53 protein-coding genes and 1 pseudogene are annotated in these 50,217 nt (G+C 66.9%); 17 read left to right on the top strand and 37 right to left on the bottom strand.

Going from position 1 to position 50,217, the window contains the following annotated elements; translation table 11 throughout:
• Both ARC78_RS09930 and ARC78_RS09925 read left to right on the top strand, forming a co-directional pair.
• Window positions 1-247 (top strand): helix-turn-helix domain-containing protein (locus ARC78_RS09930; RefSeq protein WP_275043992.1); only part of this gene is annotated, 247 nt, incomplete at its 5' end.
• A gap of 10 nt (window positions 248-257) precedes the next feature.
• On the top strand, window positions 258-1,604 hold the full coding sequence (locus ARC78_RS09925) for a sensor histidine kinase (protein WP_057506218.1): 1,347 nt from the start codon (window positions 258-260) through the stop codon (window positions 1,602-1,604).
• A gap of 151 nt (window positions 1,605-1,755) precedes the next feature.
• Here the strand turns inward: ARC78_RS09925 and glmU are convergent, their stop codons facing one another.
• Window positions 1,756-3,123, bottom strand: coding sequence for a bifunctional UDP-N-acetylglucosamine diphosphorylase/glucosamine-1-phosphate N-acetyltransferase GlmU (gene glmU / locus ARC78_RS09920; protein WP_057506214.1), 1,368 nt, complete (start codon window positions 3,121-3,123; stop codon window positions 1,756-1,758).
• Between the two features lie 81 nt (window positions 3,124-3,204).
• Between glmU and ARC78_RS09915 the strand changes: the two genes are divergently transcribed.
• The gene (locus ARC78_RS09915) at window positions 3,205-3,588 is read left to right on the top strand and encodes a GtrA family protein (protein ID WP_054659462.1); all 384 of its coding nucleotides are present in this window, start codon (window positions 3,205-3,207) and stop codon (window positions 3,586-3,588) included.
• Window positions 3,589-3,805: 217 nt separating this feature from the next.
• On the opposite strand, the gene ARC78_RS09910 is transcribed toward ARC78_RS09915, so the two are convergent.
• The 9 genes from ARC78_RS09910 to ARC78_RS09870 form a co-directional block, all read right to left on the bottom strand.
• A complete protein-coding gene (locus ARC78_RS09910; protein WP_054659460.1) occupies window positions 3,806-4,228 on the bottom strand; it encodes a F0F1 ATP synthase subunit epsilon in 423 nt (140 codons plus the stop codon).
• An 80-nt stretch (window positions 4,229-4,308) separates the two neighbouring features.
• A complete protein-coding gene (gene atpD / locus ARC78_RS09905; protein WP_054659458.1) occupies window positions 4,309-5,715 on the bottom strand; it encodes a F0F1 ATP synthase subunit beta in 1,407 nt (468 codons plus the stop codon).
• Window positions 5,716-5,753: 38 nt separating this feature from the next.
• Window positions 5,754-6,617 carry a F0F1 ATP synthase subunit gamma gene (gene atpG / locus ARC78_RS09900; protein WP_054659456.1) on the bottom strand — a complete coding sequence of 288 codons (864 nt, stop codon included), beginning with the start codon at window positions 6,615-6,617 and terminating at the stop codon, window positions 5,754-5,756.
• A 72-nt stretch (window positions 6,618-6,689) separates the two neighbouring features.
• Window positions 6,690-8,237, bottom strand: a complete 1,548-nt coding sequence (gene atpA / locus ARC78_RS09895; RefSeq protein ID WP_057506213.1) for a F0F1 ATP synthase subunit alpha — start codon at window positions 8,235-8,237, stop codon at window positions 6,690-6,692.
• Window positions 8,238-8,282: 45 nt separating this feature from the next.
• Window positions 8,283-8,810 carry a F0F1 ATP synthase subunit delta gene (locus tag ARC78_RS09890; RefSeq protein ID WP_054660229.1) on the bottom strand — a complete coding sequence of 176 codons (528 nt, stop codon included), beginning with the start codon at window positions 8,808-8,810 and terminating at the stop codon, window positions 8,283-8,285.
• Window position 8,811: 1 nt separating this feature from the next.
• The gene (locus tag ARC78_RS09885; protein ID WP_054660227.1) at window positions 8,812-9,282 is read right to left on the bottom strand and encodes a F0F1 ATP synthase subunit B; all 471 of its coding nucleotides are present in this window, start codon (window positions 9,280-9,282) and stop codon (window positions 8,812-8,814) included.
• A gap of 112 nt (window positions 9,283-9,394) precedes the next feature.
• Window positions 9,395-9,697 carry a F0F1 ATP synthase subunit C gene (gene atpE, locus ARC78_RS09880; protein WP_054660225.1) on the bottom strand — a complete coding sequence of 101 codons (303 nt, stop codon included), beginning with the start codon at window positions 9,695-9,697 and terminating at the stop codon, window positions 9,395-9,397.
• A gap of 73 nt (window positions 9,698-9,770) precedes the next feature.
• Complete coding sequence (atpB, locus tag ARC78_RS09875; RefSeq protein WP_054660223.1) at window positions 9,771-10,568, bottom strand: F0F1 ATP synthase subunit A; 798 nt, start codon at window positions 10,566-10,568, stop codon at window positions 9,771-9,773.
• Between the two features lie 25 nt (window positions 10,569-10,593).
• Window positions 10,594-10,959, bottom strand: a complete 366-nt coding sequence (locus ARC78_RS09870) for a hypothetical protein (protein WP_199398907.1) — start codon at window positions 10,957-10,959, stop codon at window positions 10,594-10,596.
• Window positions 10,960-11,434: 475 nt separating this feature from the next.
• Here ARC78_RS09870 and ARC78_RS09865 point away from each other — a divergent pair, with 475 nt between their 5' ends.
• The gene (locus ARC78_RS09865) at window positions 11,435-12,211 is read left to right on the top strand and encodes a hypothetical protein (protein ID WP_425478347.1); all 777 of its coding nucleotides are present in this window, start codon (window positions 11,435-11,437) and stop codon (window positions 12,209-12,211) included.
• A 409-nt stretch (window positions 12,212-12,620) separates the two neighbouring features.
• Here the strand turns inward: ARC78_RS09865 and ARC78_RS09860 are convergent, their stop codons facing one another.
• The 5 genes from ARC78_RS09860 to ARC78_RS09840 all read right to left on the bottom strand — a co-directional run bounded on the left by ARC78_RS09860 (window position 12,621) and on the right by ARC78_RS09840 (window position 18,314).
• A complete protein-coding gene (locus tag ARC78_RS09860; protein WP_057506211.1) occupies window positions 12,621-13,367 on the bottom strand; it encodes a DUF6624 domain-containing protein in 747 nt (248 codons plus the stop codon).
• Window positions 13,367-15,523 (bottom strand): dihydrolipoyl dehydrogenase, encoded by a 2,157-nt coding sequence (gene lpdA / locus ARC78_RS09855; RefSeq protein WP_096144946.1) that lies wholly within the window; start codon window positions 15,521-15,523, stop codon window positions 13,367-13,369. The genes ARC78_RS09860 and lpdA overlap by 1 nt, the downstream gene beginning before the upstream one ends.
• A 17-nt stretch (window positions 15,524-15,540) precedes the next feature.
• The gene (locus tag ARC78_RS09850; protein ID WP_057506210.1) at window positions 15,541-16,197 is read right to left on the bottom strand and encodes a hypothetical protein; all 657 of its coding nucleotides are present in this window, start codon (window positions 16,195-16,197) and stop codon (window positions 15,541-15,543) included.
• Window positions 16,194-17,570 (bottom strand): dihydrolipoyllysine-residue acetyltransferase, encoded by a 1,377-nt coding sequence (gene aceF / locus ARC78_RS09845; RefSeq protein ID WP_096144945.1) that lies wholly within the window; start codon window positions 17,568-17,570, stop codon window positions 16,194-16,196. Before aceF ends, ARC78_RS09850 begins: the two co-directional genes overlap by 4 nt.
• A 171-nt stretch (window positions 17,571-17,741) precedes the next feature.
• Window positions 17,742-18,314, bottom strand: a complete 573-nt coding sequence (locus tag ARC78_RS09840; RefSeq protein ID WP_054659433.1) for a DNA-deoxyinosine glycosylase — start codon at window positions 18,312-18,314, stop codon at window positions 17,742-17,744.
• 204 nt (window positions 18,315-18,518) lie between these two features.
• Here ARC78_RS09840 and ARC78_RS09835 point away from each other — a divergent pair.
• A pseudogene (locus ARC78_RS09835) lies at window positions 18,519-19,157 on the top strand (OmpW/AlkL family protein).
• Here the strand turns inward: ARC78_RS09835 and ARC78_RS09830 are convergent.
• The 6 genes from ARC78_RS09830 to ARC78_RS09805 all read right to left on the bottom strand — a co-directional run bounded on the left by ARC78_RS09830 (window position 19,055) and on the right by ARC78_RS09805 (window position 24,333).
• Window positions 19,055-19,996 carry a YiiX/YebB-like N1pC/P60 family cysteine hydrolase gene (locus tag ARC78_RS09830; RefSeq protein WP_083468498.1) on the bottom strand — a complete coding sequence of 314 codons (942 nt, stop codon included), beginning with the start codon at window positions 19,994-19,996 and terminating at the stop codon, window positions 19,055-19,057. The pseudogene ARC78_RS09835 and the gene ARC78_RS09830 sit on opposite strands and share 103 nt — an antisense overlap.
• Window positions 19,997-20,063: 67 nt before the next feature.
• Window positions 20,064-20,621: a CcdC protein domain-containing protein gene (locus ARC78_RS09825; protein ID WP_241772718.1), complete on the bottom strand. Its 558-nt coding sequence runs from the start codon at window positions 20,619-20,621 to the stop codon at window positions 20,064-20,066.
• 114 nt (window positions 20,622-20,735) lie between these two features.
• Window positions 20,736-21,530: a MetQ/NlpA family ABC transporter substrate-binding protein gene (locus ARC78_RS09820; protein ID WP_054659429.1), complete on the bottom strand. Its 795-nt coding sequence runs from the start codon at window positions 21,528-21,530 to the stop codon at window positions 20,736-20,738.
• Window positions 21,531-21,615: 85 nt separating this feature from the next.
• Window positions 21,616-22,305 (bottom strand): methionine ABC transporter permease, encoded by a 690-nt coding sequence (locus tag ARC78_RS09815; protein WP_054659427.1) that lies wholly within the window; start codon window positions 22,303-22,305, stop codon window positions 21,616-21,618.
• Complete coding sequence (locus ARC78_RS09810; protein ID WP_057506208.1) at window positions 22,302-23,309, bottom strand: methionine ABC transporter ATP-binding protein; 1,008 nt, start codon at window positions 23,307-23,309, stop codon at window positions 22,302-22,304. Before ARC78_RS09810 ends, ARC78_RS09815 begins: the two co-directional genes overlap by 4 nt.
• Before the next feature lie 127 nt (window positions 23,310-23,436).
• Complete coding sequence (locus ARC78_RS09805) at window positions 23,437-24,333, bottom strand: DMT family transporter (RefSeq protein ID WP_054660302.1); 897 nt, start codon at window positions 24,331-24,333, stop codon at window positions 23,437-23,439.
• 214 nt (window positions 24,334-24,547) lie between these two features.
• Here ARC78_RS09805 and ARC78_RS09800 point away from each other — a divergent pair, with 214 nt between their 5' ends.
• A complete protein-coding gene (locus ARC78_RS09800) occupies window positions 24,548-25,033 on the top strand; it encodes a YajQ family cyclic di-GMP-binding protein (protein ID WP_054660300.1) in 486 nt (161 codons plus the stop codon).
• A 217-nt stretch (window positions 25,034-25,250) separates the two neighbouring features.
• Complete coding sequence (locus ARC78_RS09795; RefSeq protein WP_054660304.1) at window positions 25,251-25,799, top strand: DUF1415 domain-containing protein; 549 nt, start codon at window positions 25,251-25,253, stop codon at window positions 25,797-25,799.
• A gap of 85 nt (window positions 25,800-25,884) precedes the next feature.
• On the opposite strand, the gene ARC78_RS09790 is transcribed toward ARC78_RS09795, so the two are convergent.
• The 5 genes from ARC78_RS09790 to ARC78_RS09770 form a co-directional block, all read right to left on the bottom strand.
• Entirely contained in the window at window positions 25,885-26,583 is a 699-nt protein-coding gene (locus tag ARC78_RS09790) for an HAD family hydrolase (protein WP_057506207.1), read from the bottom strand.
• Entirely contained in the window at window positions 26,583-27,290 is a 708-nt protein-coding gene (locus ARC78_RS09785; RefSeq protein WP_054660700.1) for a pseudouridine synthase, read from the bottom strand. Before ARC78_RS09785 ends, ARC78_RS09790 begins: the two co-directional genes overlap by 1 nt.
• Window positions 27,287-28,348, bottom strand: coding sequence for a class I SAM-dependent methyltransferase (locus ARC78_RS09780; RefSeq protein WP_057506206.1), 1,062 nt, complete (start codon window positions 28,346-28,348; stop codon window positions 27,287-27,289). The genes ARC78_RS09785 and ARC78_RS09780 overlap by 4 nt, the downstream gene beginning before the upstream one ends.
• 60 nt (window positions 28,349-28,408) lie before the next feature.
• Window positions 28,409-28,702: a DUF3247 family protein gene (locus ARC78_RS09775; RefSeq protein ID WP_054660734.1), complete on the bottom strand. Its 294-nt coding sequence runs from the start codon at window positions 28,700-28,702 to the stop codon at window positions 28,409-28,411.
• Window positions 28,703-28,765: 63 nt separating this feature from the next.
• On the bottom strand, window positions 28,766-30,781 hold the full coding sequence (locus tag ARC78_RS09770) for a hybrid sensor histidine kinase/response regulator (protein WP_057506205.1): 2,016 nt from the start codon (window positions 30,779-30,781) through the stop codon (window positions 28,766-28,768).
• 180 nt (window positions 30,782-30,961) lie between these two features.
• Here ARC78_RS09770 and ARC78_RS09765 point away from each other — a divergent pair, with 180 nt between their 5' ends.
• The gene (locus tag ARC78_RS09765) at window positions 30,962-31,528 is read left to right on the top strand and encodes a DUF3016 domain-containing protein (RefSeq protein WP_054659522.1); all 567 of its coding nucleotides are present in this window, start codon (window positions 30,962-30,964) and stop codon (window positions 31,526-31,528) included.
• 86 nt (window positions 31,529-31,614) lie between these two features.
• Here ARC78_RS09765 and alr read toward each other — a convergent pair whose 3' ends face one another.
• Both alr and ARC78_RS09755 read right to left on the bottom strand, forming a co-directional pair.
• On the bottom strand, window positions 31,615-32,691 hold the full coding sequence (gene alr / locus ARC78_RS09760; protein ID WP_054659524.1) for an alanine racemase: 1,077 nt from the start codon (window positions 32,689-32,691) through the stop codon (window positions 31,615-31,617).
• Complete coding sequence (locus tag ARC78_RS09755; RefSeq protein ID WP_057506204.1) at window positions 32,691-33,956, bottom strand: D-amino acid dehydrogenase; 1,266 nt, start codon at window positions 33,954-33,956, stop codon at window positions 32,691-32,693. The genes alr and ARC78_RS09755 overlap by 1 nt, the downstream gene beginning before the upstream one ends.
• Window positions 33,957-34,106: 150 nt before the next feature.
• On the opposite strand from ARC78_RS09755, the gene ARC78_RS09750 reads away from it, so the two are divergent.
• Complete coding sequence (locus ARC78_RS09750; protein WP_054659526.1) at window positions 34,107-34,586, top strand: winged helix-turn-helix transcriptional regulator; 480 nt, start codon at window positions 34,107-34,109, stop codon at window positions 34,584-34,586.
• 13 nt (window positions 34,587-34,599) lie between these two features.
• Here ARC78_RS09750 and ARC78_RS09745 read toward each other — a convergent pair whose 3' ends face one another.
• Window positions 34,600-35,004 carry a hypothetical protein gene (locus ARC78_RS09745; protein WP_057506203.1) on the bottom strand — a complete coding sequence of 135 codons (405 nt, stop codon included), beginning with the start codon at window positions 35,002-35,004 and terminating at the stop codon, window positions 34,600-34,602.
• 125 nt (window positions 35,005-35,129) lie between these two features.
• Here ARC78_RS09745 and msrB point away from each other — a divergent pair, with 125 nt between their 5' ends.
• From msrB to ARC78_RS09720, 5 genes are all read left to right on the top strand, one after another.
• A complete protein-coding gene (gene msrB / locus ARC78_RS09740) occupies window positions 35,130-35,597 on the top strand; it encodes a peptide-methionine (R)-S-oxide reductase MsrB (RefSeq protein ID WP_054660094.1) in 468 nt (155 codons plus the stop codon).
• 63 nt (window positions 35,598-35,660) lie between these two features.
• A complete protein-coding gene (motA, locus tag ARC78_RS09735) occupies window positions 35,661-36,515 on the top strand; it encodes a flagellar motor stator protein MotA (protein WP_054660096.1) in 855 nt (284 codons plus the stop codon).
• Between the two features lie 10 nt (window positions 36,516-36,525).
• Window positions 36,526-37,467, top strand: coding sequence for a flagellar motor protein MotB (gene motB / locus ARC78_RS09730; protein ID WP_083468538.1), 942 nt, complete (start codon window positions 36,526-36,528; stop codon window positions 37,465-37,467).
• Between the two features lie 39 nt (window positions 37,468-37,506).
• Window positions 37,507-37,989 carry a hypothetical protein gene (locus tag ARC78_RS09725; RefSeq protein WP_054660098.1) on the top strand — a complete coding sequence of 161 codons (483 nt, stop codon included), beginning with the start codon at window positions 37,507-37,509 and terminating at the stop codon, window positions 37,987-37,989.
• Window positions 37,990-38,003: 14 nt separating this feature from the next.
• A complete protein-coding gene (locus ARC78_RS09720; RefSeq protein WP_057506202.1) occupies window positions 38,004-38,282 on the top strand; it encodes a DUF4031 domain-containing protein in 279 nt (92 codons plus the stop codon).
• Window positions 38,283-38,342: 60 nt separating this feature from the next.
• Here ARC78_RS09720 and ARC78_RS09715 read toward each other — a convergent pair whose 3' ends face one another.
• The gene (locus tag ARC78_RS09715; RefSeq protein ID WP_054660758.1) at window positions 38,343-38,885 is read right to left on the bottom strand and encodes a DUF6630 family protein; all 543 of its coding nucleotides are present in this window, start codon (window positions 38,883-38,885) and stop codon (window positions 38,343-38,345) included.
• A 143-nt stretch (window positions 38,886-39,028) separates the two neighbouring features.
• Here ARC78_RS09715 and ARC78_RS09710 point away from each other — a divergent pair, with 143 nt between their 5' ends.
• Window positions 39,029-39,277: a DUF3297 family protein gene (locus tag ARC78_RS09710; protein WP_054660762.1), complete on the top strand. Its 249-nt coding sequence runs from the start codon at window positions 39,029-39,031 to the stop codon at window positions 39,275-39,277.
• An 18-nt stretch (window positions 39,278-39,295) separates the two neighbouring features.
• On the opposite strand, the gene ARC78_RS09705 is transcribed toward ARC78_RS09710, so the two are convergent.
• Both ARC78_RS09705 and ARC78_RS09700 read right to left on the bottom strand, forming a co-directional pair.
• Entirely contained in the window at window positions 39,296-40,939 is a 1,644-nt protein-coding gene (locus ARC78_RS09705) for a Na+/H+ antiporter (protein ID WP_057506201.1), read from the bottom strand.
• A 139-nt stretch (window positions 40,940-41,078) separates the two neighbouring features.
• Window positions 41,079-41,828 carry a DODA-type extradiol aromatic ring-opening family dioxygenase gene (locus ARC78_RS09700; protein WP_057506216.1) on the bottom strand — a complete coding sequence of 250 codons (750 nt, stop codon included), beginning with the start codon at window positions 41,826-41,828 and terminating at the stop codon, window positions 41,079-41,081.
• Between the two features lie 145 nt (window positions 41,829-41,973).
• Here ARC78_RS09700 and ARC78_RS09695 point away from each other — a divergent pair, with 145 nt between their 5' ends.
• Entirely contained in the window at window positions 41,974-42,876 is a 903-nt protein-coding gene (locus ARC78_RS09695; RefSeq protein ID WP_057506200.1) for a LysR family transcriptional regulator, read from the top strand.
• Here ARC78_RS09695 and ARC78_RS09690 read toward each other — a convergent pair.
• Window positions 42,868-45,807 carry a bifunctional diguanylate cyclase/phosphodiesterase gene (locus tag ARC78_RS09690; protein ID WP_241772717.1) on the bottom strand — a complete coding sequence of 980 codons (2,940 nt, stop codon included), beginning with the start codon at window positions 45,805-45,807 and terminating at the stop codon, window positions 42,868-42,870. The genes ARC78_RS09695 and ARC78_RS09690 overlap by 9 nt on opposite strands.
• A gap of 389 nt (window positions 45,808-46,196) precedes the next feature.
• Window positions 46,197-47,117, bottom strand: a complete 921-nt coding sequence (locus ARC78_RS09685) for an oxygenase MpaB family protein (RefSeq protein ID WP_057506199.1) — start codon at window positions 47,115-47,117, stop codon at window positions 46,197-46,199.
• A 319-nt stretch (window positions 47,118-47,436) separates the two neighbouring features.
• Here ARC78_RS09685 and ARC78_RS09680 point away from each other — a divergent pair, with 319 nt between their 5' ends.
• Window positions 47,437-48,039, top strand: coding sequence for a hypothetical protein (locus tag ARC78_RS09680; RefSeq protein ID WP_054660481.1), 603 nt, complete (start codon window positions 47,437-47,439; stop codon window positions 48,037-48,039).
• Between the two features lie 48 nt (window positions 48,040-48,087).
• Here the strand turns inward: ARC78_RS09680 and ARC78_RS09675 are convergent, their stop codons facing one another.
• The 3 genes from ARC78_RS09675 to ARC78_RS09665 all read right to left on the bottom strand — a co-directional run.
• Window positions 48,088-48,417 (bottom strand): hypothetical protein, encoded by a 330-nt coding sequence (locus ARC78_RS09675; RefSeq protein ID WP_054660479.1) that lies wholly within the window; start codon window positions 48,415-48,417, stop codon window positions 48,088-48,090.
• 27 nt (window positions 48,418-48,444) lie between these two features.
• Complete coding sequence (locus ARC78_RS09670) at window positions 48,445-49,218, bottom strand: LytR/AlgR family response regulator transcription factor (protein WP_057506198.1); 774 nt, start codon at window positions 49,216-49,218, stop codon at window positions 48,445-48,447.
• Window positions 49,208-50,217, bottom strand: a 1,010-nt coding sequence (locus tag ARC78_RS09665) for a sensor histidine kinase (RefSeq protein ID WP_145974312.1), incomplete at its 5' end; no start/stop codon positions are given. The genes ARC78_RS09665 and ARC78_RS09670, both read right to left, overlap by 11 nt.

Below are 50,217 nucleotides of genomic sequence, written 5' to 3'. Positions count from 1 at the left end.
CGAGCTGCGCAACGTGATCCAGCGCGCCAGCCTGCTGGCACAGGGCGCGCGCATCGAGGCGGCCGACCTGAACCTGCCGCGTCCCGCCCGGCCCGCCCTGCAGAACGCCGAGGAACCCGACCGCACCCGTATCGTCACCGCGCTGCAGCGGGCCCACGGCGTCATCGCCCAGGCCGCCGCCGAGCTCGGGCTGAGCCGGCAGGCGCTGTACCGGCGCATGGACCGGCACGGCATTCCGCGCGAATGAGCCGGCGATGCTGAAATCACGCTCCTTCACCTTCAAGCTGTTCCTGCGGCTGCTGCCGGTGCTGGCGCTGGCGGCGGCGTTCCCATGGCTGCTGGCGTACTGGCTGGACCGCGGCTGGGTGGTGGCGCTGGTCTCTGCGCTGCTGCTGATGGCACTGATGTGGTGGGCGCTGCGCCGCGCCACCGCGCCGGTCCGCTCGCTGCTGCGCGCCCTGGCCGGTACCACCAGCAGTTACCGCGACGGTGAATTCAACTTCAGCGTGCACTGGCGCGGCAACGACGAACTGGCGCAGCTGGTCCGCGCCCATGGCGAACTGGGCGAGGTGTTGCGTGAGCAGCGCCAGGCGCTGGCGCAGCGCGAGCTGCTGCTGGACACCATGGTGCAGAACACGCCGGTGGCAATGCTGCTGCTCACCAACGGCGGCGATGGTGTGCAGCGGGTGACCTTCTCCAACACCGCCGCGCGCAAGCTGCTGCACGGTGGCTGGAAGCTCGAAGGCAAGCGCATGCATGAGCTGCTGGAAAGCATGCCCATCGAACTGCGCAACGCCATCGCCCGGGGCGGGGACAGCCTGTTCGCGGTCCGCGAGCCCGATGCGATGGACGGCGACGAGGACGACGAGCAGATCTATCACCTGTCGCGCCGCAGCTTCCATCTCAACGGCCGTCCGCACGAACTGCTGCTGCTGCGCCTGTTGACCGCCGAGCTGCGCCGCCAGGAAGTACAGACCTGGAAGAAGGTGATCCGGGTGATCAGCCATGAACTCAACAATTCGCTGGCGCCGATCGCCTCGCTGGCCCACTCCGGTGCCGAACTGGTCCGGCGTGGCAAGACCGAACGGCTGGAGGACATCTTCGCCACGGTCGAGGAGCGTGCCCGACACCTGGAAGGCTTCATCCGCGGCTACGCGCGTTTTGCCAAGCTGCCGCAACCGCAGCTGCAGACGGTGGTCTGGAAACCGTTCCTGCAGGGCCTGCAGCAGCAGATCAGCTTCCGCATGACCCCGCCGCCGGACGAGCTGAGCAGCCGCATCGATCAGGCGCAGTTTTCCCAGGCGCTGCTCAACCTGCTCAAGAACGCGCACGAAGCCGGGGCGGACGCGGCCGCCGATTCGGTGGAACTGCGCGTGGCGCGGTTGCCGAACTGGCTGCGTATCGAGGTGCTGGACCGGGGCAGCGGCATGAACGAGGCGGTGCTGCAGAACGCCCTGATGCCGTTCTATTCCACCAAACGCAACGGCACCGGGCTGGGCCTGGCGCTGACCCGCGAGATCATCGAAGCCCATGGCGGCCGCATCGCGCTGCAGAACCGCAAGGACGGCGGTCTGTGCGTGGCGATTCTGCTGCCGCACGATTGAACCCGCCGACAGCCCGGCGACGTCTTCAGAAGCCGGCAGGCGCTGCGGCAGATGGCCTTGCGCCCGCCCGTGCGGTGCATTCACAACGCGCGGATACGCCGTCGTCCCGCAGACACAGGGCGCGATACGCTCGCGCCCTGTGTCTGTCGGCTCAGCCCTTTTTGACCGGTCGTACCCAACCGTCGATGGTCTGCTGCCGTGAGCGCGCCACGGTCAGCTTGCCGGCGGGTGCGGTGCGGGTGACCACCGAGCCGGCGGCAATGGTCGCCCCCTCCTCCAGCGTCAGCGGTGCCACCAGCGAACTGTTGGAACCGACAAACACCCGGTCGCCGATGATGGTCTGGAACTTGTTCACCCCGTCGTAGTTGCAGGTGATGGTGCCGGCGCCGATGTTGGTGCCGCTGCCGATCACCGCATCGCCCAGATAGGTCAGATGGTTGGCCTTGCTGCCTTTGCCCAGGGTCGCCTTCTTGGTCTCGACGAAGTTGCCCACGTGCACGCCCTCGGCCAGTACCGTGCCAGGACGCAGACGCGCGAACGGGCCGATCTGCGCGGCGCCGTCGGCGACCACACCTTCCAGATCGCAATGCGCCCGCACCTCGGTGCCGGCGCCGAGTCTGACGTCCTTCAGACGCACGAACGGACCGATGCTGACGCCATCGCCGAGCTCGACCTCGCCTTCCAGCACCACGTTCACATCGATCTGCACATCGCGGCCCACGGTCACCGTGCCGCGCTGCTCAACGCGCGCCGGGTCCAGCAGCCGTGCGCCCTGCGCGCACAGCGCCTTGGCCGCGCGCAGCTGCCATGCCCGCTCCAGCTGCGCCAGCTGCCAGGGATCGTTTGCCCCCTCCGCTTCCTGGGCATCGGCCACCCGCACCATCTCCGCGGCGGTGTACTCGGCTGCGGCGAAGGCGAACACGTCGGTCAGGTAGTACTCGCCTTGCGCGTTGGCGTTGGACAGCGCGCCCAGCCATCGCCGCAACGCGGTGGATTCGGCGGTGATGATGCCGGTGTTGACCGTCGAAATCCGCTGCTGCTCGTGGTCGGCATCCTTCTGCTCGACGATGGCCGCGACCTTGCCTTCGGCATCGCGCACGATGCGGCCGTAACCGGTGGGATCCTCCAGTTCGGCCACCAGCACCGCCAGTCGCGGCGCGCCGCCCAGCAGCGCCCTGAGGGTATCGGCGCGCATCAACGGCACATCGCCGTACAGCACCAGCACTTGCGCGGTGTCGGGAACCTCCGGCATCGCCTGCCGCACCGCATGGCCGGTGCCCAGCTGCTGGCGCTGCTCGGACCAGATCAGGTCATCCTGGTCGGCAAACGCCGCACGTACCGCCTCACCGCCATGGCCATAGACCACATGGATGCCGGCCGGCTGCAACTGCCGCGCGGTGTCGATCACGTGTGCCAGCATCGGTCGCCCGGCAATGGGCTGCAGCACCTTGGGCAGAACCGACTTCATACGCTTGCCGGCACCGGCGGCGAGGATGATGACGTGCAGCGGCTGGGTCATGCGGACAACTTCCTTGAAAGATGCTCGGATTCTAAGCCTGCGCTGGTTAGCATTACAGGCAAAAGGGAAAACGCACCGCTGATGAGTCTGTTCCGTCAAAGCAGCCAGTACATCGCTATCGGGCTATTGCAGCTGTTGCTGGACTGGGGGGTGTTCGTTGCCGCAACTTCGCTGGGACTTCCTGCGGCGCCCGGCAATCTGCTCGGCAGGGTCAGTGGCGCCTTGATGGGGTTCTGGCTCAACGGCCGCTACACCTTCTCCCGGCACGGGCAGCAACGCCACGGTTGGAAGCGTTTCGCGCGCTTTCTGGTGCTGTGGCTGGCAATGACCGTGATCAGCACCGTGCTGGTCAGCTACACCGCGCAGCAGCTGGGTCTGCAGATGGCGTGGCTGGCCAAACCGCTGGTGGAAGGCGGGCTGGCCGTGGTGACCTTCTTCCTGCTCCGGCATCTGGTGTATCGCTGAGTGCCGCCCGGCCGCGCCTGTACATGTCACACCCTGCAGCGCCGATACCGTCCCGCCGGCACCCGCAACCACAGCCACAGAACGCACCATCCGTAGTGGCGCGTGGACTTGGCCGTGACCATGCGGGCGCATGCAGCCATACCAGTCCGGTCCCTGCGCCGCAGAAAACGAAAACGCCGGCACAGGGCCGGCGTTTTCGATGCGTTGTCCGCGAACCTCAGTGCTTGAGGTTGCGGCGCAGACGCTCCAGCGCCTGCAGCTGCGCGGTGACCTCGGCCAGGCGCTGCTGCGCTTCGGCCAGCTCCATGGCTTCGCCACGGTTGGCCAGCACACGCTCGGCTTCTTCCTTGGCCTTGCGCACCGCCGCCTCGTCGATGTCGGTGGCGCGAATGGCGGTATCGGCCAGCACGGTCACGACCTGCGGCTGCACTTCCAGGATGCCGCCGGAAATGGCGAAATCCAGCTGCTCGCCGGCAGCGGTGGTGACCACGACCTTGCCCGGCTTCAGACGGGTGATCAGCGGCGCGTGCTTGGGCGCGATGCCCAGCTCGCCCAGCTCACCGGTCGCCACGACCAGGGTCGCTTCGCCACTGAAAATCTGCTGTTCGGCACTGACGATGTCGCAACGAATGGTGCTCATGGAACTCTCTTCGCCTGGTTGGGTGGGCAGCGCCCACCACAGGTTGCAAAGGGCGGAGCGAACTCCGCCCTACGCAGGACTTAGGCCTTTTCGGCCATCTTCTTGGCCTTCTCGACCGCTTCTTCGATACCGCCGACCATGTAGAACGCCTGCTCCGGCAGGTGGTCGTATTCGCCATCCAGAATGGCCTTGAAGCCGCGGATGGTGTCCTTCAGCGACACGTACTTGCCCGGCGAACCGGTGAACACTTCGGCCACGTGGAACGGCTGGCTGAAGAAGCGCTCGATCTTGCGGGCGCGCGACACGGCCTGCTTGTCTTCCTCGGACAGCTCATCCATACCCAGGATGGCGATGATGTCCTTCAGTTCCTTGTACTTCTGCAGGGTGGCCTGCACGCCGCGGGCGGTTTCGTAGTGCTCGGTGCCGATGACCTGCGGGTCGAGCTGGCGCGAGGTCGAGTCCAGCGGATCGACTGCCGGGTAGATACCCAGCGAGGCGATGTTACGCGACAGCACCACGGTGGCGTCCAAGTGGGCGAAGGTGGTGGCCGGCGAGGGGTCGGTCAGGTCGTCCGCGGGCACGTACACGGCCTGGATCGAGGTGATCGAACCGGTCTTGGTCGAGGTGATGCGTTCCTGCAGGACGCCCATTTCCTCGGCCAGGGTCGGCTGGTAACCCACCGCCGACGGCATACGGCCCAGCAGCGCCGACACTTCGGTACCGGCCAGGGTGTAGCGGTAGATGTTGTCCACGAACAGCAGCACGTCCTTGCCCTTGCCGTTGGCGTCCTTCTCGTCGCGGAAGTACTCGGCCATGGTCAGGCCGGTCAGGGCCACGCGCAGACGGTTGCCCGGCGGCTCGTTCATCTGGCCGTACACCATCGCCACCTTGTCCAGGACGTTGGAGTCCTTCATCTCGTGGTAGAAGTCGTTGCCCTCTCGGGTACGCTCACCCACGCCGGCGAACACGGACAGACCGCTGTGCGCCTTGGCGATGTTGTTGATCAGCTCCATCATGTTGACGGTCTTGCCGACGCCGGCGCCGCCGAACAGGCCGACCTTGCCGCCCTTGGCGAACGGGCACATTAGGTCGATGACCTTGATGCCGGTTTCCAGCAGCTCGGTGGCCGAGGACTGGTCCTCGTACGACGGTGCCGCGCGATGGATTTCCCAGGTGTCCGAAGCATCGACCGGACCGGCTTCGTCGATCGGGCGACCCAGCACGTCCATGATGCGGCCCAGGGTGCCGGCGCCGACCGGCACCGAGATGGCGCGGCCGGTGTTGGTGGCGACCAGGTTGCGCTTCAGGCCGTCGGTGGAGCCCAGCGCGATGCAACGGACCACGCCGTCGCCGAGCTGCTGCTGCACTTCCAGCGTGATTTCGGTGTTGTCGACCTTCAGTGCGTCGTACACCTTCGGCACGTCGCTACGCGGGAATTCGACGTCGACGACGGCGCCGATGATCTGAACGATCTTGCCCTGACTCATTGCTGCATCCTCTAAATGTGTGCTTTGACTGCGCGCGGTCAGACCGCTGCTGCGCCGCCGACGATTTCGGAAATTTCCTGGGTGATCGCTGCCTGGCGGGCCTTGTTGTAGACCAGCTGCAGGGTTCCGATCAGCTTGTTCGCGTTGTCGCTTGCCGCCTTCATCGCCACCATGCGTGCCGCGTGCTCGGACGCCACATTTTCCAGCACCGCCTGGTACACCAGCGACTCGATGTAACGCGTGATCACGTGCTCGAGCACGGTCGCGGCATCGGGTTCGTACAGGTAATCCCAATCATGCGCGGCCACCTGGGTCTCGGCGGCAGGCAACGGCAGCAGCTGGTCGAACGTGGCCTTCTGCGTCATCGTGTTGATGAAGCGGTTGTAGACTAGGTACACGCGATCGACCTTGCCCTCGGTGAAGGCGTCGAGCATGACCTTGATCACGCCGATCAGCGTTTCCAGCTTGGGCTGGTCGCCGATATTGGCCACCGAGGCGGCCATGTTGACGTTGACGCGGCGGAAGAACACACCGGCCTTCTGGCCGATGGTCACCACGTCGATCTCGGCACCCTTGTCCTGCCAGTCACGCATTTCCGCCACAGTCTTGCGGAACAGGTTGTTGTTCAGGCCGCCAGCCAGGCCGCGATCGGAAGAGATCACGATGTAGCCGACACGCTTGACCTGATCACGCTCCACCAGGAACGGATGCTGGAAATCGGTGCTGGCCTGGGCCAGGTGGCCGATCACCTGCTTCATCGCCTGCGCGTACGGACGCGAGGTCTTCATCCGCTCCTGCGCCTTGCGGATCTTGGAGGCCGAGACCATTTCGAGCGCGCGCGTCACCTTGCGGGTGTTCTGCACGCTCTTGATCTTGGTTTTGATTTCGCGTCCGCCTGCCATTTCTCGCTCGCTCTGCTTACTTGGTTGGGAGGTGGCCGTGCGGCCACCCCCTGCCGGTCATCGCCTGGGCGATTACCAGCTGCCAGTGGTCTTGAACTCGGAGATGCCCTTCTTGAAAGCGGCTTCGATCTCGTCGTTCCATGCACCGGAGTCGTTGATCTTGGCGATCAGCTCACCGGCCGTGTTGGCAAAGTGCGCGTGCAGGCCGGCTTCGAACGCCAGCACCTTGTTGACCGGCACGTCGTCGAGGAAACCCTCGTTGACGGCGTAGATCGACAGGGCCTGGTCGGCGATCGACATCGGCGCGTACTGCTTCTGCTTCATCAGCTCGGTCACGCGCTGGCCGCGCTCCAGCTGCTTGCGGGTGGCTTCGTCCAGATCCGAGGCGAACTGCGCGAACGCGGCCAGCTCGCGGTACTGGGCCAGCGAGATACGGATGCCGCCGGACAGCTTCTTGATGATCTTGGTCTGGGCCGCACCACCGACGCGCGACACCGAGATACCGGCGTTCACGGCCGGGCGGATACCGGCGTTGAACAGGTCGGTTTCCAGGAAGATCTGGCCGTCGGTGATCGAGATCACGTTGGTCGGCACGAACGCGGACACGTCGCCGGCCTGGGTCTCGATGATCGGCAGCGCGGTCAGCGAGCCGGTCTTGCCCTTCACTTCACCGTTGGTGAACTTCTCCACGTACTCTTCCGAGACGCGGGCCGCACGTTCCAGCAGGCGGGAGTGCAGGTAGAACACGTCACCCGGATAGGCTTCACGGCCCGGCGGGCGCTTGAGCAGCAGCGAGATCTGGCGGTAGGCCACGGCCTGCTTGGACAGATCGTCGTACACGATCAGCGCGTCCTGGCCGCGGTCCATGAAGTACTCGCCCATGGTGCAGCCGGAGTAGGCGCTGATGTACTGCATCGCGGCCGACTCGGAAGCGGTGGCGGCGACGACCACGGTGTGGGCCAGCGCGCCGTTCTCTTCCAGCTTGCGCACGATGTTGGCAACGGTCGAGGCCTTCTGGCCGATCGCCACGTACACGCACTTGATGCCGGTGCCCTTCTGGTTGATCACCGCATCGATGGCCAGCGCGGTCTTGCCGGTCTGACGGTCACCGATGACCAGCTCACGCTGGCCACGGCCGATCGGGATCATCGAGTCGACCGACTTGTAACCGGTCTGCACCGGCTGGTCGACCGACTTGCGCCAGATCACGCCCGGCGCCACGCGCTCCACCGGCGCGGTCAGCGAGGTGCCCAGCGGGCCCTTGCCGTCGATCGGCTCGCCCAGCGCGTTGACCACGCGGCCCAGCATTTCCGGGCCGACCGGCACTTCCAGGATGCGGCCGGTGGTCTTGGCCACATCGCCTTCGCGCAGGTGCTCGTAGTCACCCAGCACCACGGCGCCGACCGAATCGCGTTCCAGGTTCAGCGCCAATGCGTAGGTGTTGTTCGGCAGTTCGATCATTTCGCCCTGCATCACGTCGGCCAGACCGTAGATGCGCACGATGCCGTCGGACACCGAGGTGACGGTGCCTTCGTTGCGCGATTCCGCGGACAGGGCGACCTTCTCGATGCGGTTCTTGATCAGTTCGCTGATTTCGGAGGGGTTGAGCGTGGTAGCCATCGTCAAGTCCTAGTGCCGGCAATCAAGCCGGACGTTAAATTGAATTCAGTGTGCGAGCGCGGTCTGCAGGCGCGACAGCTTGCCCTTGAGCGAGCCATCGATCACCACATCACCGGCGTCGATCACGGCGCCGCCGATCAGCGACGCATCCACCGCGGTCGAGACTTCGACTTCGCGGCCGAAGCGCTTGCGCAGCGCAGCCTTGATCTTTTCCAGCTCGTCATCAGCAAGTTCGGCCGCCGAGGTGACCGTGGCCTTGACCACATGCTCGGCTTCGGCGCGCAGCTGCTCGAACAGCCCGGAGATTTCCGGCAGCTGCTGCAGACGGCGCGATTCGGCCAGCAGGTTCAGAAAGCGGCCGTAGCTTTCGCCTGCCGTTTCCGGAGTCAGCAACGCCACGGCGTCACCGCGGCTCAGCTGCGGATTGGACAGCAGGGCCGACACGCGCGGATCGGCGGCAACGCGGGCGGAGAACGCAAGCGCGTCCGACCACGGCGCGAACTTGCCTTCCTCACGCGCAATCGCGAATGCGGCGCGGGCGTACGGGCGGGCAAGCGTGAGGGCCTGGCTCATCTCAGATCTCCGCAGCCAGCTCGTCGAGCAGCGCCTTGTGGGCGTTGGCATCGATTTCGCGCTTGAGCAGCTTTTCGGCGCCGGTCACGGCCAGCGCGGACACCTGCTTGCGCAGATCTTCGCGGGCACGGTTAGCGGCCGCATCGATTTCAGCCTGGGCCAGTTCTTTCTGGCGGTTGGCTTCAGCGACGGCTTCGTTCTTGGCGGCTTCAACGATCTGATTGGCGCGCAGATGGGCCTGATCGATGATCTCGTTGGCCTTGCCACGTGCGTCCTTCAACGCCTCGTTGACCTTTTCCTGCGCCTGGGCCAGATCTTTCTGGCTGCGGTCGGCAGCGGCGAGACCTTCAGCGATCTTCTGCTGACGCTCCTCGATAGCCTTCATCAACGGCGGCCAGATCTTGGTCGCGATGATCCAGATCAGCGCGGCAAAGGCCAGGGCCTGTGCAATGAGGGTGAAATTGATATTCATGGGTTCGCTCAGTCGCTGGTGTCGGGGGTGGTTGCGCCGCCACGGCGACGCAACCGAACCTTCATCCGAAGCCGGTTGCCCAAAGGCAACCGGCCATCTCACTGCAGCTGGATCAGCCCGCCAGCTTGGCGGCTTCGGCCAGCAGCGTCGCGGCCAGCGGGTTGGCGAAGGCCAGCAGCAGGCCGACGGCGACCGAGATGATGAACGCGGCGTCGATCAGGCCGGCGGTGATGAACATGCGGACCTGCAGGACCGGGATCAGTTCCGGCTGACGGGCGGCCGATTCCAGGAACTTACCGGCCATGATGGCCAGACCCAGACCGGCGCCCAGCGCGGCGAGGCCGATCATGATGCCGACGGCAAGGGCGGTGGAGCTCTGAACTTGGGCGAGATTGGTCAGGACGGCGAAGTACATGGTTTTCTCCGGGAACTTAAGTAGCTAAGGGTAGTGAAGCGGATGAAGGTTGGAACTGGTTGAAGCTTGTAACTCAGTGACTGTCTTCCGACAGGCTCAGGTACACGATGGACAACATCATGAAGATGAAAGCCTGCAGCGGAATCACCAGCAGGTGGAACAGCATCCAGCCGAGGCCGAACGTGCCGCCAGCAATGGCACCGAACACACCGGCACCACCCAGCACCCAGATCAGCAGGAATACGATTTCCCCGCCGAACATGTTGCCGAACAGTCGCATCGCCAGAGAAATCGGCTTGCTCAGCCACTCGACGATGTTGAGGATCAGGTTGAACGGCATCATCCACTTGCCGAACGGCGCGGTCAGGAATTCCTTGATGAACCCGAGCAGCCCCTTGGACTTGAGCGAGAAGAAGATCATCAGGAAGAACACGCTGATCGACATGCCCAGGGTGGCATTGACGTCGGCGGTCGGCACCGGCTTCCAGTAGTGCACGCCAGCCCACGACAGCGGGATGGCGATGAAATCGGCCGGGATCATCTTGATGAGGTTCATCAACAGGATCCAGAAGAAGATGGTGATCGCGATCGGCGTCACCAGCTTGCTCTTGCCGTGGTAGGTGTCCTTGGCCTGGCGGTCAACGAACTCCAGGCAGATTTCCACGAAGGCCTGCCACTTGCCCGGCACACCGGCCGTGGCCTTGCGGGTCGCCATCCAGAACGCGAACACCATCACCAGGCCCATCAGGACCGCGGTGACGATGGTATCGACGTGGATCGTCCAGAAACCACCGCCTTCACCGACCGGAGCGGTCAGATTCTGCAGGTGATGCTGGATGTAGGAGGTAGGTGTTAGAGCCTCGCCCGCCATGTGTCCGGAACCTTTATGAATTCGATCAACGTCTGGCCAGAGCCAGAACCTGGAACATCAGCGCCACTGGAATTGCCGCCAGCAGTGCCAAAGGAGGAAGTTGCCACCAGAAAAAAGCCATTCCCAGCACCGCAACAATCAGCACAAGCTTCAGCACGAACCCCACGAACAGGCGGACCATTGCTGAACCGGCGGCCTGAACGCCGCCACCGAGCCCCACCCACGCAGCCAGCGCCGACCCGCCCACCACCGCCGCACCCGAGACCAGGGCGCCGAGCGCGTACTTTGGCCCCATGAAGAGGAAGGCCAGAGCCAGGACCACCACTGCGGCCAGCGGATAGGCCGCAGCGCGCAACATCAGTCGCCGACCCGCATCAACGGAGTTCAGCACGTCAAAGTGTCCTGCTAGATGGTAAGGAAGAGCCGAGCCGCGCGAAGACGTCTCGTCGAGCCGTGAAAGTATAGCAGTGGGACATTTTGCGAGACAACCGCCACAGGACACCCTTATGACTATGCAAGTTGCCGCAATTTCAGGAATTTTCATTGGAACATCCCGATCGGGGTGACCCACGGGGCGGGAATGCTGCACTGCGATGCCGGGAACTTCGCGATTCGCGCCAGGTCACACCGGCAGTCCGTCGCGCATTACCTCGTCGATGTGGGCGACGGACCGGGTGAGGTGGCGCCGCACGCCCTCGACGGCGCCACCTCACCGCACTTTGCGTGCATACACATCGCGTGCACCTCGCGCTCACCCGCAAGCCACGTGCGATCGGGGATAGTCAATTGCTTTCACGCAACACAGGAAAGCAATCACGATGCGCAAATTCTCCCCGCTGGCAGCGATCGCGCCGTGCGCCTTGGCAATGACCCTGTTCCACCTGCCGCTGGCGCAAGCGGCTGAGCAGGACCCCCGCTTCACACTGCGCCTTGGCGCGATGAACATCGACACCGACAACACCCTCCGCGGCAGCACCGTGATCGGCGGCCAGCCGATCAACCTTTCCGAGGATTTCGGCATGGGCGGCAAGGAATGGGAACCGCGCGTGGACGGCCTGTTCCGCATCAGCGACCGCCAGCGCCTGATCTTCGACTACTTCAAGTACGACAAGAAGCGCCGCCAGACGCTGGACGAAGGCATCAGCTACGGTGACACGACAGTGCCGGCCGGCAGCTTCGTCAAGGGCGAGCTGAAGTACCAGGTTGCGACCCTGGTCTACGATTACTCGGTGGTGGACAGCGAGCAGTTCGACCTGGGCCTGCAGCTGGGCGCCGAGTACGCCGAGGTCAGTGCCGATGCCCATGCCGACCTGGGAGACCTCTACCAGGGCCGCTTCCTCAACGAGAAAGCCGATGGCATCGCACCGGTGGTCGGCGCGCGCCTGACGTTCACGCCCTCGGAGCACTGGCTGATCAACCTGCAAGGCCAGTACCTCAATACGCGCTGGGGCAGCTTCGACGATTACAAGGGCGACCTCAGTCGCGCCAACGCCATCGTGCAGTACAACTTCAATCCGAATTTCGGCATCTTCGCCGGCTACGACTGGTTCAAGCTCGATGCCGACAAGCGTGGCAGCGACGGCGTGATCGGCCTGAAGCAGGAGTTCAAGGGCCCGCTGGCAGGCGTGAGCCTGTCGTTCTGATATCGACCCCGCAGGATCTGCACTAGTGCCGCGCTGTGCCCGGCAGGGGCGTTATCGGCAAAGCCCGACCGCCCCTGCCGGCCCTCCCTTTGTCCACGGCCAAGGGAGTGCGCGCACCCACGCCGTGCCCGGCGGAGGAGTTCACCGCAATAGCGAGCCATGCCCGGCAACGAACTTGGACAGGAGACGGCAGCGCGCCTGGTGATGCCGGCACCGCAATCCAGACGCCGCGCAGTGCGACACCCCCCATGCCGGGCGGCGGATGCGCCACGGCGCCGGGATTCCATCGCAGCGTACGCATCCTGCCCTGCTCTTCCCGAATGCAGCAGGCCCGCCCCTCGACTTGAAAAAGAAGAGGAAAGCTTCGAGAAGAAGCCCACTTTCTGTTGCGCCAAGCGACCTGCCTCGCTCAACGCATGCGGAGGTTGTTCATCACACAACGGCAGTCATCTATCGGCATCAATCCGACTTCTGCACGCAATTCATCAAGGCGTTGCGGATTCTCCACCGGCGCCATTTCAATCGGACTATCGGCGTCAGCCTGGGTGAACTGCGAACCATAGCGCTGCGGCTTTCCTTGCGCGCGCAACACACGGTCCACCAGCATCGCGTAGCGTCGCCCCTCGATGCCGCCGAAGTCCGGTACCGCTCCGTAGTGCTCGAGCAGCTTCGCCTGCAGAACAGGATCGGCATCTGCATGCTGGGCGAGCAACCACACCGCAGACATTCCATCGGCCCCTACTGCGGCGTCTGTCGGCAACTGGCCCGCGTCCAGCCAGGAACGCAGCACCGCGCTGTTGTGCCTATCCACCGCGGCAGCCTGATCCAGTAGCCCCTGCGTCGGCTTGCGCCCGTCGCCGAACGCCCGCTCTCGCACCTCCCGGTCCCGCTCGGCCATATCCCGCAGCAAGCGACGCCGTTCCGGATCAGTGGGCGGCACCGCGGCGAGAGCAGCGGCCTTTGCAGCGGCCTCGTTGCGCTCGCTCCATTTCCGGGCCCCCGGACACCCCAGCAACGGATCCGTCTCCGCCAGAACAGGCGTACTCATCAGCACGATTCCCACCAGCAACCACCGCTTCATGCGTTTCTTGCTCCTGAATTCGACCCGGCTGGCACAAAGAAAAAGCCCGGCGTTTGCCGGGCTCTTCGTCTGCATCACTTCTTCTTCGGGATATACAGATCGGTGATGGTGCCGTCGTAGATCTCCGCGGCCATCGCCACCGACTCGCTCAGGGTCGGATGGGCGTGGATGGTGTGGCCGATGTCCTCGGCCTCGGCACCCATCTCGATGGCCAGGCCGATTTCGGCCAGCAACTCGCCGGCATGCATGCCGACGATGGCACCACCGATCACACGATGGGTTTCCTCGTCGAAGATCAGCTTGGTGAAGCCTTCGGTACGGCCGGTACCAATGGCACGACCGCTGGCCGCCCACGGGAACTTGGCCACACCCACCTTCAGGCCCTTGGCCTTGGCCTCGGTCTCGGTGACGCCGACCCAGGCGATTTCCGGGTTGGTATAGGCCACCGACGGAATCACCCGCGCCACCCACTCTTTCTTCTCGCCGAAAGCCACTTCCGCAGCCAGCTTGCCCTCGTGCGTGGCCTTGTGCGCCAGCATCGGGTTACCGACGATGTCGCCGATGGCGAAGATGTGCGGCACGTTGGTGCGCATCTGCCGGTCGACCGGAATGAAGCCGCGGTCGGTGACTTCGACGCCCGCCTTGTCGGCATCGATCTTCTTGCCGTTGGCCGAACGGCCGACCGCGACCAGCACGCGATCAAACGTGCCGCTTTCCATCGCCGGCTTCTCGCCTTCGGTGGCCGCCTCGAAGGTCACGGTGATGCCCTTCTTGTCGGCGGTCACACCCGAGGCCTTGGTCTTAAGGTGGACCTCGATGCCCTGCTTCTTCAGACGGTCGGCCAGCGGCTTGACCAGGTCCTTGTCGGCGCCCGGCATCAACTGGTCCATGAACTCGACCACGGTCACCTTGGCCCCCAGGGCGCTGTACACGGTGGCCATTTCCAGACCGATGATGCCGCCGCCGACGACCAGCAGCGAACCCGGCACTTCGGCCAGTTCCAGCGCGTCGGTGGAGTCCATCACGCGCTTGTCGTCCCACGGGAAGTTCGGCAGCTTCACCGCCTGCGAACCGGCGGCGATGATGCACTGCTCGAAGCGCAGCAGCTGGGTCTTGCCGTCCTCGCCGGTGATTTCCAGCTCGTTGGCCGAGATGAACCTGGCCACGCCCTGCACGGTGCGCACCTTGCGCTGCTTGGCCATGCCAGCCAGGCCCTTGGTCAGCTGACCGACAACCTTTTCCTTGTAGGCACGCAGCTTGTCAAGACTGATCTTCGGCGCGCCGTATTCGATGCCCAGTTCATTGGCGTGCGCGGCGTGATCGATGATCTCGGCCGCGTGCAGCAAGGCCTTGGAAGGAATACAGCCGACATTGAGGCAGACGCCGCCAAGGCTGGCATAGCGCTCGACCAGCACGGTATCCACGCCCAGATCGGCCGAACGGAACGCGGCGGTGTAGCCGCCGGGACCGGCGCCGAGCACCACCATCTTGCATTCCACGTCGGCCTTGCGACCGCTGGAGGGCATCGGCAGCACGCGGGCGGCCACCGCCGGGTCCGGGGCGCGGTGCGAGGGGGTCACCGGCGGCTTGCTGCCCGGGGCGGCCTTCGCCGCTGCCGGGGCGGTGCCGGCAGCGCCTTCCAGCACTACCACCACGTCGCCGACCGACAGCTTGTCGTCCAGCTTGACCTTGATCTCCTTGACCACGCCATCGACCGAGGACGGCACTTCCAGCGTCGCCTTGTCCGATTCCAGCGTGACCAGGCCCTGGTCCTTCTTCACCGTGTCGCCCACGGCGACCAGGATCTCGATCACCGGCACGTTCTGGTAATCACCGATGTCCGGCACCTTGACCTCGATCGGCCCGGAGGCGGCCGGCGCAGCGGCGGCAACCGGCGCACTGACGGCGGCCGGAGCGGTGGCAGCGGCAGGCTGTGCCGCCGGTGCCGGTGCAGCCGCCGGGGTGGACGCCGCGGCCGGGGCTGCGCCCTCGCCTTCGGCCTCCAGAAGCACCACCACGTCGCCCTGCGACAGCCTGTCGTCGAGCTTGACCTTGATCTCCTTGACCACGCCGGCAGCCGAGGACGGCACTTCCAGCGTCGCCTTGTCCGATTCCAGCGTGACCAGGCCCTGGTCCTTCTTCACCGTGTCGCCCACGGCGACCAGGATTTCGATCACCGGCACATTGTCGTAATCGCCAATGTCCGGAACCTTGATTTCAATCGTCGCCATTGTCTTCTCCTGTGGGCTCAGCCGGCGTCGCCGCTGAACCGGTCATGCATCTTGTCGAGCGCGCGTTCGATGTCGGCGTAGCGCTTCTCGTGTTTTTTGTCTTTGCTGTGCGCCAGCTCCACCAGCAGCGCGGCCTGGTCCAGCAACGCTTCAAGCCGGCCGCAGCCGGGCCGCAGCCCGCTGTAGCGCGCGCCATTGAGGGTGAAGGACACCACCTCGCCATCGGTCACCGGCGCGCGCGGCGCCACCTCACTGGAGGCCAGTGCCGCCGCCCACACCTGCAGCAGGCGTTGCGCCAACGCATCGGGCACCGGCGCCTGGGCGAGCTCGGGCTGCTGATCCAGACGCAGATTCACGCCGGCACGGCTGCTGCCACTGTTCCAGCTGTAGATCCGCTTGTCCGCCAGCCCCGCCACCACGACCCATTGCCCGCTGCCGGGCTCGCGCCGCAACTGCACCTGCGACTCGGGGCCGCGTGCAGGCAACGACAACAGCGACAAGCCTTCTTCGGTCACGCCGCCGAGCAGCTGCGCCGCGGCATCACCGTAGTTGGCCACCGCCGGCGGCCAGCCTTCACCCACCACTGCCGCGCACTGGCTTGCCGCCAGCACCGGGGCGGTGGTCAGCGCCAGCAGCGTCGCCAGCAGCAGGCGTGCGGACGCGACTGGCTTCACAGCAACACGCGGCGCATGTCGGCCAGCACCTGCGAGAGGTACGTGGTGAAGCGTGCGGCCAGGGCGCCATCGATCACCCGGTGATCGTAGCTCAGCGACAGCGGCAGCAGCAGCTTCGGCGCGAATTCCTTGCCGTTCCAGACCGGCTGGATCGAGGACTTGGAGACGCCGAGGATGGCCACTTCCGGCGCATTCACGATCGGGGTGAATGCGGTGCCACCGATACCGCCCAGCGAGCTGATCGAGAAGCAGCCGCCGCTCATGTCGGCCGGGCCCAGCTTGCCGTCGCGCGCCTTCTTGGCCAGCTCGCCGGTTTCCTGGGCGATCTGCACCACGCCCTTCTTGTCCACGTCGCGGATCACCGGCACGACCAGGCCGTTCGGCGTGTCGGCGGCGAAACCGATGTGGAAATACTTCTTCAGGGTCAGGTTCTCGCCACTGGCATCGAGCGAGGCGTTGAACTCGGGGAACTTCTTCAGGGCCGCGGCGCTGGCCTTGATCAGGAACGCGAGCATGGTCAGCTTGATGCCGGCCTTCTCGTTCTCCTTGTTCAGTGCCACGCGCAGGGCTTCCAGGTCGGTGATGTCGGCCTGGTCGAACTGGGTGACGTGCGGGATCATCGCCCAGTTGCGGGCCAGGTTGGCGCCGGAGATCTTCTTGATGCGCGACAGCGGCTGCACTTCGGTCTCGCCGAACTTGCTGAAGTCCACCTTCGGCCACGGCAGCAGGTTCAGACCGCCGCCGGCCGCGGCCGGAGCGGCGCCCGTGGCGGCGACACCGCCACCGAGGACACCCTTGACGAACTTCTGCACATCGCCCTTGGTGATGCGCCCGCCCTTCTCGGTGCCGCTGAGCTGGTTCAGGTCCACGCCCAGTTCACGGGCGAACACGCGTACCGCCGGGCTGGCATAGGGCACCTTGGACGGCAGCACGCCTTCGGCGTTGAACTGCACCGGCGGGCTGGCCGGCTTGCTCGCCGGCAGCGCGGCTTCCTGCGCGATCTCGCGCTGGGCCAGCTTGTCGGCCACCGGGGCCACGGCCACCGGCTCGACCTTGGTGCCGGTTTCGGCGGCGGCTTCGACCTTGGCCGGAGCGGCCGCGGCGGCGGCAGCGGCGGGCTTGGCAACCTCTTCGGCCACTTCGATCAGCGCCACGACCTTGCCTTCGGACAGGTTGTCACCGACCTTGACCTTGATTTCCTTGACCACGCCGGCCACCGACGAAGGCACTTCCATCGTCGCCTTGTCCGATTCCAGCGTGACCAGGCCCTGGTCCTTCTTGACGGTGTCGCCCACGGCGACCAGCACTTCGATCACCGGAATGTCGCTGTAGTCACCGATATCGGGGACAAGTGCTTCCTTGATTTCGGCCATGAAACTACTCCAGCAACAGTGAGGGAATCTCCTATTGTGGCGTCAGCGGGGCGTAGCGCCAACCGCCGTAACTGAATTCGCATGCGTATGTCCCCGGACAGCTGCACGCCATGTCAATGGCGACGCCGGGCGTGTCCGATGCGTTGCCCCGTCCGTGGCTTGCCGGCTGTCTCAGCTGTCCTGCCCGGTCATGCCCGCGGGGGCTGGGTTTGCAGGGCGCGCCGGGGCAATCAACCAGGGTTGCAGCTGCTGCCAGCGCTGCAGCAGACGCGGCAGGGACCACGCCGCGTTGGCCGGACTGGTGGACGGCAACGCCAACACCGGCAGTCCAACCGCCAAAGGCGGTAAAGCCGGCTGCACCCAGCGCACGAACGCGGCATGGGCCGCCGCGCCATTGCAGGCGATGGCCTGCAGCTGCGGAAGTTGCGACAGCAGTGCCGGCAGCGGGTTGACCACTTCGCTGCCGCGCACGATGGCCGCGTCCAGGCTGCCGGCACGCTGGCATTGGCCGATCACGTCCCACACCCCCACGCCGGCGCGCTGCAGACACTGCATGCGCCGGGCATAGGCCAGCGAGGCATCGAAGTCGCACAGCGCTGCCATCAGCGGCCAGAAGCGGTTGCGCGGATGGGCGTAGTAGCGCGCCTGCTGCAACGACGCCGCGCCGGGCATCGAGCCCAGCACCAGCACCCGGCACTGCCCGTACACCTGCGCGGGCAGGCCCTGCAACACGGTGGGTGCCATCACATGCACCACAACATCGTGAATGACGCTCGGCGGGAAGGCACGGTTTGCATGGGGTTTGCGCTGGGTTTCATGAACATCGATGCGGACGCCGGATGTCGCGTACGAAGGGATTCATCTTGCCATGGCTAGGGTTCTACCGGCCCCGCAGAAAGGGGCCTGGCAACACCGCAATCCCGAACCAGAAAGTACGAGGAGTCCGCTATGCGTTCCATCAAGATGCTCAGCCTTGCCACCTTCGGCGCACTGGCGCTGTCGGCCCCCGCATTCGCGCAGGACGCGACCGGCGACACCGCTTCCGGCAAACATTTCGCCGTGGTTGGCGGCATCAGCCTGCTGCAGCCGAAGACCGATCCGGCCGATGGCATCGACAAGGTCGATGGCGGCCCGGCCCCGACCCTGAGCGCCAGCTACTACTTCAATGACAACTTCGCCATCGAGCTGTGGGGCGCGGCCGACAAGTTCAATCATCGCGTCCGCGCCGACGGTCTGGGCAAGGTCGGCAGCGTGGAGCAGCAGCCACTGGCGCTGAGCGCGCAGTAGCACTTCGGCGCGGCCGACAACACATTCCGGCCGTTCGCCGGCCTGGGCTACTACGAATCGAACTTCAGCAACGAGAAGATCGATGGCCTGAGCGGCACCGGCAACCACGTCGGCATCGAAACCGCCAAGGGCGCGATCGGCACCGTGGGCGTGGACATGAACATCAATTCGACCTGGTTCGCGCGCGCCGACGCCCGCTACATGCATGCCCGCCCGGATCTGCGCGTGGCCGGCCAGAATGCCGGCGAGCTGAAGCTGGACCCGTGGACCATCGGCATCGGCCTCGGCGCCCGTTTCTGATCGCCATCGATAGCGGTTGAGAAAGGCACGGGCCGTTCGCGGTCCGTGCCTTCGTGTATCGGCACTCCGCCGCCCGGGCGGGGCCGGGCTTCATCACTCCACTGCAGCGCGCGGTAGTCGAAGCCGGCCTGCAGCCGCGGCTTGACCACCTCGAAGAACGGTGACACGTCGAAATCGCGTGGCGTGTACAGGCTGTAGTTGCGGATGTGCAGGATCTCCTGGCGCTGTTCATGGCCACCGGCGCAGCCCAGTACCGACTCGATTTCGGGCAGGATCGGATAGCGGATCGACTCGAACGCCTGTGCCAGCAGGGTCGAACAGATCGCCTTGGTCGGCTCGCCGCTGCCCAGCGCGATCAGCCGCCGCCGCAGGTGTGCAGGCACCGGCGGCTGGCGGATCAGGTAGCGGGCCAGATCGAACACGTTCTTCAGGTCGTAGCTGTAGCCCAGCCGCGCACGCAGGAAGCCGACCAGCTGGTCCACCACCGCCGGCGCCAGTCCGTGCGGGCGACAGATCCGGGTGTGCTGGCGGGCGAACTCGCCGAGTGGAATGCGGCGCACGCCCTGCTCCACGTCCACATCGATCAGCATCGGCTGCGGACGCGCGCCCTCGACCAGCGGCTCCTCGCCGATGTACAGCGCCGCATGCGACCAGGTGGACTGGGTCAGGAACTTGATCGCCGTGGCGAAGCGGCTGTTGCCCTCCACCAGCAACACATCGCCGCGCTGCAGGGTCCGCGCCAGCAGCGCCGGATCACTGGTCGAAGGCCGGGTCTGGTGACGCCGCGGTTGCGCGAGAAAGTGCGCCATCCGGCGCCCCAGCAGATGCAGCAGGCCCATCGACGATCTCCGTGTAACGTGGCGCCAGCCTAGCGATGCCGCTGGCGGACCGCCACCGGGCGGGCGCTCAGCGCGGACTGCGGTCAAATCCCCGGTAACGCAGGTGATGGCGCACCTTGCGCCGCAGCAGCGCGGCATACATCAAGGCGTAGCCCAGCAGCACCGCTGCCATCGCCAGCAGTCCGGCATGACTGAGCCAGCCGGACGCCGGCCAGGGCACGCCATTGACCGAGGCCTGCCAGCCCTGCACCAGCCCGGCCACCAGCCACACTGCGATCATCAACGTTAACAGTGCCACCAGCCAGGTACTGGGGGTATAGAACAGTGCCTGCGGGCCGCTTTCAAAGCGGGTCAGCGCATGACCCAGCACACCGAGCAGCACCCCGGCCAGCCAGCCGATAACGGCGTACAGCCACGCGGCGGGCCACCATGCGCTGGCGATCGTGGCAAACAGCGCGAACCCGAGCGTGGAGGCCAGCGTGGCCCAGAAGTTGAGCGTGACCAGCCACGGCCATGCCTGCCGGCGGGCGCCACCGCTGCGAACACGCTGCCACAGCGACAGCGGCAGCAGCAACAACACGATCGCCACGAACACCAGTACGCCCAGGGGCAACGCGATCAGCAATGGTATGGACGGAAACTCCCCTCAAAGCGCACCCGTGATCGATGCGGTTACCGCGGGTGGAGCACGGCAATCCCCGCACGTGCCCCGCAACATCCAGGGAAATGCAACGCCGGCTCAGAACGCCGGCAGCACCGCGCCTTTGTACTTCTGCTCGATGAAAGCCTTCACTTCCGGACTGTTCAAGGCCCGGGCCAGCTTCTGCACACGGGCATCGTCCTTGTTGTCCGGACGGGCGACCAGGAAATTCACGTACGGCGAATCGCTGCTCTCGATGGCCAGTGCATCCTTGGTCGGATTCAACCCGGCATCGAGTGCGTAGTTGGTGTTGATCAGGGCCAGATCGACCTGGTCGAGCACGCGCGGCAGCATCGCCGAATCCAGCTCGCGGAACTTGAGCTGCCTGGGGTTGGCGACGATATCGCGCTGGGTGGACAGCGCGTTGTTTGGATCCTTGAGTTTGATGACGCCGGCGGTGTCCAGCAGGATCAGCGCGCGGCTGTTGTTGCTAGGGTCATTGGGAATGACCACATCGGCCCCGTTGGGCAGCGCGTCCAGCGAGGTGACGCGGCGCGAATAGGCGCCGAACGGCTCGATATGCACGCCGGTGACGGTGACCAGATCGGTCTTGCGGTCCCGGTTGTAGGCGTCCAGGTAGGGCTCTGTCTGGAAGTAGTTGGCATCGACCTGTTTCTGCACCAGCTGGTCGTTGGGCTGCACGTAATCGTTGAACACGCGCACGTCCAGCGTGACGCCCTGCTTTTCCAGGATCGGCTTGACCACCTGCAGGATCTCGGCGTGCGGCACGGCGGTGGCAGCGACCACCAGCCTGGAATCATCGGCGGCGGGCTTGCCGCAGGCGGCCAGGGCCAGAACGGCGGTGATCAGCGGAAGGACAAGCAGCTTTTTCATGGGGGATGGGTTCCTGGAAAAACGGAAACGGCGAGCGCCCCACCCTAGCAGGTGGCGGCGACGCCATTGTCGATGGATCAGCCGGTCACTTGCGGCTGTAGTGCGTGACCAGACGGTCGCCCAGCATCTGCAGGGCCTGTACCAGCACCAGCAGCAGCACCACGGTGACCAGAGCCACGTCGGTGTGCGAGCGCTGGTAGCCGTCGCGGAAGGCCAGATCGCCCAGACCGCCGGAACCGATCGCGCCGCCCATCGCGGTGAAGCCGATCAGCGCGATGGTGGTGACCGTGGCGCCGGCGATCAGGCCCGGCCGCGCTTCGGGCAGCAGCACCTTGAACACCAGTTGCGCGGTGGTCGCGCCCATCGCCTGGCTGGCTTCGATCACGCCCCGGTCCACTTCGCGCAGTGCGGTTTCCACCAGTCGCGCATAGAACGGCGCGGCGCCCACCACCAGCGGCAGGATCGCCCCGCGTACGCCCAGCGAGGTGCCCATCAGACCAAGCGTGACCGGGATCAGCACGATCATCAGGATGATGAAAGGCACCGAGCGCAGCAGGTTCACCAGCAGTGCCAGCACTCCGTACACCACCGGCTTGCGGTGCAGCTGCGGCGAGCCGGTCAGGAACAGCAGCACGCCCAGCGGAAGACCAATCGCCAGGGTCAGCGGCAGCGAGCCGGCCAGCATCAGCAGGGTGTCGATCGTGGCCTGGCCGATGTCGGCCCATTTGCCGGCATCCAGGTGGCGGAAGAAACCGTCCGCGGTGGCGATGATCATCGGCGCAGCTCCTCCACATGCACGCCCGCGGCAACGAACGCGGCCTGCGCGGCGTCCTCGTCACCGCCCACCAGCGCAACGGTGAGCTGGCCGTACGGGGTGTCCTTGATCCGGTCGATACGCCCGGACAGGATGTTGTAGTCCACCCCGGTCTCGCGGGCGATGCGCCCGAGCAGGGGTTCGTAGGTGTCCTGGCCCAGGAAGGTCAGGCGCATGATGCGGCCGCCCACCGCGGCGAAATCGCGCAGCTGCTCGCCTTCATCCACATGCTCGGATTCGGAAACGAACCGGCGCGTGGTCGGATGCTGGGGATGCAGGAACACCTCGGTCACCGGGCCCAGTTCGACCAGATGCCCGGCATCGAGCACGGCCACGCGGTCGCAGACCCGGCGGATCACGTCCATCTCGTGGGTGATCAGCACGATGGTCAGGCCCAGCTCGCGGTTGATCTTGCCCAGCAGCGCCAGCACCGAGGCGGTGGTCTGCGGGTCCAGCGCGCTGGTGGCCTCGTCGCACAGCAGGATCTGCGGGCGGGTGGCCAGCGCGCGGGCGATGCCGACGCGCTGCTTCTGCCCGCCGGACAGCTGCGCCGGGTACTTGCCCGCGTGCGCCTCCAGCCCGACGGTGCGCAGCAGCTCGGCCACGCGCGCGTCGATCTCGGCCCGCGGCATGCCGGCCAGTTCCAGCGGAAAGGCGACATTGGCGGCCACGGTACGCGCCGACAGCAGGTTGAAATGCTGGAAGATCATGCCGATGCGGCGACGCAGCGCGCGCAGGCCGTCGGCGTCCAGCGCGGTGGCGTCCTGGCCGTCGATCAGCACGCGGCCGCCACTGGGTTCCTCCAGCCGGTTGATCAGGCGGATCAGGGTCGACTTGCCGGCACCGGAGTGGCCGATGATGCCGAACACTTCGCCGGCGTGGATCTGCAGGTCGAGCGGATGCAGCGCGGTGATCGCGCGGCCTTCCACCACATAGGATTTGTGCAGGTTCTGGAACTCGATCACTGCCAGGGCAACCGGGGGAGGACGGAACGGGCGTGCAGCCTAGCAGCGCCACGGCTGCGGCGCGCGTGCTGACACCGGGAATCTTATTCCTTTTGGTTCTAAGCGACCGCCCCCGCCCCTCCCTGGCTCAGGGATGGTCCATCGGCGCGGTCCGCCGGGCCTGCTGCACGCGTTCCCGATGCAGCAGGTACAGGCCACTGGCGACGATGATCGCCCCCCCCAGCCAGGTCCAGCGGTCCGGCAGCACGCCCCACAGCAGCAGATCCAGGCCGATCACCCAGACCAGACCGGTGTATTCCAGCGGCGCGATCAGCGAGGCCTGGCCCAGCTGGAACGCGCGGGTCAGCGCGATCTGCCCCAGCGCCCCGGCCAGGCCCATGCCGGCGATCAGCGCCGCGTGCTTCCACTGCAGCGGTTGCCACTGCGGCCAGGCCAGCAATCCGGCACCAACGGCCATGATCAGCAAAAACCACACCACCATGGATTGCGACGTATCGGTACGGGTCAGCAGGCTCACCGTCACCGAGGCGATGGCGTAGGCCAGCGCCGCCACCAGCACCATCAGCCCCGGCAGCGAGATGATGCCCTCCACCCCCGGGCGCAGCACCACCAGCACGCCGACCAGGCCGATGCCGATCGCCACCCAGCGCCGTGGCCCGACGTGTTCGCCCAGCAGCGGCACCGACAGCGCGGCCACCAGCAGCGGCGAGACGAAATAGAGAGTGTAGGCGGTGGACAGCGGCAGCGTGCGCAGCGCATAGACGAAACAGCCGATCATCACCATGCCCAGCACACCGCGCAGCAGATGCAGGCCCCAGCGCACCGGGATGATCGAGCGCGGCCCGGCGGTGGCCAGCACCCACACCAGCACGAACGGCAATGACGCCGCACCGCGCAACATGGTGACCTGCAAGGTGGGATAGCTGGCCGACAGCATCTTCATGCCGGCATCCATCAACGAAAAGAAGGCGACAGCCGCCAGCATCCAGAGGATGGCGTGCGCAGGGGATTTGGTGGAAGGCATGGCGCGATTATCGGTCCTGCGCCTACCGCGGCGCACCCCCATTCAGTGCACTGTGTTCAGCCCGCATCCGGGCGACCGCCGCGCCACCGCCACCGATCGGCCGCGTGCCCAGGGGTGTGCAATCAGCCGCAGGCACCGTGGTCCGACACGCGCCACCGGGCCGGCATCGATCGCCTAGAATGGAGACCGTTTTCATTGATGGGAGCAGGCCTTCATGCCTTCCTTTGACGTCGTCTCCGAAGTTGACAAGCACGAGCTGACCAACGCCATCGACCAGGCCAACCGCGAGCTGTCCACCCGCTTCGATTTCAAGGGTGTGGACGCCAAGTACGTGCTGGAAGACGAGAAGTTGATCAAGCTGACCGCGCCCACCGATTTCCAGCTCAAGCAGATGGGCGACATCCTCAAACAGCGCCTGGGTGCCCGCAGCATCGATTTCCGCTGCATGGAATTCGGCGACATCGAGACCAATCTGGGCGGCGCGCGCCAGCAGGTCACGGTCAAGCAGGGTATCGAGCAGAAGCTGGCCAAGCAGATCGCCGCCAGGATCAAGGAGTCCAAGATCAAGGTCGATACTCAGATCAACGGCGACAAGCTGCGCGTCAATGGCAAAAAGCGCGATGACCTGCAGGAAGTGATGGCGCTGCTGAAGAAGGGCGACTTCGAACAGCCGCTGCAATTCGAGAACTTCCGCGACTGAGCCACGCGGCTGCAGCAGGCACATGCGCTGCTGCGGCCTGTTCCGGCGTGGGGCCGGCCCCATCGCCGAAGCCCGGTCGGCGGAAATCCTTGCCGTACGCCGGGTGCCCATCCCTGCCCGGCGTGTCATGCGCACCGGCACGGTCCAGCGAGGCGCCGCCGCAGCAGGCGTCCAGGGCCACTACAATCACCTGCCCCCGTCCGCCTGCGTAGCCGCCATGAACGAAACCTCCATCGATCCCATCGCCCTGACCCGCCGCTGGGTGGAGAAGGCGGTGATCGGCCTGAACCTGTGCCCGTTCGCCAAGGCGGTCTATGTCAAGGACCAGGTGCGCTTCGTGCTCAGCGATGCCTCCACGCCCGAGGCGCTGCTGGAAGAGCTGGCCGAAGAGCTGGTGCTGTTGCGCGACACGCCGGCCGAGCAGATCGACACCACGCTGATCGTGCATCCGGACGTGCTGACCGATTTCCTGGACTACAACGATTTCCTCGACAACGCCGATGCGGCGGTCGAGGCGCTGGATCTGCAGGGCATCCTGCAGGTGGCCAGCTTCCATCCGGATTACCAGTTTGCCGGCGCGGCGGCCGATGACGTGTCCAACTACACCAACCGCTCGCCCTATCCGACCCTGCACCTGCTGCGCGAAGACAGCGTGGAACGGGCGGTGGCCGCATTTCCCGACCCGGAGGTGATTGTCGAACGCAATATCGCCACGCTCGACAGGCTCGGCGTGGACGGCTGGAACACGCTGCTCGCCGGGGACTGAGCGGCGGTTCCAGGCGCGGACGGTGGTTGAAACGGCGCGGGCCGGAAACGGTCGCGCCGCCGCTGTCGGGGTGGCGCCTGCCGGGTCACTCAGCCTGCAGCACCGGCGCGGCCCCCAGCCAGGGCAGCAGCTGCTGCCGCACTTCATGCAGCGAGCCGACGATGCGATGCCCCAGCGCCCGCACCTGCTCATCCGGCGCCAGCAGATCCGGTACCTGCACGGTGGTCATGCCGGCCGCGAGCGCGGCGCGCACGCCGGTCGGTGAATCCTCCAGCGCCAGGCAATGGGCCGGATCAACCCCCAGTCTGTGCGCCGCCAGCAGGTAGATGTCCGGCGCCGGTTTGGAGTGGGCCACCTCGGAACTGGTGGCCACGGCATCGAAATAACGCAGCAGCCCGGCCGCTTCGAGTTTGCGCGAGGCCAGCGGCTGGCGCGTGGCGGTGGCCACCGCGCGCGGCAGCTGGTGTTCGACCAGCAGCTCGAGCAGCTCGATGATGCCCGGCCGGTGCGGCACCCCGGCCTCGACGATGCCGTCGTAGCGCGCGTAGGAGGCGGCCAGCAGTGCATCAGTGCGCTCCAGGCCCAGGACCTCGCCCAGACGCTGGCGCGAGGCCGCATCGGAGGAGCCGATCAGCGACAGCAGCAGACTGCGCGGCACCTGGTACCCGTGCGCGTGCGCGGTGTGCTGCAGACAGTCCAGCAGCGCGCGCTCGCTGTCCAGCATCAGGCCATCCATGTCGAAGATCACCGCATGCGGGCGCGCGGACAGTGCGGCCGGCTGCATCAGCCGTGATTCCCGAACAACCGCGCCAGATCGGCCGCATCCAGCTGCCGCCACTGCCCCTCGTCCAGACCGTCCAGGCCCAGACCGCCGACGCGGCTGCGATGCAACGACTGCACATGGTTGCCGACCGCGGCGAACATGCGCCGCACCTGGTGGTAGCGGCCTTCGTGCAGGGTCAGCCGGGCGTGGCGCGGCCCCAGCACCTCCAGCGCGGCCGGCAGCAGCGGCTTGTCGTCCGATTCCAGCAGCAGCTCGCCACTGGCAAAGCGTGCCCCCTCGTCGCCGCGGAGGTCCTGCGCCAGCTGCGCTTCGTAGACCTTGTCCAGCTTCGACTTGGGCGACACGATCCGGTGCAGCAGCGCACCGTCATCGGTCATCAGCAGCAGTCCGCTGGTCTCGCGGTCCAGCCGCCCCACCGGCGAGAGCAGCGGCGAGCGGTCGCGGAAACGGTCCGGCAGCAGGTCATAGACCAGCCGGCCGATGTCCTTGGTCGAACAGGTATAGCCGGCCGGCTTGTGCAACGCGATGGTCAGCCCCGGCGGCGGATCCAGCGGTTCGCCATCCACACGGATGCGGTCGTGCTCAACCTTGTCGTCGGCATACAGCACCTCGCCGTCGGCGTCGGTGATGCGGCCTTCGCGGAACATGCCCTGCACCTGCTTGCGGCTGCCATAGCCCAGGTTGGCGATGTGCTTGACCAGCTTCATGCGCGGCCTCCACGGGTGCCGACGATGACCTTGAACCCGTCGCGTTCGGCGGCCACATGCACTTTGCCGAAACTGTCATTGAGGATCTGCTCGTACGGCAGGTGCCGGTTGGCGACCATGAACAGCTTGCCGCCCGGGCGCAGCGCCTGCGCGGCCACGGCGATGAAGCGCTGGCCGATGTCCGGCCGGTCCTCGCGCGCCGGAGTATGGAACGGCGGGTTGGAAACGACGAAGTCGTAGCGGCCCTCGATGCCGGCGGTCACATCGTGCCAGCGGAAACCCAGCTTGGCGCGCTCGCCGGCGGCAGCCAGATTGGTCCGCGCCAGCGCCAGCGCGCGCGCCTCGGCCTCGTACAGATCCAGCGCGCTCACCTTCGGGCAGCGCGCCAGCACCTCGGCCGACAGGTAACCCCAGCCGGCGCCCAGATCGGCGCCGTGACCGGCCAGATCCGCCGGCAGCTGCTCCACCAGCAGCGCCGAGGCCGGATCGATCCGGTCCCAGGCGAACACGCCCGGACGGCTGTGGAAGCGGCCATCGACAATGGTGCGCGGTGCATCCAGCGCCGCCCAACGCTTGCGCAGCGCCTCGTCGTGACTGCCGTCGGCCGGCGCGGTCCAGTAGGCACGGCAGTGGTTCTTGGTCAGCTTGCCGCCGAGTCCGGCCAGCTGCTGCAGGTCGCTTTCACCCGAGCGGGCGCCTTCGTTGTTGGACTGGCAGGCCACCACGATGCCACCGGGGGCGAGCAGGGCCACGGCGCGGGCAAACAGTGCGCGGGCCTCGTCACGCTGCCGCGGCGGCAATACCAGCACCGCCGCATAGCGGGTGGCATCGCCCTGTACCTGGGCCTCGTCACGTACCTGCCAGCCACTGCGCTCCAGCGCCGCGGCAAACGGGCGGAAGCTCTGTTCGCAGACCAGCTGGTCACTGGCGGCATGTTCACGCAACGGCCAACCGTCGCGCGCACGCAGGAACAGGACCGGCCCCTGCGGCCAACGCAGGTTACCCGCGGCAAACGGAAGAAAGAGGGTTTCCAGAGGAGCGTCGTGCTGGGCAGCCATTGCGAACCGGCAAAAAGAACAGGGCCGCCCATTCTAGCCGTCCGCCCCGAAACCGGCCCTTCAGGCGCTTTCGCCGGGCATCCGCCGTACCTCGCGGATGCTGTCCAGCCACACCACATGCTGCTGCGAGAAGCGTCCCAGGTCATCCAGCCGCACGGTGGCGTTCACACCCGGCTGGTCGTTGTGATCGACAAAGTGCTGCAGCGCCGGCCGCGTGGTCACCGTGCCCGCCAGCTGGATGCCGTCCTGCAACACCAGAACGACCCGGGTGCGGTCGCCCAGTTCACCCAGCAGTGTTTCCAGCAGGGCGATCCGCATCGGGTCGGAATAGACGTGGGGCGCGTAGAGAGCCATGGCAGCGTCCTCGGTGACGGGGATCACACTACCCACAGCTCATGTGAAATCCGCGCAAAGCTTTCAGTGGCGCAGCCTGGCGTCGCGGATCGCCCCGACCAGCTGGGCCAGACTGTACGGCTTGGCCACATGCGCCTGGAAACCGGCCGCGAACGCACGGCGGCGGTCATCCTCCCGCGCCAGCGCGGTGACCGCCACCGCCGGCAGTTCACGGCCTGAGACGCCCATCGTCTCGCGCAGCGTGCGCACCAGACCGTAGCCATCCATACCCGGCATGCCGATGTCGCTGAGCAGCAGATCGAAGGCGGTGTGCCCACGCCGGTCCAGCAGCTCCAGCGCCTCGGCCGCGGAACTGGCGGTGATCACCGACGCCCCCTGCTCTTCCAGCACCCGGTGGATATTGGCCAGCACATCCGGCTGATCCTCCACCGCCAGCAGCCGCATTCCCTGCAGCGGCAGCTGCGCGATCACGTCCTCGCCGATCGGCCCACGCTGCACCCTGCGACGTGGCCGATGGCTGGCGTCGGCGCGGTGTGCGGGCAGCCGCACCCGGAATACCGCGCCCTGGCCGGCCCCGCCGCTGGCCGCCGAAACGCTGCCGCCATGCAGTTCGGTCAGCTGCTGGACGATGGCCAGCCCCAATCCCAGCCCGCCATGGCGACGGGTGGTCGTGCCATCGGCCTGACGGAAGCGGCCGAACAGGTGCTCCAGAAACTCCGGGGCGATGCCGTCCCCGTTGTCGCGCACCTCGACCACGAAGTGTCCCGGTGCCTGCAGCACCGCCACTTCCACCCGCCCCTCCACCGGGGTGAACTTGATCGCGTTGGACAGCAGGTTCCACAGCACCTGCTGCAACCGGGTGGCGTCGCCCAGCACCGGACAGCGCATCTTAGGCACCTTCACCAGCAGCGTCTGCGCCTTGCCCTCGGCCACCAGCGCCTGCGCCTGGACCGCTTCACGCACCTGCGCGGCCAGATCCAGCACCTCCACCTCCAGCTGCACCTTGCCCAGCAGCATGCTGCTCAGGTCGAGCATGTCCGACATCAGACTCTTCTGCGCCAGCGCACTGCTGGCGATCACCTCCAGGCCACGGCGCATCGGATGCTCGGCCGGCATGCGCTGCAGCAGCAGCTCGCTCCAGCCCAGAATCGTGGTCAGGGGCGTGCGCAGCTCGTGCGACAGCGTGGCCAGGAATTCATCCTTCAGCCGCGTGGTGCTTTCAGCGGCGTTGCGGGCGGTGCGCTCGGCCGCCAGCAGTTCCTCGCGCGCCCTATCGATTTCACGCCGCTCGGTGATATCCGGACTGTTGCCGGCCAGGCCGATGAAGCGTCCGTCCGGGGAAAAGCGCGGCACCGCGTTCATCTCCAGCCAGCGCCATTGCCCATCATGGCGCTGCACGCGTACGTTCAGGTGCAAGGCACGCTCTTCGGCCAGCGCGGTGCGCAGTTCGTATTCAAATGGCGCCAGCTCGTCCGGATGCAGCAGCCCCTGCCACCAGCGCGCGCCAAAAACGTGGTTGCTGGCGGTACCGAAAAACGTGGAGAAGGCGTTGTTGATGAAGCGCAGCTGGCCCAGGTCATCGACCACCCACACCGGCATCGGCAGGCCGTCGGCCAGTGCGCTGAAGCGCGCCTCGCTCTCGGCCAGCTCGGTTTCAACCTGCCTGCGCCGGGAAATATCGAAAAACAGCACGCCAAGCCGGCGCTGCCCTTCGGCGCCCAGGCGCACCGCTTCCACCGAATACCAGCGTCCCAGCGCGGGCACCTCGCGCTCGAACTGCACCGTCACGCCCTCTTCGACCACACGACCGAACACGCGGAACCAGTAGTCCTCCAGGCTGGGGACCAGCTCGCGGGCGCGCCGACCGGTGACCTGGTGCAAGCCGGTGATGCGCTCGAACGCGGCATTCACCCGACGATAGATGAAGTCCACCGGCACCCCGTCGCTGAACACCATCTCGACCACGCAGAAACCCGTGCCTACCGCTTCGATCAACTCCTGATAGAGCAGGGAGTTTTCCAGGTCCGCATCGGCAACGGGCACCAGCGGAAGACGTGGCGGATTCGGAGAAGGGAGCATGTCACCGGCGGCGGAAGGACAGACGGAGCAAACGGGAGCAGCGCCAGTCTGGGCACCGGCCTATCGACACAACGTGATGATGAATCCCGCGCAACTTCCGCGCGTGCGCGCCACGACCAGCATTGTTCCGCGCCCAGGCAGGCCCCACACTCCAGACACGCTATACCTACGGAGATTTCCATGAAAACTTCGACCCTTGCCCGAGTGGCACTGGCCTGCATTCTGGCTGCGGGCACTGTCCATGCCGGTCCCCGCACCATCACCGCGCCCGACGCACCGCGGGCGCTGCCCGCCGAAGGCCGGGTACAGGTGCAGTGGACCGATCCGGCCCAGTTCACCGAACTGCGCCAGAGCCGCAACCGCTGGGATGCCGAACGAGGCGACTGGGTGACGCAGCTGGCCGGGTACCTGCGCAAGCAGGCCGACAAACAGTTGCCGGCGGGACAGCAACTGGACGTCACTTTCACCGACATCAAACGTGCCGGCGACTACGAGCCGTGGCGCGGCCCGCGACTGGACGATGTGCGGATCATGCGCGACATCTATCCGCCGCGGATCACCCTGCAGTTCACCCTCACCGACGCCAATGGCCAAGTGATCGCCCAGGGCGAGCGCAAGCTGGTGGACACCGCGTACCTGCTCAACAGCAGCATGCCCAGTGACACCGACCCGCTGCGCTATGAGAAGCGGATGCTCAACGACTGGCTGCGCCGCGAGTTCCGCCAGGACACGGCGGCCGGACGGTAAGCGGCCGGCCGCCTCGCAGGCGGCACGCCGCTACTGCGGATGCCGTGGTTCCCCCACAGAAAAGGGCCGCACTGCGGCCCTTTTCGTTACTCGGACAGATAGACGCGCGGTGTGCGTTTGAGGCTGCACGGCAGCCGGTAGGCACTGGTGTTGCAACGCGGCGCCAGTTCGGCGATGGTCGGCGCGCTGCCCCACAGCTGCACGAGGCTGCCGTGGCCGGCCTGCGGGTGATCGGTCAGATCCACGGTCAGCATGTCCATCGACACGCGGCCGATCAGGTGCCCCGGCACGCCTTCGATCAGCACCGGCGTGCCATTGGGGGCGAACTGCGGATAGCCATCGGCATACCCCATCGCCACCACACCTACTCGTGTCGGCCGCTCAGCGACAAAGCGCGCGCCATAGCCCAGCGGCTCCCCCACACCCAGTTCGCGCACCGCGATCACCCGCGACTGCAGTGTCATCACCGGGCGCAGCTGCGCGGCGTGCGGACTGGGCTGCGGATACAGCGGGTCGGCGCCATACAGCATCAGGCCCGGGCGTACCCAATCGCTGCGCACCTGCGGCCAGCCCAGCAGCGCCGGCGAATTGCACAGGCTGGTTTCACCGGCCAAACCTTCTGTCGCACGAACGAAGATATCGAGCTGCTCCCGGGTGCGGTTGCTGTCCAGTTCATCGGCACGCGCCAGGTGGGTCATCAGCACCAGCGGGCCGACCTGCGGCAGTGCGCTCAGGCGGGCATGCGCGTCGCGGAACTCTTCCGGCGACAGACCCAGCCGGTGCATGCCGCTGTCCAGCTTGAGCCAGATATGCAGCCTGGCACCGGTCTGGAACGCCTCCACCGCTTCGAGCTGCCAGCGTGAGGACACGACCGTCCAGAAATCGTGCTCGACGATCAGCGGCAGTTCGGCCGCATCGAAGAAGCCTTCCATCAGCAGGATCGGACCTCGGATGCCGGCCTGGCGCAGCTCCAGCGCCTCTTCGATGCAGGCCACGCCAAAGCCGTCGGCCTCGTCCTGCAGCGCGCGCGCGCAGGCCACCGCACCATGGCCATAGGCATCGGCCTTGATGATGGCCAGCGCCTTGCCGCCGCCCAATTGCCTGGCCAGGCGGTAGTTGTGGCGCAGCGCGTCCAGGTCGATCAGTGCCTGTGCCGGACGCATCAGTGCCGTCCCTTGCCGTAGCGGAAGATATCAAGGCCTTCGCTGCTGATCTGGGGCGTCTTGCCGCCCATCAGGTCGGCCAGATAACGGCCGGAGCCGGCGGCCATGGTCCAGCCCAGCGTGCCGTGGCCGGTATTGAGGAACAGGTTGCGATACGGCGTGGCGCCAATCACCGGCGTGCCGTCCGGGGTGGCCGGACGCAGGCCGGTCCAGAATTCGGCGCGCGACAGGTCGCCGCCCTCCGGATACAGATCCTTGACCACCTTCTCCAGCGTGGCGCGCCGGCGCGGCTCCAGCGACAGGTCGAAACCGGACGCTTCGGCCATGCCACCGACACGGATGCGGTCCTGAAAACGGGTGACGGCGATCTTGTAGCTTTCGTCGAGGATGGTCGAGTTCGGTGCCATCGCCGCGTTGGTAATGGGCAGGGTCAGCGAGTAGCCCTTCAGCGGATACACCGGCAGCTGCAGGCCCAGCGGCGCGAGCAGCTGGGGCGAGTAACTGCCCAGCGCCAGCACGTAGTGGTCGGCGGTTTCCAGCTGGCCGTTGATGCGCACTCCGGTGATGCGGTCGCCGTCGGCATGGATGGCGCTGATGGTCTGGTCGAAGCGGAACTCCACGCCGTTCCCGGCGGCCAGCGCGGCCAGCTTGTCGGTGAACAGCTGGCAATCGCCGGTCTGGTCCTCGGGCAGGCGCAGTGCGCCGACCAGCATGCCGGTTTTGCCGGCCAGCGCCGGTTCGACGCGGGCGATGCCCTGGCGGTCGAGCACTTCATACGGCACGCCGTACTGGCGCAGCACCTCGATGTCCTGCGCGGCGGCATCCAGCTGCTGCTGGGTGCGGAACAGCTGGGTGGTACCCAGCTGGCGCCCCTCGTAGTCGATACCGGTGGCCGCACGCAGCTCGTTGATGCAGTCGCGGCTGTAGTCGGATACGCGCACCATGCGCGCCTTGTTCACCGCGTAACGGGCCGAGGTGCAGTTGCGCAGCATCTGCCACAGCCAGCGGTACTGGTTCAGATCGCCGGTCGGGCGGATCGCCAGTGGCGCATGTTCTTCGAACAGCCACTTGATCGCCTTGAACGGCACCCCGGGCGCGGCCCACGGCGAGGTGTAGCCGAAGGACAGCTGGCCGGCGTTGGCGAAGCTGGTTTCCAGCGCCGGCGCCGGCTGCCGGTCGACCACGGTGACCTCAAAGCCGGCCTGCCGCAGATACCAGGCACTGGTCGTGCCGATCACACCGCTGCCGAGCACCAGAACACGCATTTTCTTTCTCCGGACCACATGATTCCCTGCACAGAGGACAGCAGGGACTAGGAACGGCGCAGTATATTCAGGCCAAGCCAGTTGTTTTTTCTGTATTGACCGGAAAAATCAGGCTAATTTCCCGTTTCGTTCATCAAAAGCAGAGCCGCCATGGCCACCCGCAGCCGCGAACTGGACAAGATCGACCGCAAGATCCTGCGCATCCTGCAGCAGGAAGGACGCATTTCCTTCACCGAGCTGGGCGAGCGCGTGGGCCTGTCAACCACGCCCTGCACCGAGCGGGTGCGGCGGCTGGAACGCGAAGGCGTGATCACCGGCTACTACGCGCGGCTGGATCCGTCTTCGGTGAAAGCCGGACTGCTGGTGTTCGTGGAAATCAGCCTGGCCTACAAATCCGGCGACATCTTCGAGGAGTTCCGCCGCGCGGCGCTGAAGCTGCCCAACGTGCTGGAGTGCCATCTGATGTCCGGTGACTTCGACTACCTGCTCAAGGCCCGCATCAACGAGATGGCCTCCTACCGCAAGCTGCTGGGCAGCACCCTGCTGACCCTGCCGCATGTCCGCGAATCCAAGAGCTACATCGTGATGGAGGAAGTCAAGGAAACCCTGTGCCTGCCGATCAGCGAATGAGCGCGGCCGCGGCTCAGTTGCCGCGCGCGGCGCTGGGCGGCGGCACCACCCGCTCACCGGTGCCGCTGGGCACGGTGTCGTAGTAGCGCCCGGTGCGGGTATCGATCACCCGGTTCGGACCGGCCGGCTGCATGCCGTTGAGCGGCTGGCCGTTGCGGTCATAGACCGGACGGGCGACGGCCGGTGCCGCCGGCCGGGTCGGCACCGCCGGTTTGGCGGGCGACACCCGCTGCTGCAGGCGCTCGCGCACAGGGGCGTTTTCGGCCGCCGGGCGGTTGTCGTCTGCCTGCGGCCGGGACGGTGGCGGCAAACTGACCGCACGGGTGGCGGTGGGCGACGGCGCCGGTTTTAGCTGCGCCTGCGCCGCCAGCGGCAGGCCGCCGGCCAGCAACAGCACAATGCGGGCAAACCTGGTCATGGGGGCCTCCCTTTATGTATCGGTTCGAGCATGCACCCGAACGGCTGGCGCAGCGATGAACGCGGCGGCTTGGTCCGATCCCCGCACGCACCTACCATGGGTCCTCGCCCCATCGGACCCCAACCATGACCGCTTTCGACCTCACACCTCCGGACGCCGCGCAACGCGCCACCCTGATCGCCGGGCTGAGCCCGGACGAGGCGCGCGTGCTGCTGCACCACGGCACCGAGGCCCCGTTCTGCGGCGTATTCCTGGACAACAAGCGGGCGGGCGTCTACTGCTGCCGGCTGTGCGGGCTGCCGCTGTTCCGCTCCAGCACCAAGTTCGACTCCGGCACCGGCTGGCCCAGTTTCTTCGCCCCGTTCGATCCGGCGCATGTGCGGCAGATCCGCGACACCAGCCACGGAATGGTGCGCACGGAAATCGTCTGCGCCCGCTGCGACAGCCATCTGGGGCATGTCTTCCCGGATGGTCCGCCGCCCACCTTCGAGCGGCACTGCCTGAACTCGGTATCGCTGGGCTTCGCCGGCCACGGCGAGCGATATCCCAACCCGCTGGGCCGCGGCGGCGCCGAAGCGATGCCCGCCGACTGAGTTCACACTTCAGTTCTGGCGCGCCAGGCCGACAACGGGAGATTCCCTCCTTGTGCCTGCCCCATGCTCATCATCGTTGGTCTGCTCGTCGTCATCCTCAGCGTACTGGGCGGCTATCTTGGCGCGCACGGGCGCCTGGGCGCGCTGTGGCAGCCCTATGAACTGGTGATCATCGGCGGCGCGGCACTGGGCGCGTTCCTGATCGGCACCCCGCTCAAGCTGGTCAAACAGACCCTGGCCGCGGTGGTGGGCACCTTCAAAGGCCCGCAGTACCAGCGCCAGGATTATCTGGACGTGCTCAGCCTGGTCTACGAACTGCTCAACAAGGCACGCAAAGAGGGCTTCATGGCGCTGGAGGAGCACGTGGAGAACCCCGGCGAGAGCCCGGTGTTCGCCAGCTACCCGAAGATCCAGGCCGATCACCACCTGATGGCCTTCATGACCGACTGCCTGCGGCTGATGATCGGCTCCAATATCGAGCCGCACGAACTGGAGGCGCTGCTGGAACTGGAGCTGGAAAAGCACCACGAGGAGTCGCTGGCGCCGGCCGCGGTGCTCAACAAGGTCGCCGACGGACTGCCCGGTTTCGGCATCGTCGCCGCGGTGCTGGGCATCGTCATCACCATGGGCTCGATCGGCGGCGACATCAAGGAAGTCGGTGGCCATGTCGCCGGCGCGCTGGTCGGCACGTTCCTCGGCATCCTGCTCGGCTATGGCTTTGTCGGCCCGCTGGCCGCGGCGGTGGAAGCCCGCGCCGAGCAGGACGCGCGCATCTACGAATCGGTCAAGACCGCGCTGCTGGCGTGTCTGCGCGGCTACAACCCGAAGATCGCCCTGGAGTTCGCGCGCAAGACGGTGCCCTCGGCGCTGCGCCCGGGCTTCAACGAATTCGAGCAGCAACTGAAGTCGGTCAAGTAAGGCGCCGGTCATGAGCGAAACCAAACCCACGGTGATCATCCGCCGGGTCAAGAAGGTCAAACACGGCGGCCACCACGGCGGTTCTTGGAAGGTGGCCTACGCCGACTTCGTCACCGCGATGATGGCCTTCTTCCTGGTGCTGTGGCTGATGGCCGCCACCAGCAAACCCGAGCGCGCGGCGATCTCCGAGTATTTCCGCAATCCCAGCCCGCTGGCCGGCAGCAGCGCCACGCCGGCCCCGGGCATGGCCGGTCCGGGCGGTGCCAGCACCTCGATGATCAAACTGGGGGGCGCCACCGACATCTCGCGCGGCAACAGCAGCGACCCGTTCCAGAACCAGCAGCAAGCCGTGCCAACTCCGGTACAGGAACGCGAGCGCGAGAAACAACGGCTGGAAGCGCTCAGACAGGAACTGCAGGAAGCCATCAGCAAGAGCCAGGCGCTGGAGCCGTTCAAGGATCAGCTGCTGCTGGATATCACCCCGGAGGGCCTGCGCATCCAGATCGTGGACCAGCAGAACCGGCCGATGTTCGATCTGGGCAGCGCGCGGCTGATGCCCTACACCCGGGCGATCCTGCTGGAGCTGTCGCACTTCATCTCCCAGGTGCCCAACCGCATCAGCCTGACCGGCCACACCGACACCACCGCCTATTCGACCCAGCTGGGCTACAGCAACTGGGAACTGAGCGCCGACCGCGCCAACGCCGCGCGGCGCACGCTGCTGGAAGGCGGCATGGACGAGGCCAAGGTCGCGCGCGTGGTCGGGCTGTCCTCCTCGGTGCTGTTCGACAAAACCAACCCGCAGAACCCGATCAACCGCCGGATCAGCATCGTGGTGATGACCAGGGATGCCGAGGCCGCCGCCCTGAATGAAACCGACACCTTGCCGCTGCCGGCACTGGCCGCCGCGGCTGCGGGCGGCAACGCCGATCCGGTCACCGTCGCCGACTGAGGCCTACAATGGGCGCTGTTTTCCCATAGCCCGAGCATCATGTCCAAGCAGTCCAAAGCCAAGCGCGACCAGCGCAAGAAGCAGGCCCCGCGCCGCCCGTTCGCCCGCCTGAACGCCCAGCAGCCGGTGGAAAACCACGCCGTGCTGATGAATGAAGAAGGCCAGGTGGTGGCCGCCATCGGTCTGCAGGGCAACGAATGGCTGCTGGCCATCGGTGGCCAGACCATGGGCAACGCCGACAACCCGGTGCCGATGCTGGCCATGCTCAAGCACCTGGCCAACGTGCAGGAGAAGGAAGGCCGCAAGGTCAGCCTGGAGTACTCCCCGCAGCTGGAGGCGATGATCAACGATCTGGCCACCGACGAAGGCAAGACCGCCGACGACTATCTGGCCGCGCTGGTGGCCGAGTTCGAAAGCGGCGACGAGGAAATGGCTGCCGAAGACGCCGACGTGGCTGACAGCACCGACGCCGAAGCCGCACCGGCTGCTGAAGCCGACACCGGCGACAAGCCGCAGGGCTGAGCCGCAGGCTACCGGTGACGGTCTATATCGACGATGCGGTACATCCCTGGCGCGGCGAGCGCTGGGCGCATCTGATGGCCGACACCCTGCCCGAGCTGCATGCGCTGGCGCAGCAGCTCGGGATTCCCCGCCGCGCCTTCCAGAACCGTCCCAGCGGGGCGCACTACGACATACCGGCGCCGCTGCACGCCCGGGCCGTCGCGCTCGGCGCGGTCGCCATTTCCCGGCATCGCGACCGCGCCCTGATGCGCCAGGTCATCGCCAACGCGCGGGCGCAGTACAGCGCCGGGTGAGCGACAGCCGGGTGGCCGGAAACAGCCAGCGGCCGCGTCCGAACCTCGGGGAAAGCGGAATCAGAATGGATCGCTGCCCAGCCGCACTTCCACGTTCAGCAGCGAGCACAGCGCCAGCATCGCGTCATCGTCGCGGGTCAGCGCCATCCAGCCGGTGAAACCCTCGCTGCCCGCATCCACGCTCCACAGCGTGTAGCCGTGTTCGCGCAGGCGATCGAAGGCGATGGACAGCAGCTGCACGCCATCGACATGGTCGGCGAAATCCTCGTCATCCAGATCGCCGCCCCAGTCCAGCTGCAGGTTCCAGCGCGCGGCCAGCTCGCTGACCGCGGCCATCACCGAGTCCAGATCCTCGCGCTCGACCTCGAAACCCGATTGCCAGCCGATGGCCGCAAACAGCGGCGGCAGCCAGTCACTGTCCGGCTCCAGCGGTTCGCCGCGCTCGGCCAGCAGCTCGCGCCAGCGGTTGAACTGCTGCAGCGCCAGTTCCTCGTCGCCGGGGTTGATCAGCACCAGCAGGTTCCACACCCGCGCCTCGAAGTCGTCCTCGTCGAAGTCGTGGGGGTTTTCCTCGAAATCGAAATAGTCGCTGTTGTCGGGCATGGCGGTTGTTCTGGCTGCGGGCGGGCGCGCCATTCTGACCGCAGCACCGGCGTCGGGGAAGCACGGCGTTTCAGGCTCGGGCGCAGCGGCAGGTATCCTGTGCGGCAGAAGACGGCCACGTTGGCCTTCAACCGATGATGAAGATGAGCGATACCCCTCCCGATCACCTGGCGGTCAATCCGCAGAGCCCGTTCCACGATGCCGCCGCCCTGCAGCGCGGCGTTGGCGTCCGCTTCAACGGCATCGAGCGCGATGACGTGGAGGAATACTCGGTCAGCGAAGGCTGGATCCGCGTGCAGGCCGGCAAGGCCCGCGACCGCCGCGGCAACCCGATGACGCTGAAGATCAAGGGCACGGTGGAGCCGTATTTCCTGCAGCTGCCGCAGCCGTAAGCATCACCGCCGGCAGCGTCAATCGCGCTGCCGGCTCTCCAGCAGGTCCAGGTTGCGGATCAGCTTGCGCGCGACCTCGTCGGAGATCTGCCCGCGCCGGGTCAACCGGAACAGCTCCTCGCGCTCGGCATTCAGACCGGCCGCGCGCAGGCTGCGATAGGCCTGCTCCATGCGTTTGACCTTCTCCGGGTCCTCGTCCGGGCTCTGGCCCTTGTCCAGATTGCGCTGGTACAGCAGGCTCACCCGCGCCGCGGCATCGTTGTAGAGCTGCACGCTGCCGGTGCTCTGGCCCTCTCCGAGCTGCTGCCGGGCTTTCTCCACCGCCGCCAGCGCCGCCCGGGACGACGCCTTGCGCGCGATGTCCTCTTCGCGCCGGCTGTCCTCGTCCTTGGGCAGTTCCAGCCCGGTGAGCAGCCGCGGCAGCACCAGGCTGGCCGCGACCAGCGACACCAGGATCACCGCCGCCGCCAGGAAGATCACCAGATCGCGCGCCGGGAACGGCTCACCGCCAGGCACCATCAGCGGCAGCGTCAGCACGCCGGCCAGGGTGATGGCACCCCGCACACCGGCCACCGACATCGCCAGCACCACCCGCCACGGCATGCGCGTGCCCTGCTCGCCGCGCCAGCGCGCCCGGAGCAGGTTCCAGCGCAGCGACAGCCACACCCACGCCAGTCGCAGCAGCACCAGCATGATGTTGATCGCCAGCACGTACACCAGCAGCCACCACGGGTTGCGCTGGCCGCTGGTGGCCATGGTATCGACCGCGCGTTCGACAATGCCCGGCAGCTGCTCGCCCAGCAGCACGAAGATGATGCCGTTGAAGCTGAACTGCACGGTGTTCCAGACCGCCGCGCGCTGCACCCGCATGCTGCCACTGATGCGGCCGGTCAGCTCGACATAGCTCATGGTGATGCCGGCGGCGACCGCGGCCAGGATGCCCGAGGCCTTGAACTCCTCGGCCAGCAGGTAGGCGGCGAACGGAATCAGCAGGTTGAGCAGCAGCGCCGCGCCCGGCTCCTCGCCGAAGCTGCGCCACAGCCAGCGCTGGAAGGTGGATACCCCGTACGTCACCCCCACGCCGATCGCCAGGCCGGCCAGCGCCACCCACAGGAAGGTCAGCGAGGCCTGCGCCAGCGAGAAGCTGCCGGTCATCACCGCGGCCACCGCGAAACTGAAGCAGACCAGGCCCGAGGCGTCGTTGAGCAGCGACTCGCCTTCCAGGATGTGCATCAGCCGTTTGGGCATCGGCACCCGCGAGGCGATCGCCCCGACCGCGACCGGATCGGTCGGCGAGAGAATCGCCGCCAGCGCGAAGGCCACCGCCAGTGGCATCGCCGGGATCAACCAGTGGATCAGCAGCCCGGCGCCGAGCACGGTGAACACCACCAGGCCAAACGCCAGCTCCAGGATCGCGCCCTTGTCGCGGAACAGGCCGTGTTTGGGAATACGCCAGCCGTCCAGGAACAGCAGCGGCGGCAGGAACAGCAGGAAGAACATCTCCGGGTCCAGCGCATGACCGCGCTTGAACACCCCGGCAATCAGCGCGCCCAGCCCGATCTGCACCAGCGGCAGCGGCAGCGAAAAGGGAAGGATTCTTACCAGATAGCCGCTGGCGACAACGGCCACCAGCATCGCCAGGACGACTTCGATCGTGTGCATGCCCGTTCCAGGGAATCACCACCACGACAGCGCGCTGCCGGCGCGGGCAGCGACGGAAAAATACCGCTGGAAAACTACCACAGGCGTGCCGGGATGCCGATGCGCGCGGCGTGAAGCGGTGCCATCGCACCGCCTTCGATCAGCTCGCGCCGTCGAAGCGGTAGATGTCCATCGCCAGAAACCCCAGGTCGATGCCGGCATCGATGCGCTGCGCGCCGAGCTGGTCGGTGCCGGCCGCACCCATGGCGAAATACAGCGGCAGCAGGTGCTCGTCGGTGGGATGGGCCTGCACGGCGGACGGCGCCTGCCGGCGGTAGTCGAACAACGCCGGCAGGTCGTTGGCCTGCAGCTTCTGCTCGATCCAGCCGATGAACGGGCGCACGTACGGCGCTTCCCGGGCCTGATCGTAGTTGCGCCAGTCGTGCAGGTTGTGGGTAATGCTGCCCGAGCCGACCAGCAGCACGCCCTGCTCGCGCAGCGGCGCCAGCGCCCGGCCCATGTCGAACTGGTGGCGCGGCCCCAGCCCCGGCTGGATCGACACCTGCAGCACCGGGATGTCGGCCTGCGGATACAGATAGCGCAGCGGCACCCAGGCGCCGTGGTCCAGGCCGCGCTGCGAGTCCAGCACCGCCGGCAACCCGGCATCGGCCAGACGCGCGGCCACCTGCCGGGCCAACTCCGGGGCCCCCGGCGCCGGATACTGCAGCTGGTACAGCGCGGCGGGAAAGCCGCCGAAATCGTGAAGGGTTTCCGGCTGCGCGGCGGCCGAGACCATCGGCGCGCGGCCCAGCCAGTGCGCCGAGGCCATCACGATCGCGCGCGGGCGCGGCAGGCCGGCGGCCAGTTCGGCCAGCCGCGGCCCGACCTGTCCCGGTTCGAGCGCGGTCATCGGCGAACCATGCGAAATGTAGAGCGAGGGCAGATGCTCGGCCACGGCGGGCTCCTTGACGGAAGAGGACAGCCGCCAGCTTATTGCGCAGATTGCACGCAACAAATAACCTCGACGGCAACGTTTTATTGCGGAAGTGGAAACAGTGGACACGATCGATGCGATGCGGGTGTTTGTCGCCGTGGTCGAGCGCAACGGTTTCAGCGCCGCGGCCGAGGCGCTGGACCTGTCCACCGCCGCCGTCACCCGGCAGATCGCCGCGCTGGAAAAGCGCCTGTCCGCACGCCTGCTCAACCGCACCACCCGGCGCGTCAGCCCCACCAGCACCGGCGCGGCCTACTACCAGCGCTGCGTGCAGCTGCTGGCCGAATTCGACGAACTGGAAGCCTCGGTCGGCGCGCAGGCGCTGCAGCCCTCCGGCCGGCTGCGGATCAATGCCCCGGTCAGCTATGGCATCGCCCGCCTGGCGTCGCTGCTGCCCGGCTACAGCGCGCGGTATCCGCAGGTGGAACTGGACCTGCAGCTGTCCGACCGGCTGGTGGACATGGTCGAGGAAGGTTTCGATCTGGCCATCCGCATCACCCGCCAGCCGGCGCCCTCGCTGATCGCCCGGCGGCTGGCGCAGGCGCGGATCACGCTGTGCGCGGCGCCATCCTATCTGGCCCGACGCGGCGCCCCGGCCACCCCGCAGGAGCTGGCCGGGCACGATTGCCTGTCCTACACCTACTCGGCCGGCGGCGACAGCTGGACACTGCAGCGCGGGCAGAGCGAAGTGGGCATCGCGCTGGTGCCACGCATGCGCGCCAACAACGGCGAGGTACTGCGCGAGGCGGCCATCGCCGGCATGGGCATCATCGCCCAGCCGGATTTCATCGTCGGCGAGGCGCTGGCCGACGGTCGCCTGGTGCCGGTGCTGGCCGACTGGGAAGTGCCCTCGGTCGGCATCCATGCGGTCTATGCCAGCCGCAGCCACCTGGCGCCGAAGGTGCGAAGCTTCATCGACTATCTGGTCGAGTGCCTCGGCGGGGAAACGGCCGCCTCAGACTGAGCGGTGCTGGTCCAGCGCCACCCGCACCGCCTCCAGCGGCATCGGGCGACCCAGCAGGTAACCCTGCACCTGGTCGCAGCCGTGCGCGGCCAGCCACGCCAGCTGGCCTTCGCTCTCCACGCCCTCGGCGATCACGTTCAGGCCCATGCTGTGGCCCAGCGACAGCAGCGCCCGGCAGATCGCCGCGTTGCGCGGGTTGCGCTCCACATCGCAGACGAAGTCGCGGTCGATCTTCAGCGAGTCCAGTGGCAGGTGCTGCAGGTAGGACATGCTGGAAAAGCCGGTGCCGAAATCATCCAGTGCCGCACCGATACCGTTTTCCTTCAACGCCTGCAGCGTCTGCAGCGCCTGCGCCGGGTTGCGCATCACCGCGCTTTCGGTCAGTTCCAGCTGCAACGCCCCGGGGGGCAGGTCCCAGGCCTCGGTGGCACGGCTGAATTCGGCCACCAGATCGCTGTTGAACAACTGCACCGCCGAGATGTTCACCGCGATCGGCAGCCCGCCCCAGCCCTGGTCGGCCAGCTGGCGTTGCGCGCGCGCCGCGGCATGGATCACCCAGCGGCCCAGCGCGACGATCAGCCCGGTGTCCTCGCACAGACGGATGAAATCGCCCGGCGCAATGAAGCTGCCATCGGCCTGCGGCCAGCGCAGCAGCGCCTCCAGCGCGGCCGGACTGCGATCGGCGGCGTGATAGATCGGCTGGAAGTGCAGCTCGAACTCGCCCTGGTCGATGGCGGTGTGGATCCGCCCGGCCAGCTGCAGGCGTTCGGTGTAACGGGCGGCGATACTGGCATCGAAACGCGCCAGCACCGTGCCATTCTCGCGCGCGGCATGGGCCGCCTGCGCCGCCCGGCCCAATACCTGTTCGGCCATTTCCCCATCGTCAGGACAGCGCGCCACGCCCAGCCGCGGTTCCAGCTGGTGGCGCGAATCGCGCCCGCGCACCGGTTCGGACACCGCCGCCAGCAACGCGTCCAGGACCTGCTGGACCTCGTGCCCGGCGGCGATGGCCAGCACGAAATCCTCGGCCGGCTGATGGGCCAGCAGGCCATAGCCGGCCGCCAGCGCCCCCAGCCGCGTCGCCATGGCCTGCAGCACCTGCTCGCCTGCGTCTTGGCCCAGCGTATCGGCCACCATCTGGATCCCGCGCAGCTGCACGTGGACCACCGTGTAGCCGCTGCCAGCGGCGTCCAGACGGTCGGCCAGCGCCCGCACCGTCAGCAGGCCGGTGCCGGCATGGTGGCTGGCGCGATAGGCCAGATCGCGTTCGTAGGCCAGCCGCTGGCTGGCGTCCTCGGCCAGCACCAGCAGCGCGGGTTTGCCATCGAACTCCAGCCGCGCGCTGTGCCCGATCACTTCGAACAGACTGCCGTCCTTGCGCCGGTGGATGAACACCCCCTCGGCCGGACGCAGCCCGTCGGCCAGCTCCCGGATGAACGCGACCGTCTCCTCGCGGTACTCCGCCGGGCGGATGTCCAGGATCGTCATGCCAAGGAATTCGTCGCGGCTGTAGCCGTACTGCCGCACCGCGGCCTGGTTCACTTCCAGGAAGCGCAGGGTATGGAGGTCGAAAATCCAGAACGGCGCCGGATTGCGATCGAACACCAGCCGGAACTGGCGCTCGGCTTCCTGCGCGCGCAACTGGCTGTGCACGCGTTCGGTCACATCCACCACCGCACCGGTCATGCGTTTGCGGCGGTGCTCGTTGACCATTTCCCCGCGCGCCGACAGCCAGCGCGTGGAGCCGTCGCGCAGCACCAGGCGGAACAGCGCGTTCACCACGCCACCGTTGGCCAGTGCCGCCTGCAGCTCGGCCCGCAACGTGGGACGGTCTTCGGCATGCACGCGTGCATACAGTGCCGGCAAGGTCGATTGCCGGGTCGACAAGCCAAACAGCTGCTGGGTCTGCGCCGACCAGCGCAGGGTGCCGCCATCACCGCTGATCGACCAGGTCCCTACCTTGCCGACCTGGTGGGCCAGGGCCAGCTCGGCGGCGCCGGCGCGCAGCTCCTCGGTCAGCCGCGCCTGCCGCCGCAGGCTGCGCCGGCGGATATGGATCAGGTACAGCAGTCCGACCACGTACAGCACGTACAGGCCGATGGCCGCATACAGCGCGGTGTACCACGGCCCCATCACCTCGTCGTAGGACAAGCCGGCGAACACGATCAGCGGATAATCGCGCGGCGCGCTGATCGCGCCAATCCGGGATAGGCCATCGACCGGACTGTTGGCCACGCCGCGGGCCCTCACCTTGTCCTCGGGTGGGAAGATCCGCATCGGCCGCGGCAGCGTGCGCTCCACCAGCGACGGGTCCAGACTGTGGGCCAGCAGCTGGCCATCGCGGTTGCCGATGGACACCACGCCCATGCGGCCGGTATCCAGGCCAGTAACGATCCGCTGGAACGCCGCCAGCCGGACCTGCGCCAGCAGCCATTGCCCCGGCTGTACCGGAATGGCCAGCTGCACCAGCCGTGATCCGTCCGGTCCGCGTTCCATCCTGCCCAGGTACAGCTCGCCCCTGAGCACACGGTGCGCCGGATTGACCCAACGGCTGAACCCCGGATCGCCGTTCCCGCCCGACAACGCCCGGCCCTGGCCATCCACCAGGGTGATGGTGGCCAGATCCGGATTGCGTACCAGCACCCCGGCGATGGCCGACTCCAGCAGCGCCGGCGCTTCCTCGGGAGCCAGCCAGAAATAGTCGCGCGCATAGTTGGCGGTGCCGCGCAGCGTCCGTTCGAACGTGGACAGCTCCGAGCGCAGCAGGCGATCGGTGCCGGTGGCGATGGCCATGCTCTGCCGCTGCGCGGCCTGCAACCGGTTGCTGCGGTCATTCCACAGCAACAGCGCCAGCACGAGGGCCAGCACGATCGCCGCCACGCTTCCGATACCGCCGATCCTTCGCAGTGGATGGGCGAAGATCCGGTTCACAGGTGCCTGTCCGACATCAGTACACGTGCTGCACGCATGGGCGAGGTTCGTCTTCAGAGAACGCGACAGAAAATCCGCCCGGCACGGACCGGTTGAGTGCGCGTGCAGAAACGGTTTTCAACGTTGCGCGCCGCCCCCCGGCCACCATCGCAACGTTTCCTTCACAGCATGCCGCACAACAACCGCCCGCGTGAAGAGTCGACAGGCAATTTCCGGCAGGTTTGCCGTTACCTGCAACGGTCAAGTGCCCGACCGGCAGCCGTATGGTGCCGGGGCGGATCCGGACTACCGGCGCTGCCGCTGCGGATACAGGCGGCGCGCGGCGCGGAAAACAGAACGGGCGCCCAGGAGCGCCCGTTCTGTTGCGGGTGCGCAAGGACCAGGCCCTGCTATTCCGGCCAGCGCAGCAGCAGCGCCGGATCGGCTCCCACCCGGCGGCACGCGCGCGTGGAAATGCCGTCGCTCAAGGCGATCCGGAACAACGGTGCCACGCTGCGCAGCACCCGCGCGGCGACAATGGATTGCAGCTGCTGGCCACGGCTGCGTCCGAGCAGCTGCGTGGCCCACTCCGGGAGCAGGGCCGCGCCGGCCGACAGGAACAGGTCGCGCGAGACCCCCGGCAGCGGCACCGGCAGGCGCACCTCGCTGAGCACCTCCAGCACCTCGCGCGAACGGTCGTCCATCCGCAGCTGCGACTGCTGCTGGGCGAAATAGGCCTGCACCTGCGCCTGGCTGGCCGGCACCTCGCGCGCGCCCAGCGCCTCGGCCACGCGCCGGTATTCGTCGTAGTAGCGGTCGGCGATGGCCGCCGGAATCTCCCGGCAATAGCGACGACAGCCTTCCAGGAAGCCGTAAGCCTCGGTCACATGTACCCAGGTCAGCAACTCCGGCGCATCGGCGCGGTAGTGGCGGCCATCGGGCAGGACGCCCGCCACCTGCGTATGGATCCGGCGAACGCGTTCGATCAGCGTCTCCACTTCCGCCACCGGCGCGTAACTGGTGCCGGCCACAAAGCTGGTGGTCCGCCGCAGCCGCCCGACCAGGTCCTCACGGAAATTGGAATGGTCATAGACCCCGGCCAGCGCGCGCGGATGCAGCAACTGCAGCATCAACGCGCACAGGCCGCCGGCGAGCATGCCGGGAAACTCCGAATGGATGCGCCAGGTGACGCTGTCCGGGCCGAACCAGCCCGGATCGCCGGCGGGCGCGTCGTAGGCCACGCCACTGTGGTCACGCGGGAAGGCGTCCAGCACCCAGCGGCGGATCTGGGCGGTGGCGGCGGAGGAAACACGTTCGGACAGGAGCGACATGGCGCCTATCGTACCGTTGCCGTCGCGCAAGTCGCAGATCCCCCGGTGTCATGCGCGATGATCGACACCACCCGGTGCGCCGCGACAGCCGCCGGAAGCGCTGTGTGCAGATGCAGCATGCGCCGCCGGTTTCAATTTTCCATTCCGCCACTTGCGCGATGACGCACCGCAAAATCCGCTCCCGTCCTCGTGCGCCGCTGCGCACGCCTTCGCGCGCCCCCCATTGCCAAGCAAGCGGAAAGTGCTAGAACTAAAGCCGCCTGACCGCTTCACGTCGCATCCGTCGCTCGTTCCAGAAAGTCACTGCAAGGAGCTCAACATGATCGCGTTGTTCAAAGGTTTGGGATTGCTGTTGCAGGACAACGAGCTGTATCGCAGCCCGTTCGAGAAGCAGGTCGCGCACTGGAAGAACCTGAGCGACGAACAGATACGCCAGGAAGTCGCCCTGCTGGCCAAGGCCAAGTGCCAGTGGCTGATCGCCTCCATCGTGCTCTGGCAGGCCGCCTCGCTGTTGATTCTGGGGCTGATCACCAACTATCTGTGGCGCGATGATTTCCATATCACCTTCACCCGCGTGGTGATCGTGTTCGGCTCGTGGGTATCGATCCTGTTCGTGATCTGGTTCATGGCCAACATGTTCGATCACACCGCCGGCTTCGAGCGCTGGATGAAGGCCTTCAACAGCCGCGCGCGCATCAGTTCCGACGCCGACAGCGTGGAGAACGTGGGCGAGGCGCTGGAAATGGCCCAGCACTATCCGGAAGTGCTGGACTACAAGCAGGCCGTCACCGCCAAGCGCGAACTGCGCCATGAGGACGTGCGCATCATGCGCGAGCTGGGCCGCATGCGACAGCATTCGGAACTGGTGGGCAAGCTCAACCACATCGGTGACGACGGCCTGCGGTTGCAACCGGCGTTCTGACACTTCCATTCCACGCATTACCCATCGCCGCGCACTGGCGCGGCGATGTCATTTGGGGATGTGCACCTGCTGGCCAAAGCCGCGGGGCAGATCGCGCAGTTCGCGGCTGCTGCCCACCACCAGGGTGAAGTCGGCCAGGGGCTCGCGGCGGCATTCCTGCCCGCCCTCCCGGGCCTGGCATTGCTCGTGGTAGAGCCGGTAGCCGCAGCGGCCGCTGTCACTTTGCAGGCATTGGAAACGGCTGACACCGGCCATCACCGTGGTACGGCTGAGCAGCGCGTGCTCACCGCTGAGGCGGGTGATCGAGGTCTGCCCGGGGGGCTCGTGGATGCCAAGCATCGACAGCAGGCTGCCGAGCAGAACGGTCAGGTACAGCATGGCGATTCTCCTGGGACGGGGGCGGCCTCACATGCCACGGAACAGACTCATGAACGGCTGGCTGACCAGCAGCGTTTCGCTGCGGTTCTTCAGCCGCAACACGCCGCGCCCGCTGTCCTCGCGGCTCACCGCCGCCACCGCCTTCATGTTGACGAGGGTGGCCCGGTGCACCTGGCGGAAGCCGTTCGGATCCAGTGCCGCGGCCAGCTCGCGCAACGAGCTGCGCAGCAGCAGTTCCGCATCGGCGGTGACCACCACGGTGTATTTGTTGTCGGCGCGGAAATAGAGCACCTCATCGAGCATCACCAGCCGCGTTTCCCGGCCGTTGCTGGCGGTGATCCACGCCAGCGGCGGTGCGCTCGGCGGCGTGGCCGGTTGCCGGGCCAGCTGCTGCAGCAGGCGTTCCAGAACCACCGGGTCCGCGCCCCCCACCGAGCGCCGGGCCAGCACGCGCTGGCGGGTGGCCAACAGGCGTTCATCGCTGACCGGCTTGAGCAGGTAATCGACCGCGCCCTGCTCGAAGGCGCTGATCGCGTACTGGTCGTAGGCGGTGACGAACACCACCTCGGTGCGCGGACTGACGCTCTGCAGCGCGCGCGCCACATCGATGCCGCTGACCCCGGGCATGCGGATATCCAGAAATGCCAGCGCCGGCTGGTGGGTCTCCAGTGCTTCCAGCGCCGCGGCCCCATCCTCGCAGGCGGCGACGATGACCAGCTCCGGCCACAAGCGCGCCAGCTGGTCCAGCAATGCCTGGCGCAGCAGTGGCTCGTCTTCGGCGATCAGCGCATCAAGAGGCATGCGGCAGCTCCGGGATGAGCGGTGCGACGGCCGGTGCCGGTGCCGGTGCCGGTGCCGGTTCCAGATGCTGGCACGGCAGGCTGATGGTGGCGGCCATGCCGCTGGGGAAATTCGACACCAGGGTCAATGACGCATCGGCGCCGCAGCTCACGCGCAGGCGTTCACGCAGGTTCTTCAGGCCGATCCCGGTGCCGGTGCTGCCGGTCGCCATACCCTGGCCGTCATCGGCCACGGTGACGGTCAGCCGGCCGTCCAGTTCGCGCGCCAGCACCCACACCGTGCCACCGCCGGATTTCGGCTCCAGGCCGTGCTTGATCGCGTTCTCCACCAGCGTCTGCAGCGACATCGACGGCAGGGTGAGGTTGTGCAGCGCGTCGGGCACATCGATCTGCAGGGTCAGCCGGGCGCCCATGCGGATGCGCAGGATTTCCAGATAGGCCCGCACCCGTTCCAGCTCCTGGCCCAGCGTGGACAGCGACTGGTCGATGCCCGGCAGCGAGCTGCGCAGATACTGGATCAGATGGCCGAGCATCTGCTCGGCGCGTTCGGGATCGCTGCGGGTGAGCACCTGCGCGTTGGCCAGGGTGTTGTAGAGGAAGTGCGGCTCCACCTGCGCGTGCAGCAGATTCAGGCGGGCGACACTGAGTTCCTTCTCGGCCTCGGTGCGCGCGGCCTGCTCGCGTTCTTCGCGCCGCTGCCGGGCAACCTTGCCGCTCAGCGCCTGGGTGACGGCCTCGGCGTTCTCGTAGTTGCTGCCCTCATCGAGCAGCAGCAGGTCCAGCCAGGCGCCGGCATCGGGTTCGAACAGCAGGGTGACGCTGCAGGTGTCGACGCCGGGGGTGACGCGCGCGGTGATCTGGTTGTGTTTGATCGCCAGCCGCGCCAGCGGATTCCAGCGCGATGGCGGCCGCTCGCCATAGGGATCGGCGCGGCGCTGGGTGGCGCGCAGCTGCAAGGTGCCCACCGAGCGCTCCAGCCGTTCGATCCGCGGCATCTGGC

It is taken from the genome of Stenotrophomonas pictorum JCM 9942 (genome assembly GCF_001431585.1).
In the GTDB taxonomy this organism is placed as follows: Bacteria; Pseudomonadota; Gammaproteobacteria; order Xanthomonadales; family Xanthomonadaceae; genus Stenotrophomonas; species Stenotrophomonas pictorum.
This window is presented reverse-complemented; position numbering and strand designations above follow the sequence as displayed.

Coding starts and splice junctions, on each gene's coding strand:
- ARC78_RS09915 (WP_054659462.1), top strand. CDS start 3,205: ATGAGTCTGTTCCGTCAAAGCAGCCAGTACATCGCTATCGGGCTATTG.
- ARC78_RS09790 (WP_057506207.1), bottom strand. CDS start 26,583: ATGCAGCCGGCCGCACTGTCCGCGCGCCCGCATGCGGTGATCTTCGAC.
- ARC78_RS09725 (WP_054660098.1), top strand. CDS start 37,507: ATGTCCAAGCAGTCCAAAGCCAAGCGCGACCAGCGCAAGAAGCAGGCC.
- motA (WP_054660096.1), top strand. CDS start 35,661: ATGCTCATCATCGTTGGTCTGCTCGTCGTCATCCTCAGCGTACTGGGC.
- lpdA (WP_096144946.1), bottom strand. CDS start 15,523: ATGGCGACGATTGAAATCAAGGTTCCGGACATTGGCGATTACGACAAT.
- ARC78_RS09770 (WP_057506205.1), bottom strand. CDS start 30,781: ATGCTCCCTTCTCCGAATCCGCCACGTCTTCCGCTGGTGCCCGTTGCC.
- ARC78_RS09700 (WP_057506216.1), bottom strand. CDS start 41,828: ATGACCGCGCTCGAACCGGGACAGGTCGGGCCGCGGCTGGCCGAACTG.
- ARC78_RS09860 (WP_057506211.1), bottom strand. CDS start 13,367: ATGCAGACGAAGAGCCCGGCAAACGCCGGGCTTTTTCTTTGTGCCAGC.
- ARC78_RS09675 (WP_054660479.1), bottom strand. CDS start 48,417: ATGCTGTACCTGACCGTTCTGCTCGGCAGCCTGCTGTCGATGCTTGGC.
- ARC78_RS09670 (WP_057506198.1), bottom strand. CDS start 49,218: ATGCCTCTTGATGCGCTGATCGCCGAAGACGAGCCACTGCTGCGCCAG.
- ARC78_RS09795 (WP_054660304.1), top strand. CDS start 25,251: ATGAACGAAACCTCCATCGATCCCATCGCCCTGACCCGCCGCTGGGTG.
- ARC78_RS09755 (WP_057506204.1), bottom strand. CDS start 33,956: ATGCGTGTTCTGGTGCTCGGCAGCGGTGTGATCGGCACGACCAGTGCC.
- ARC78_RS09885 (WP_054660227.1), bottom strand. CDS start 9,282: ATGAATATCAATTTCACCCTCATTGCACAGGCCCTGGCCTTTGCCGCG.
- ARC78_RS09680 (WP_054660481.1), top strand. CDS start 47,437: ATGATCGCGTTGTTCAAAGGTTTGGGATTGCTGTTGCAGGACAACGAG.
- ARC78_RS09800 (WP_054660300.1), top strand. CDS start 24,548: ATGCCTTCCTTTGACGTCGTCTCCGAAGTTGACAAGCACGAGCTGACC.
- msrB (WP_054660094.1), top strand. CDS start 35,130: ATGACCGCTTTCGACCTCACACCTCCGGACGCCGCGCAACGCGCCACC.
- ARC78_RS09865 (WP_425478347.1), top strand. CDS start 11,435: ATGACCCTGTTCCACCTGCCGCTGGCGCAAGCGGCTGAGCAGGACCCC.
- ARC78_RS09685 (WP_057506199.1), bottom strand. CDS start 47,117: ATGTCGCTCCTGTCCGAACGTGTTTCCTCCGCCGCCACCGCCCAGATC.
- atpG (WP_054659456.1), bottom strand. CDS start 6,617: ATGGCAGGCGGACGCGAAATCAAAACCAAGATCAAGAGCGTGCAGAAC.
- atpB (WP_054660223.1), bottom strand. CDS start 10,568: ATGGCGGGCGAGGCTCTAACACCTACCTCCTACATCCAGCATCACCTG.
- atpD (WP_054659458.1), bottom strand. CDS start 5,715: ATGAGTCAGGGCAAGATCGTTCAGATCATCGGCGCCGTCGTCGACGTC.
- ARC78_RS09840 (WP_054659433.1), bottom strand. CDS start 18,314: ATGGCACCCACCGTGTTGCAGGGCCTGCCCGCGCAGGTGTACGGGCAG.
- atpA (WP_057506213.1), bottom strand. CDS start 8,237: ATGGCTACCACGCTCAACCCCTCCGAAATCAGCGAACTGATCAAGAAC.
- ARC78_RS09820 (WP_054659429.1), bottom strand. CDS start 21,530: ATGAAAAAGCTGCTTGTCCTTCCGCTGATCACCGCCGTTCTGGCCCTG.
- ARC78_RS09780 (WP_057506206.1), bottom strand. CDS start 28,348: ATGGCTGCCCAGCACGACGCTCCTCTGGAAACCCTCTTTCTTCCGTTT.
- motB (WP_083468538.1), top strand. CDS start 36,526: ATGAGCGAAACCAAACCCACGGTGATCATCCGCCGGGTCAAGAAGGTC.
- ARC78_RS09705 (WP_057506201.1), bottom strand. CDS start 40,939: ATGCACACGATCGAAGTCGTCCTGGCGATGCTGGTGGCCGTTGTCGCC.
- ARC78_RS09750 (WP_054659526.1), top strand. CDS start 34,107: ATGGCCACCCGCAGCCGCGAACTGGACAAGATCGACCGCAAGATCCTG.
- ARC78_RS09910 (WP_054659460.1), bottom strand. CDS start 4,228: ATGAGCACCATTCGTTGCGACATCGTCAGTGCCGAACAGCAGATTTTC.
- aceF (WP_096144945.1), bottom strand. CDS start 17,570: ATGGCCGAAATCAAGGAAGCACTTGTCCCCGATATCGGTGACTACAGC.
- ARC78_RS09805 (WP_054660302.1), bottom strand. CDS start 24,333: ATGCCTTCCACCAAATCCCCTGCGCACGCCATCCTCTGGATGCTGGCG.
- ARC78_RS09830 (WP_083468498.1), bottom strand. CDS start 19,996: ATGGGCCTGCTGCATCTGCTGGGGCGCCGGATGGCGCACTTTCTCGCG.
- ARC78_RS09710 (WP_054660762.1), top strand. CDS start 39,029: ATGAGCGATACCCCTCCCGATCACCTGGCGGTCAATCCGCAGAGCCCG.
- glmU (WP_057506214.1), bottom strand. CDS start 3,123: ATGACCCAGCCGCTGCACGTCATCATCCTCGCCGCCGGTGCCGGCAAG.
- ARC78_RS09785 (WP_054660700.1), bottom strand. CDS start 27,290: ATGAAGCTGGTCAAGCACATCGCCAACCTGGGCTATGGCAGCCGCAAG.
- ARC78_RS09715 (WP_054660758.1), bottom strand. CDS start 38,885: ATGCCCGACAACAGCGACTATTTCGATTTCGAGGAAAACCCCCACGAC.
- ARC78_RS09890 (WP_054660229.1), bottom strand. CDS start 8,810: ATGAGCCAGGCCCTCACGCTTGCCCGCCCGTACGCCCGCGCCGCATTC.
- ARC78_RS09815 (WP_054659427.1), bottom strand. CDS start 22,305: ATGATCATCGCCACCGCGGACGGTTTCTTCCGCCACCTGGATGCCGGC.
- ARC78_RS09745 (WP_057506203.1), bottom strand. CDS start 35,004: ATGACCAGGTTTGCCCGCATTGTGCTGTTGCTGGCCGGCGGCCTGCCG.
- ARC78_RS09765 (WP_054659522.1), top strand. CDS start 30,962: ATGAAAACTTCGACCCTTGCCCGAGTGGCACTGGCCTGCATTCTGGCT.
- atpE (WP_054660225.1), bottom strand. CDS start 9,697: ATGTACTTCGCCGTCCTGACCAATCTCGCCCAAGTTCAGAGCTCCACC.
- alr (WP_054659524.1), bottom strand. CDS start 32,691: ATGCGTCCGGCACAGGCACTGATCGACCTGGACGCGCTGCGCCACAAC.
- ARC78_RS09775 (WP_054660734.1), bottom strand. CDS start 28,702: ATGGCTCTCTACGCGCCCCACGTCTATTCCGACCCGATGCGGATCGCC.